The 56,506-nt window shown below is 69.7% G+C and carries 51 protein-coding genes and 2 pseudogenes (1 of these 53 cut by a window edge); 27 read left to right on the top strand and 26 right to left on the bottom strand.

From position 1 onward, the window contains the following. The 3 genes from ACOJUJ_RS28400 to ACOJUJ_RS28390 all read left to right on the top strand — a co-directional run. Positions 1-779: the 3' portion of a TolC family protein gene (locus tag ACOJUJ_RS28400; RefSeq protein ID WP_420130302.1), read on the top strand. Its footprint begins 598 nt before the window's first position; 779 of the gene's 1,377 nt are visible here — the last part of the coding sequence; its start codon lies beyond the left edge, outside the window; it ends in the stop codon at positions 777-779. 268 nt (positions 780-1,047) lie between these two features. Then, entirely contained in the window at positions 1,048-2,070 is a 1,023-nt protein-coding gene (locus ACOJUJ_RS28395; protein ID WP_420130301.1) for an efflux RND transporter periplasmic adaptor subunit, read from the top strand. Continuing rightward, the gene (locus ACOJUJ_RS28390; RefSeq protein WP_420130300.1) at positions 2,067-5,132 is read left to right on the top strand and encodes an efflux RND transporter permease subunit; all 3,066 of its coding nucleotides are present in this window, start codon (positions 2,067-2,069) and stop codon (positions 5,130-5,132) included. Before ACOJUJ_RS28395 ends, ACOJUJ_RS28390 begins: the two co-directional genes overlap by 4 nt. Positions 5,133-5,280: 148 nt before the next feature. Here ACOJUJ_RS28390 and ACOJUJ_RS28385 read toward each other — a convergent pair whose 3' ends face one another. Beyond that, positions 5,281-5,805 (bottom strand): hypothetical protein, encoded by a 525-nt coding sequence (locus tag ACOJUJ_RS28385; protein ID WP_420130299.1) that lies wholly within the window; start codon positions 5,803-5,805, stop codon positions 5,281-5,283. Between the two features lie 190 nt (positions 5,806-5,995). Between ACOJUJ_RS28385 and ACOJUJ_RS28380 the strand changes: the two genes are divergently transcribed. Next, positions 5,996-6,598, top strand: a complete 603-nt coding sequence (locus ACOJUJ_RS28380; protein ID WP_420130298.1) for a hypothetical protein — start codon at positions 5,996-5,998, stop codon at positions 6,596-6,598. A gap of 167 nt (positions 6,599-6,765) precedes the next feature. On the opposite strand, the gene ACOJUJ_RS28375 is transcribed toward ACOJUJ_RS28380, so the two are convergent. The 3 genes from ACOJUJ_RS28375 to ACOJUJ_RS28365 form a co-directional block, all read right to left on the bottom strand. After that, positions 6,766-7,740 carry a hypothetical protein gene (locus ACOJUJ_RS28375; protein WP_420130297.1) on the bottom strand — a complete coding sequence of 325 codons (975 nt, stop codon included), beginning with the start codon at positions 7,738-7,740 and terminating at the stop codon, positions 6,766-6,768. Positions 7,741-7,978: 238 nt separating this feature from the next. Further along, positions 7,979-8,176 (bottom strand): hypothetical protein, encoded by a 198-nt coding sequence (locus ACOJUJ_RS28370; RefSeq protein WP_420130296.1) that lies wholly within the window; start codon positions 8,174-8,176, stop codon positions 7,979-7,981. A 12-nt stretch (positions 8,177-8,188) separates the two neighbouring features. Then, positions 8,189-8,758 carry a hypothetical protein gene (locus tag ACOJUJ_RS28365; protein WP_420130295.1) on the bottom strand — a complete coding sequence of 190 codons (570 nt, stop codon included), beginning with the start codon at positions 8,756-8,758 and terminating at the stop codon, positions 8,189-8,191. Positions 8,759-9,046: 288 nt separating this feature from the next. On the opposite strand from ACOJUJ_RS28365, the pseudogene ACOJUJ_RS28360 reads away from it, so the two are divergent. Both ACOJUJ_RS28360 and ACOJUJ_RS28355 read left to right on the top strand, forming a co-directional pair. Further along, a pseudogene (locus ACOJUJ_RS28360) lies at positions 9,047-9,872 on the top strand (CbiX/SirB N-terminal domain-containing protein); the annotation flags it as partial. Then, positions 9,846-10,760, top strand: coding sequence for a DR2241 family protein (locus ACOJUJ_RS28355; protein ID WP_420130304.1), 915 nt, complete (start codon positions 9,846-9,848; stop codon positions 10,758-10,760). The pseudogene ACOJUJ_RS28360 and the gene ACOJUJ_RS28355, both read left to right, overlap by 27 nt. 245 nt (positions 10,761-11,005) lie before the next feature. On the opposite strand, the pseudogene ACOJUJ_RS28350 reads toward ACOJUJ_RS28355, so the two are convergent. The 5 genes and pseudogenes from ACOJUJ_RS28350 to ACOJUJ_RS28330 form a co-directional block, all read right to left on the bottom strand. Next, positions 11,006-11,458, bottom strand: a pseudogene (locus ACOJUJ_RS28350) (CBS domain-containing protein); the annotation flags it as partial. A gap of 12 nt (positions 11,459-11,470) precedes the next feature. Next, entirely contained in the window at positions 11,471-12,352 is an 882-nt protein-coding gene (locus ACOJUJ_RS28345) for a CBS domain-containing protein (protein ID WP_420130294.1), read from the bottom strand. A 116-nt stretch (positions 12,353-12,468) separates the two neighbouring features. Next, positions 12,469-13,203, bottom strand: coding sequence for an SURF1 family protein (locus ACOJUJ_RS28340; RefSeq protein ID WP_420130293.1), 735 nt, complete (start codon positions 13,201-13,203; stop codon positions 12,469-12,471). A 395-nt stretch (positions 13,204-13,598) separates the two neighbouring features. Continuing rightward, positions 13,599-14,411 (bottom strand): hypothetical protein, encoded by an 813-nt coding sequence (locus ACOJUJ_RS28335; protein WP_420130292.1) that lies wholly within the window; start codon positions 14,409-14,411, stop codon positions 13,599-13,601. Positions 14,412-14,422: 11 nt separating this feature from the next. Further along, on the bottom strand, positions 14,423-15,340 hold the full coding sequence (locus tag ACOJUJ_RS28330; protein WP_420130291.1) for a DUF2383 domain-containing protein: 918 nt from the start codon (positions 15,338-15,340) through the stop codon (positions 14,423-14,425). 591 nt (positions 15,341-15,931) lie between these two features. On the opposite strand from ACOJUJ_RS28330, the gene ACOJUJ_RS28325 reads away from it, so the two are divergent. The 4 genes from ACOJUJ_RS28325 (at position 15,932) to ACOJUJ_RS28310 (ending at position 19,212) form a co-directional block, all read left to right on the top strand. After that, the gene (locus ACOJUJ_RS28325) at positions 15,932-16,444 is read left to right on the top strand and encodes an LEA type 2 family protein (protein WP_420130290.1); all 513 of its coding nucleotides are present in this window, start codon (positions 15,932-15,934) and stop codon (positions 16,442-16,444) included. A 145-nt stretch (positions 16,445-16,589) separates the two neighbouring features. Beyond that, the gene (locus ACOJUJ_RS28320; protein WP_420130289.1) at positions 16,590-17,690 is read left to right on the top strand and encodes a DHH family phosphoesterase; all 1,101 of its coding nucleotides are present in this window, start codon (positions 16,590-16,592) and stop codon (positions 17,688-17,690) included. 207 nt (positions 17,691-17,897) lie between these two features. Then, the gene (locus tag ACOJUJ_RS28315) at positions 17,898-18,230 is read left to right on the top strand and encodes a hypothetical protein (RefSeq protein WP_420130288.1); all 333 of its coding nucleotides are present in this window, start codon (positions 17,898-17,900) and stop codon (positions 18,228-18,230) included. Then, entirely contained in the window at positions 18,223-19,212 is a 990-nt protein-coding gene (locus ACOJUJ_RS28310; RefSeq protein ID WP_420130287.1) for a hypothetical protein, read from the top strand. Before ACOJUJ_RS28315 ends, ACOJUJ_RS28310 begins: the two co-directional genes overlap by 8 nt. A 280-nt stretch (positions 19,213-19,492) precedes the next feature. On the opposite strand, the gene ACOJUJ_RS28305 is transcribed toward ACOJUJ_RS28310, so the two are convergent. From ACOJUJ_RS28305 to ACOJUJ_RS28295, 3 genes are all read right to left on the bottom strand, one after another. Further along, a complete protein-coding gene (locus ACOJUJ_RS28305; RefSeq protein WP_420130286.1) occupies positions 19,493-19,783 on the bottom strand; it encodes a hypothetical protein in 291 nt (96 codons plus the stop codon). A gap of 533 nt (positions 19,784-20,316) precedes the next feature. Next, positions 20,317-22,677 (bottom strand): prolyl oligopeptidase family serine peptidase, encoded by a 2,361-nt coding sequence (locus ACOJUJ_RS28300; protein WP_420130285.1) that lies wholly within the window; start codon positions 22,675-22,677, stop codon positions 20,317-20,319. A 199-nt stretch (positions 22,678-22,876) separates the two neighbouring features. Next, a complete protein-coding gene (locus tag ACOJUJ_RS28295; protein WP_420130284.1) occupies positions 22,877-23,176 on the bottom strand; it encodes a YhbY family RNA-binding protein in 300 nt (99 codons plus the stop codon). A 557-nt stretch (positions 23,177-23,733) separates the two neighbouring features. On the opposite strand from ACOJUJ_RS28295, the gene ACOJUJ_RS28290 reads away from it, so the two are divergent. From ACOJUJ_RS28290 to ACOJUJ_RS28270, 5 genes are all read left to right on the top strand, one after another. Next, positions 23,734-25,800, top strand: coding sequence for a putative bifunctional diguanylate cyclase/phosphodiesterase (locus tag ACOJUJ_RS28290; RefSeq protein ID WP_420130283.1), 2,067 nt, complete (start codon positions 23,734-23,736; stop codon positions 25,798-25,800). A 557-nt stretch (positions 25,801-26,357) separates the two neighbouring features. Then, entirely contained in the window at positions 26,358-28,388 is a 2,031-nt protein-coding gene (locus tag ACOJUJ_RS28285) for a putative bifunctional diguanylate cyclase/phosphodiesterase (protein ID WP_420130282.1), read from the top strand. A 67-nt stretch (positions 28,389-28,455) separates the two neighbouring features. After that, complete coding sequence (locus ACOJUJ_RS28280) at positions 28,456-28,680, top strand: DUF4160 domain-containing protein (RefSeq protein WP_420130281.1); 225 nt, start codon at positions 28,456-28,458, stop codon at positions 28,678-28,680. Further along, the gene (locus ACOJUJ_RS28275; RefSeq protein ID WP_420130280.1) at positions 28,661-29,083 is read left to right on the top strand and encodes a DUF2442 domain-containing protein; all 423 of its coding nucleotides are present in this window, start codon (positions 28,661-28,663) and stop codon (positions 29,081-29,083) included. Before ACOJUJ_RS28280 ends, ACOJUJ_RS28275 begins: the two co-directional genes overlap by 20 nt. Positions 29,084-29,428: 345 nt before the next feature. Further along, complete coding sequence (locus ACOJUJ_RS28270; protein WP_420130279.1) at positions 29,429-32,464, top strand: PAS domain S-box protein; 3,036 nt, start codon at positions 29,429-29,431, stop codon at positions 32,462-32,464. 410 nt (positions 32,465-32,874) lie between these two features. Here ACOJUJ_RS28270 and ACOJUJ_RS28265 read toward each other — a convergent pair whose 3' ends face one another. The 6 genes from ACOJUJ_RS28265 to ACOJUJ_RS28240 all read right to left on the bottom strand — a co-directional run bounded on the left by ACOJUJ_RS28265 (position 32,875) and on the right by ACOJUJ_RS28240 (position 38,406). Then, complete coding sequence (locus tag ACOJUJ_RS28265; protein ID WP_420130278.1) at positions 32,875-33,711, bottom strand: hypothetical protein; 837 nt, start codon at positions 33,709-33,711, stop codon at positions 32,875-32,877. Positions 33,712-33,749: 38 nt separating this feature from the next. After that, on the bottom strand, positions 33,750-34,298 hold the full coding sequence (locus tag ACOJUJ_RS28260; RefSeq protein WP_420130277.1) for an acyl-CoA thioesterase: 549 nt from the start codon (positions 34,296-34,298) through the stop codon (positions 33,750-33,752). Between the two features lie 85 nt (positions 34,299-34,383). Further along, on the bottom strand, positions 34,384-34,869 hold the full coding sequence (locus ACOJUJ_RS28255; protein ID WP_420130276.1) for a hypothetical protein: 486 nt from the start codon (positions 34,867-34,869) through the stop codon (positions 34,384-34,386). 746 nt (positions 34,870-35,615) lie between these two features. Further along, positions 35,616-36,944 carry a glycerate kinase type-2 family protein gene (locus ACOJUJ_RS28250; RefSeq protein ID WP_420130275.1) on the bottom strand — a complete coding sequence of 443 codons (1,329 nt, stop codon included), beginning with the start codon at positions 36,942-36,944 and terminating at the stop codon, positions 35,616-35,618. Further along, the gene (locus ACOJUJ_RS28245; RefSeq protein WP_420130274.1) at positions 36,941-37,870 is read right to left on the bottom strand and encodes a 2-hydroxyacid dehydrogenase; all 930 of its coding nucleotides are present in this window, start codon (positions 37,868-37,870) and stop codon (positions 36,941-36,943) included. The genes ACOJUJ_RS28250 and ACOJUJ_RS28245 overlap by 4 nt, the downstream gene beginning before the upstream one ends. Next, positions 37,870-38,406, bottom strand: a complete 537-nt coding sequence (locus ACOJUJ_RS28240; RefSeq protein WP_420130273.1) for a GNAT family N-acetyltransferase — start codon at positions 38,404-38,406, stop codon at positions 37,870-37,872. The genes ACOJUJ_RS28245 and ACOJUJ_RS28240 overlap by 1 nt, the downstream gene beginning before the upstream one ends. Before the next feature lie 197 nt (positions 38,407-38,603). Between ACOJUJ_RS28240 and ACOJUJ_RS28235 the strand changes: the two genes are divergently transcribed. The 3 genes from ACOJUJ_RS28235 to ACOJUJ_RS28225 all read left to right on the top strand — a co-directional run bounded on the left by ACOJUJ_RS28235 (position 38,604) and on the right by ACOJUJ_RS28225 (position 39,563). Continuing rightward, a complete protein-coding gene (locus tag ACOJUJ_RS28235; RefSeq protein ID WP_420130272.1) occupies positions 38,604-38,792 on the top strand; it encodes a hypothetical protein in 189 nt (62 codons plus the stop codon). Positions 38,793-38,911: 119 nt separating this feature from the next. Next, a complete protein-coding gene (locus ACOJUJ_RS28230) occupies positions 38,912-39,316 on the top strand; it encodes a response regulator (RefSeq protein ID WP_420130271.1) in 405 nt (134 codons plus the stop codon). A gap of 16 nt (positions 39,317-39,332) precedes the next feature. Next, a complete protein-coding gene (locus tag ACOJUJ_RS28225) occupies positions 39,333-39,563 on the top strand; it encodes a hypothetical protein (protein ID WP_420130270.1) in 231 nt (76 codons plus the stop codon). A 201-nt stretch (positions 39,564-39,764) separates the two neighbouring features. Here ACOJUJ_RS28225 and ACOJUJ_RS28220 read toward each other — a convergent pair whose 3' ends face one another. The 3 genes from ACOJUJ_RS28220 to ACOJUJ_RS28210 all read right to left on the bottom strand — a co-directional run bounded on the left by ACOJUJ_RS28220 (position 39,765) and on the right by ACOJUJ_RS28210 (position 41,281). Next, on the bottom strand, positions 39,765-40,193 hold the full coding sequence (locus ACOJUJ_RS28220) for a helix-turn-helix domain-containing protein (protein ID WP_420130269.1): 429 nt from the start codon (positions 40,191-40,193) through the stop codon (positions 39,765-39,767). 14 nt (positions 40,194-40,207) lie between these two features. After that, on the bottom strand, positions 40,208-40,588 hold the full coding sequence (locus ACOJUJ_RS28215; RefSeq protein ID WP_420130268.1) for a hypothetical protein: 381 nt from the start codon (positions 40,586-40,588) through the stop codon (positions 40,208-40,210). A 174-nt stretch (positions 40,589-40,762) separates the two neighbouring features. Next, positions 40,763-41,281 (bottom strand): arsinothricin resistance N-acetyltransferase ArsN1 family A, encoded by a 519-nt coding sequence (locus tag ACOJUJ_RS28210; protein WP_420130267.1) that lies wholly within the window; start codon positions 41,279-41,281, stop codon positions 40,763-40,765. A 372-nt stretch (positions 41,282-41,653) separates the two neighbouring features. On the opposite strand from ACOJUJ_RS28210, the gene ACOJUJ_RS28205 reads away from it, so the two are divergent. From ACOJUJ_RS28205 to ACOJUJ_RS28185, 5 genes are all read left to right on the top strand, one after another. Next, complete coding sequence (locus tag ACOJUJ_RS28205; protein WP_420130266.1) at positions 41,654-42,034, top strand: cupredoxin domain-containing protein; 381 nt, start codon at positions 41,654-41,656, stop codon at positions 42,032-42,034. Between the two features lie 12 nt (positions 42,035-42,046). Next, a complete protein-coding gene (locus ACOJUJ_RS28200) occupies positions 42,047-42,310 on the top strand; it encodes a heavy-metal-associated domain-containing protein (RefSeq protein ID WP_420130265.1) in 264 nt (87 codons plus the stop codon). Positions 42,311-42,314: 4 nt separating this feature from the next. Then, complete coding sequence (locus ACOJUJ_RS28195; RefSeq protein WP_420130264.1) at positions 42,315-44,723, top strand: heavy metal translocating P-type ATPase; 2,409 nt, start codon at positions 42,315-42,317, stop codon at positions 44,721-44,723. A gap of 293 nt (positions 44,724-45,016) precedes the next feature. Next, positions 45,017-45,355, top strand: a complete 339-nt coding sequence (gene trxA, locus ACOJUJ_RS28190; protein ID WP_420130263.1) for a thioredoxin — start codon at positions 45,017-45,019, stop codon at positions 45,353-45,355. 76 nt (positions 45,356-45,431) lie between these two features. Then, positions 45,432-45,821 (top strand): metal-sensitive transcriptional regulator, encoded by a 390-nt coding sequence (locus ACOJUJ_RS28185; RefSeq protein WP_420130262.1) that lies wholly within the window; start codon positions 45,432-45,434, stop codon positions 45,819-45,821. Positions 45,822-46,401: 580 nt separating this feature from the next. On the opposite strand, the gene ACOJUJ_RS28180 is transcribed toward ACOJUJ_RS28185, so the two are convergent. The 4 genes from ACOJUJ_RS28180 to ACOJUJ_RS28165 form a co-directional block, all read right to left on the bottom strand. Then, positions 46,402-48,171 (bottom strand): BamA/TamA family outer membrane protein, encoded by a 1,770-nt coding sequence (locus tag ACOJUJ_RS28180; protein ID WP_420130261.1) that lies wholly within the window; start codon positions 48,169-48,171, stop codon positions 46,402-46,404. 563 nt (positions 48,172-48,734) lie between these two features. Beyond that, the gene (locus ACOJUJ_RS28175; protein ID WP_420130260.1) at positions 48,735-50,084 is read right to left on the bottom strand and encodes a tetratricopeptide repeat protein; all 1,350 of its coding nucleotides are present in this window, start codon (positions 50,082-50,084) and stop codon (positions 48,735-48,737) included. A 16-nt stretch (positions 50,085-50,100) separates the two neighbouring features. Next, a complete protein-coding gene (locus tag ACOJUJ_RS28170) occupies positions 50,101-50,673 on the bottom strand; it encodes a hypothetical protein (RefSeq protein WP_420130259.1) in 573 nt (190 codons plus the stop codon). 224 nt (positions 50,674-50,897) lie between these two features. Then, complete coding sequence (locus ACOJUJ_RS28165) at positions 50,898-52,238, bottom strand: sigma-54-dependent transcriptional regulator (protein ID WP_420130258.1); 1,341 nt, start codon at positions 52,236-52,238, stop codon at positions 50,898-50,900. Between the two features lie 998 nt (positions 52,239-53,236). Here ACOJUJ_RS28165 and ACOJUJ_RS28160 point away from each other — a divergent pair. Beyond that, positions 53,237-53,428, top strand: coding sequence for a hypothetical protein (locus ACOJUJ_RS28160; protein WP_420130257.1), 192 nt, complete (start codon positions 53,237-53,239; stop codon positions 53,426-53,428). A 10-nt stretch (positions 53,429-53,438) separates the two neighbouring features. Here ACOJUJ_RS28160 and ACOJUJ_RS28155 read toward each other — a convergent pair whose 3' ends face one another. Then, entirely contained in the window at positions 53,439-54,404 is a 966-nt protein-coding gene (locus ACOJUJ_RS28155; RefSeq protein WP_420130256.1) for a YncE family protein, read from the bottom strand. A 96-nt stretch (positions 54,405-54,500) separates the two neighbouring features. Here ACOJUJ_RS28155 and ACOJUJ_RS28150 point away from each other — a divergent pair, with 96 nt between their 5' ends. The 3 genes from ACOJUJ_RS28150 to ACOJUJ_RS28140 all read left to right on the top strand — a co-directional run. Next, positions 54,501-55,097 carry a D-sedoheptulose-7-phosphate isomerase gene (locus tag ACOJUJ_RS28150; RefSeq protein ID WP_420130255.1) on the top strand — a complete coding sequence of 199 codons (597 nt, stop codon included), beginning with the start codon at positions 54,501-54,503 and terminating at the stop codon, positions 55,095-55,097. Positions 55,098-55,138: 41 nt separating this feature from the next. After that, a complete protein-coding gene (locus ACOJUJ_RS28145; RefSeq protein ID WP_420130254.1) occupies positions 55,139-55,621 on the top strand; it encodes a hypothetical protein in 483 nt (160 codons plus the stop codon). A gap of 523 nt (positions 55,622-56,144) precedes the next feature. Continuing rightward, positions 56,145-56,506: MBL fold metallo-hydrolase (locus ACOJUJ_RS28140; protein WP_420130253.1), on the top strand; the 362-nt coding region annotated here is incomplete at its 3' end.

Below are 56,506 nucleotides of genomic sequence, written 5' to 3'. Positions count from 1 at the left end.
GCCTGGTCGCGCGCGGCACCGCCGCGCCGGACGCCGTGCTGCGCGCCCGCGCCGAGCGTGGCGAGACGCAGCAGGCGCTGGCGGAGGCCGAGGTGCGCAGCCAGTCCGCGATGCGCCGCTTCAACCACCTGCTGAACCGGGGCCTGGACACGCCGGTTGAGGTGCTGCCGGACAGCGCGCTCGCCTTTGCCATGACGGTGGATGAGGACCATGCCGTGCGCCGCGCGCTCGCCGGCCGCGAAGAGCTGCGCCAGTCCGACGCGGGGATCGCGGCGGCGGAAAGCCAGGTGCGCCTGGCCGGCGCCGCGCGCCTGCCCACCGTGGCGCTGGCGGTGGATTACGGCGTCCAGGGCAACGATTACCGCCTGAGCGCGGACGACGACTTTGCCGTCGCCTCACTGGTGGTGCAGTGGAGCGCCTTCAACGGCGGGCAGACGGGCGCGCGGCGGCAGCAGGCGCGCATCTCCGCCGACCAGGCCCGCGCCGGCCGTGCACAGGTGGAGCAGCAGATCGAGTTGCAGGTGCGCACGGCGTACCGCTCCGCCCAAGTCGCGCGCGGCGCCATCGCCACCGCGGAGGACCGCCTGGCCGCCGCCCGCCGCACCTACGAGCTGGTGGAGCGCCGCTACCAGGAGGGCATCGCGCCGCAGATCGAACTCATCGACGCCCGCACCGCCTACACGTCGGCAGGCCTCAACCTGATCCTGACCCGCTACGACTACGCCGCCCGCTGGGTGCAGCTGGAGCGCGCCGCCGCGCTGCGGAATCTGGGGAACTGAAGTGCGTGAGTACGAAAGTACGAAGGTACGAAAGTACGAAGGTACGAAAGTACGAAGGTACGGAAGTACGAGAGTGCGAAAGTGTGTGTCCGACGGCGTGAACGTGCGGATCGCCCCTACCCCTCCCCCGGGGTTGGGGGAGGGGTCGCCGGCCGTCGCGAGGAACGAGCGAAAGGCCCGGCGGGGGAGAGGGCCCGTCGGAAACGCGCCGCCTGAATCTGCCTGAGCTGTCAACCCGAATCCAAAGGAGGTTGCAATGCATAAAACGATGATGATCCTGCCACTGCTGGTCTTGGCCGCCTGCGGGCGCGACGCGGCCGCGGAGGCGCCGCGGGTGCCGGACGCGGTGGCGGTGCGGACTGCGCCGGTGACGCGCGAGTGGGTCACGCGGCCGGTAGAGGCCACGGGCACGCTGCACAGCAAGGACGAGATCCAGCTGTCCTTCAAGATCGGCGGGATCGTGGCGCGGGTGCTTGTAGCGGAAGGGCAGCAGGTGCGCCGTGGCCAGCCGCTGGCCACGCTGGACCTGCGCGAGATCGACGCGCAGGTGGCGGCGGCGCGCAGCGGGGTGGACAAGGCGCAGCGCGACCTGGACCGCGCCGAGGCGCTGTACGCGGACAGCGTCGCCACGCTGGCGCAGGTGCAGGACGCGCGCACGGGGGCGGACGTGGCCCGCAGCGGGCTGCAGGCGGCTGCGTTCAACCGGCGCTACGCCACCATCGTCGCCCCGGCGGACGGGGTGGTGCTGCGGCGGCTGGCGGAGGGCGGCGAGCTGGTGGCCCCTGGCGCGCCGATCGTCGTGCTGGGCAGCAGCGAGCGGGGGCAGGTGCTGCGCGTGGGCGTGGCCGACCGCGACGCCGTCCGCCTGAAGCCCGGCGACGCGGCCACCGTGCGCTTCGATGCCTTTCCCGGCGAGCCGTTCGCCGGCTCCGTGCGCGAGGTGGCGCCCGCGGCGGACCCCATGACGGGGACGTATCAGGTGGAGGTGTCCGTCTCCGGCGGGGGCAAGCCGCTGGCGTCCGGCCTCGTAGGGCGGGTGGAGCTGCGGCCAGCGGCGGGGACGGAGATGGCGCTGGTGCCCATCTCCGCCATCCTGGAGGCGGACGGCACCGAGGCGACCGTCTACACGCTGGCGGCGGATGGGCGCACGGCCAGGCGGCTGCCGGTGACCGTCGGCTTCATCGCGGGGGAACGCGTGGCGGTGAGCGGCGGGCTGGATGGCGTGGCGAACGTGGTGACGGACGGCGCGGCGTACCTGGGCGACGGCGTGGCCGTAAAGGTGGTCCCATGATCAGCCGCATCACGGAGTTCTTCATCGACCGGTACCAGCTGACCGTCGTGCTCTTCCTGATGCTGGCGGTGATGGGGATCAGCTCGTGGGCCAGCATCCCCAAGGCGGAGGATCCCGCCATCCCCATCCCCACCTACATCATCGTCGCGGTCTACCCCGGCGCGCGGGCGGGGGACGTGGAGCAGCTGGTGGTGGACCCCATCGAGGAGCGGATGGGCGAGCTGGATGCCATCAAGCAGATCAAGAGCGAAGTGGAAGACGGCGTGGCCGTGCTGAACGTGGAGTTCGAGCCGGAAGAGGACGCGGACGAGAAGTACGACGAAGTGCTGCGCGAGGTGAACGCGCTGCGCCCCAGCCTTCCCGCGGACCTGCGCTCGCTGGAGGTGGACCGCGTGAACGCCAGCGACGTGAACATCGTGCAGCTGGCGCTGGTGAGCGAAACGCTGCCCTACCACGAGCTGCAGCTGCGCGCGGAGCGGCTGGAGGAGCGCATCGAGGCCGTCCCTGGCGTAAAGAGCGCGGAGACGTGGGGTTTTCCGGAGCGCGAGGTGGGCGTGCGGCTGGACCTGGGACGGCTGGCGCAGCTGCGCATTCCCCCAGGGCAGGTGATGCAGGCCATCGGCAGCGACAACGCCAACCTGCCGGGGGGAACGGTGGACGCCGGCAGCCGCCGCTTCAGCGTAAAGACCAGCGGCGAGTACGGCTCGCTGGACGAGGTGCGCAACACCGTGGTCCGCGCGGCCGGCGGCAACGTCACCTTTCTGCGCGACGTGGCGGACGTGGACTGGAGCTACGGCGACGCCACGCACATCGCCCGCTTCAACGGCCGCCGCGCGGTGTTCGTGACCGCCAACCAGCTGCCGGACGCCAACATCGGCACCGTGCGCGACGGGGTGTGGAAGGAGCTGGATGGGTACGAAAAGACACTGCCGCCCGGCGTAAAGCTGGAGCGCGGCTTCGACCAGTCGAAGAACGTGCGCGAGCGGCTGAGCCACCTGGGGCGCGACTTCGGCATCGCCATCGTCCTGGTTCTGCTGACGCTGCTGCCGCTGGGCGTGCGCGCGGCGGGGATCGTGATGGTGAGCATCCCCCTTTCCCTGGCAATGGGGCTCACCGCGCTGAACCTGACCGGGTTCACCATCAACCAGCTTTCCATCGTAGGCTTTGTGATCGCGCTGGGGCTGCTGGTGGACGATTCCATCGTCGTCGTCGAGAACATCAGCCGCTTCCTGCGCGAGGGCAGGTCGCGGCGCGAGGCGGCGCTGATGGCCACGCGGCAGATCTCCATCGCGGTGGTGGGATGCACGGCCACGCTGATCTTCGCGTTTCTGCCGCTGATCTTTCTCCCCGGCAACGCGGGCAAGTTCATCCGGGTGATGCCGCTCACCGTCGTCTACACGGTGCTGGCGTCCCTGATCGTCTCGCTGACCATCGTTCCCTGGCTGGCCAGCCGCACGCTGTCGCGGACGGAGGACCCGGAGGGGAACGTGTTCATGCGCTGGCTGCACCGCGTGATCGGCGCCACGTACGCGCCGGTGCTGCACCGCGCTCTGGCGCGTCCGGGCCGCACCCTTGCGGGCGCCGCCGCGCTCTTCGTCGCGTCGCTGGCGCTGGTGCCGGCCGTCGGCTTCTCGCTCTTTCCGAAAGCCGGCACGCCGCAGTTCCTGGTGGACGTCTCCACGCCCGACGGCAGCAGCCTGGCCGAGACGGACCGCGCCGCCCGCTTCGCCGAGCGCATCGTCAGTCAGCAGCCGGGCGTGGCGTCGGTGATGGCCAACGTGGGGCGCGACAACCCGCAGGTGTACTACAACGTCATTCCCCGCAACGAGAACGCGGGCGTGGCGCAGCTGTTCGTCACCCTGGACGAGTACGATTCCAGGGACACGCCCGCCATGCTCGACACGCTGCGGGCGCGGTTCGCGGCGTATCCCAACGCGCGCATCGAGGTGCGCGAGTTCGAGAACGGCCCGCCGATCGACGCGCCGCTGGCCATCCGCCTTACCGGCCCGGATCTGGACACGCTGCGCACGCTGGCGGCGCGGGTGGAGCGCGTCATCACCGCCACCCCGGGGACGATGTACGTGGACAACCCGGTGCGGCTGGCGCGCACGGACCTGAAAGTAGACGTGGACCAGCACAAGGCGGGGATGTTCGGCATCCCCGCCATCGAGGTGGACCGCACCATCCGCCTGGGGATCGCGGGGCTCAGCGCGGGCGTGTACCGCGACGGCACGGGCGAGGAGTATCCCATCCGCGTGCGACTGCCGCACCAGGGAATGCCCACGGTAGAGGCGCTGGACCGCGTCTACGTGACGTCGCTCACGGGGGCCACGGTGCCGCTGCGGCAGGTGGCGGACGTGCGCTTTGCCAGCTCGCCGCCGCGCATTGCGCACCACGAGCAGCAGCGCGCGGTCACCGTGACCAGCTACGTGCGCAGCGGCTTCAACACCGACCGGGTGACGCGCGGCGTGCTGGAAGAGCTTGAGGGGATGCAGCTTCCCGACGGCTACCGCTGGACGGCCGCGGGCGAGATCGAGAGCCGGCAGGAGAGCTTTGGCGGGGTGGGCGGCGCGGTGATCGTGGCCACGTTCATGATCCTGGCCATCCTGGTCCTGGAGTTCCGTACCTTCCGCAGCACGCTGATCGTGGCCTCGGTGATCCCGCTGGGCCTCGTCGGCGGCATCGCGGCGCTGTGGATCACCGGCCACACGCTCTCGTTCACGGCGACGATCGGCTTCGTGGCGCTGATCGGCATCGAGATCAAGACCTCGATCCTGCTGGTGGATTTCACCAACCAGCTGCGCGAGGAGGGGATGGGGCTGGTGGATGCGATCCAGAAGGCGGGCGAGATCCGCTTCGTCCCCATCGTGCTGACGACGTTGACGGCGATCGGCGGGCTGCTGCCGCTGGCGCTGGAGGGCTCGTCGCTCTACTCGCCGCTGGCCTGGGTCATCATCGGCGGCCTGATTTCGTCCACCATCCTGGCGCGCCTGGTGACGCCGGTGATGTACAAGCTGCTCGCGCCCGCGGTGGAGCTGCGCACGGCACCGGCCGTGGCGTGATCCGCCCAAAGATTGGCCTCACACAGAGTTAACAGAGTCAACAGGGTTTGTCTCTCGCGCTGAACAAACTCTGTTGACTCTGCTGACTCTGTCTCTGTGTGAGGAAATGCCGTCCAGGCGTGTCGATACCGGATGGCCTCGGACGCGGCTAGGGATTGGTGACGCGCACCAGGCGGTACTCGTTGCGGAACTGCCAGGGTGAGCGCGTTTCCTTCAGCATCCGCAGCGTGTCGCCGGAGAGGGTGATGGTGTGGCGCGCGGGCTCCGGGCGGTCGTTGTCGATCACCGTCCCCGTCACCACCATCCGCCCACCCGCGGCACTCGTGAATCCCTCCACCATACCGATGTCGAACGTATCGTCCCCCATCACGTAGCGCCCCGCCGGCAGGTCGATGCGGTGAACACCCTGCGACGTGACGTTCTCCCCGTTGGGCTCCGTGTACACGTAGGCCATCGTGAGCGTCCTTCCGTCGTCCGACGCGTCCGCCGTGAGCCGCGTGACCAGCTGTACGCGGCGGTCGGTGCGGTAGTCGGCGTACTCCAACACGCCGCTCCAATTGCCGTCCAGCGCGGCAAACACGTCGGCGGGTGGCGGCGGGTCTGCGGCCGGGGCCGCCGTGGTGCAGGCCACCAGCGAGGCGGCGATCAGAAGGACGCGGGAGATGGAGTGCATCGATGGCTTCCGGGCGGGGGGATCGACAGGCCGCAGGCGCCAAGATGATTCGGCCGAACCGCATGCACAAGGTTTGTGCACGGTTGTCGATCTGGACGAATCCTCCGCCTCCCGGTAGACAACAAACGATTACGCATCCATATTCATCCGCCTATCCATCCTCCACGCAATCACTTCCCAGCCAGACTCGATGCGCATTCCCATGCTCGCGGCGATCGCCGCATTGCTGCTTTCCGTGCCCGCCGCCGCCCAGCAGGCTTCCGATGGCCTGAGCGGCACGCGCGTCCGCGTGACCTCGCCCAACTTCATCCCCGCGCCGGTCACGGGCACGGTAAGCTCGTACACGCACGAGGCCATCGTCGTGGTGGACGAGGTGACGGGCGATTCCGTCCGGCTGCCGCTGCGCTCCGTGTCGCGGCTGGACAAGTTCGCGGGCGGCAGCGCGGCGTCCACGGCGTGGTACCGCGGCCGGGTGGGCGCATTCGTCGGCGCCGGGCTGGGGCTCATCGGCGGGCCGCTGCTGGCCAAGGTGGTGGACAAGGAGATGGGCGAGATGGCCTTCATCGGTGGCGGCGTGGGCCTGGTCTCCGGCTTTACGCTTGGCGCCATCGCCGGAGCCGTCGCGCCCCGCGAGCGCTGGTCGTGGATCCTCCGGCCCTGGGGCTACGACTCCGACCTGCGCCCCGCGCCGCCAGTCCCACCGGTTCCGCCGCAGCCGCCCGTCCAGCCGCAGCTGCCGGCCGAGCCGATGCCGCAGACCCCGCCTCCCCCGCCACCCGCGGTCCAGCCGTAGCCTCCCGGGGCCTCCACCCGATTCGTCCTGAGCCGTTGAAGCCCCGCGCAGTTGGCGGGGCTTTCCCGTTTTCTGGAGCCGGGCTCTGCCGCGTCGGCAGGATACATGAGGCCGCGGCGAGGCGATTGCCTCTTCGCGGCCTCTCGTAAGCCAACCAGCTCTTCTAGCTACCGATCGACCGGGAGCCAGCGGCAGCGGTCCGTGTTCAACAGAAAGCCGGTGATGGATGTTTCCGCCCGCTCGTCCTCGGTCAGGCGCTGCTGCAGCACGAACAGCGTGTCGCCGCGAAACAGCACCCGGGGCGATGTGTCCTTGCTCAACGGCAGCGCTCCGTCCACGCACGCGCGCCGACGGTCTGCGGAGAGCACGCTCACGAACCCGTCCGCCGTGAACGAGCTGCCGTTCACCACCTGGTCCAGGTGCACCGCGGCGACGCGACCATCGGCGAACCGACCCAGCCCGAACAGCGCCGAAGCGCTGGCGATCATCTCCGGCCACTGCAGCTTGGGCAGCCGCTTGACAATGTCGTCGGGAACCCCGCGCCGAGCGCGGATGGGCAGGCTCACCGTGTCCACCAGCGTGCCCCCCTGCGTCGCCAGGTGCAGGTCGTCGCTACCCGCATACCCCACCAGCAGCGTATCGGCCCAGGGCACCACGAATACGGACGAATAGATGCCGGCCAGCGGCTGCGATTCGCGGTATTCGCGCGGCAGCGGGATCATGTAGCGCACGCTGTCGGAGTCCAGGTCCCACCGGGCCACGGCCGTGCCGTGCGTGCTGTTCTGCATCCCCAGCCAGGCGGTGTTCCCCACCAGGCGCACGTCCCGGAAAATCCCTTCGTGCCGCCGGCCGCCCTGCACCTGTCCCGTGCGGCGATCGAAGACGTGAAAGACGCTCTGCCTTCCCTCGTTCACGAACAGTTCGTTTCCGCGGGAGAACATCAGGTTGATCTGCGCGAACTCCCCCGGACCTGTGCCCTTGCGCCCAAAGGTGCGGGCAATGCGCCCGGAGCGGTCGATCTGCAGCAGCCGTCCCGCAAACTGGTCGGTGACGTAGAACGACCCGTCTGCGGGCTCAAACCCAAAGTCGCCCAGGCTGCTCAGGAACAGCGAATCGCTTTCCTGCAGCACCAGCCGTGACACGGCGGTCAGTCCGGGACCGCCAGCGGTGGCGTCCGCACCCCCGCCTGGCTTTGCCTGGTCCCGGCATGCACCCAACAAAAGACAGAGTGCCACCACCAGCGCGCCGGGAGTAAGACGAGAAGTGAACGATTGCAAGATGAAGCCTGGCATGTTGAACAGGGGGAACAGATCGCAGGAACAGTGGGCAACGACCGTCATTCAGGTTGGCTGAACCTGGACTGGCAGCCGGTTGGATGCTCTACTCGATCTCGGCGGTGCGGCACGGGCAGACGTGCACGCTGCCGTCGCACGCCGCCGGGCACTTGCCCAGCGCGTCCTTCCAAAGCCACACGGTGTTGGGGTCGTCGGCGCGCGCCTCCCGATAGTTGAACCCGAGGCTCATTCCCACCGCGACGGCGACGCCAGCGGCGATCCTGGCGAAAGGTGCTTTCCGCATATCGATTTCTCCTCATTCAGGTTGGTTAACGAAAGTTCTCGGACCAGACTGCAACAGTGCTGCGACCTGCCCCTGTTCAAACACTTTGAGCAGTGGTGACTCCGGTGCACCCACAGGCACCTGCTCCGACAAGACGATCTTTCCATCAGCCGCCAGGTACTCGTACGGCGTGGGGACTCGCGCGTATCCCCGTGGCGTGCCCAGAACCGCATCGGGCTTGATGCGGAACAGCAGGAGTTGCTTGCGGTCCGCCTCGCTGGGCGCGCGGGTGAGCACAAGGAGAACCCGCCCGGGATTCCGCCGCTCCCACTCCAGCCAGCGGCTGATGTGGTTGCCGCAGACAACGATGTCCGACGGATCCAGCAGCAGGATCACCGAAGGCGCCTGTGCCGTAACGTGCTGCGCCAGGGTTCCTCCTGAGGCGACCGGGTAGTTCAGGATGTTGGTCTCCGGCGCACTGCACCCCGCCGCAAGAACCGCCAGGACACAACGCACGGCACGCCGCCGACTCATCAGCAGGGACGGGCGATCTACCTGGCAACGTTCGGAATACCGGCCTGACGCGAAGCAGAGAATCGACATTTTGCAATCGATACAAGCACCTTAAGAGACGTTACATTCCATGGCGTCTTGGAGGATAAGGTGCGTACAATGAGGATGCAACAATTTTCTTCTGAAATCGTACTCTCGCAGATGAGGTAGCCCACCACAGCGCGCCATTACGAACGTGAACCGGAGCTTCGCGTCGATCCCCATGTGGTTGGCAGGTCACCGCCGTATCCACAGTCGTTTTCCGTTCCCTTGCCCCCCGCCCCCCGCCGGCCCATCTTCGGCGCGTCGTAACAACGTTTGCCGAAGGAGCGGAAGCAGTTGCAGGCATTGATCATCATCGGCCACGGGTCGCACCTGAACGCCGAATCCAGCGCACCCGTCTACGCGCACGCGGCGGCCATCCGGGCCACGGGCGCGTTCGACGAGGTGCGCGAGTGCTTCTGGAAGGAAGAGCCCTCCATGCGCGAGGTGTTCGACCTGGTAGAGGCCGACGACGTGTACGTGGTCCCCCTCTTCATCTCCGAAGGCTACTTCACGGAAGAGGTGATTCCGCGCGAGCTGGGTCTGGACGGGCCGGCGCCCTCCGTCACCCGCAAGCTGGGGAAGACCATCCGCTACACCAAGCCGGTGGGCACGCACCCCTCCATGTCGCGGATGATCCTGCGCCGCGCGGAAGAAACGGCGGGGCTTACCGACGACGAGGCGCGGGAAACGGGGCTCATCATCATCGGCCACGGCACGGAGCGGAACAGCAACTCGTCCGAGGTCATCTACCGCGTGAGCCGCGAGGCCGACGAAGCGGGGGTGTTCGGCCACGTGCGCACCGGGTTCCTGGACCAGGAGCCGGAGGTGGGGGAGGTGCTGGAGTCGATGGAGGAGCGGCGGATCGTGCTCGTCCCCTTCTTTGTCGCCGAGGGGTGGCACACGCAGGAAACCATCCCCGACGACCTGGGGATCAACCGCCCCGCCGTCAGCCCGATGACGGAAAAGGACGGGCGCACGATCTTCTACGCCGCGCCCGTGGGCACCTTTCCGGAGATCGCGCAGATCGTGCTGCAGCGCGCCCGCGAGGCTGGCGCCGCGGCGGGGGCAGCGGCCGGTGTCTGACGCCCCGCAGGTGCGCGGCGCCCACGCGGCCGGCGGTATCCCCGCGGCGCGCCAGGCGCTGACCGAGTGGATCGACGCGGCCGGCGAGGCGGGTCGCACCTTCCTGCAGGTGCGCCTTCTCCGCACGGGCGACACGCAGTACGAAATCCGCCACGCGCGCGACGTCCTCCGCTCCATTCCTTCGCTGGAGACGGTGACGAGCGATCCGTACGCCGCCCGCTACATCGCGCAGATGACCAACGGCGGCGAGCACCGCCCGCTCAAGACCGCGCCCAACCTGCGGCAGGGTTGGGCGCTGGTGGATCTGGACGCGCGGGCGCTGTGGACGGCGCTGGACTACCTGTATCCCGCCTGCGCGCTGCACTGGTACGCGGAGCTGGCCGGTACGCTGCGCGTCACGCACTGGCGCGAGGTCGCCGCGCGGCAGAGCGGGATGTACGGCGCGGTAAAGCTGCTTCCGCCGGACGTGGTGCGGAACACCGTGCGTGCCTGCTGCGGCGATGCCGCGTGCCTGCGCCGCGTGGCGTGGGAGGTGGATGCGGATACGCCGCTGGACCTGCCCAGCGAGGGCGAGACCACCGGCGAGGCGCTGGTGCCGTGTCCGGAAGCGTGCTCCATGTTCATCTCCTTCGCGCGGCAGGTGCTGGTGCTGGAGCGCGCGCCGCGGCACGAGCTTCCCGGCCTGGGCCGTCTGGGCGTGGAGGAGATCGAGCAGGTGCGCGAGATCGCCACCTCCGCCGCCGCGGGCACGCTGGGCTCCGCGCGCGAGGGCGAGTTCGGCGAGGGAACCAACAGCCGGCGGATGCGCTACCTGGCCCTGCGCCTGGCGGAGGAAAAGTCCCGCATCGGCGACCTTCCCGCCCCCGAGCTTCCCTGCGAAGGCTGCCCCAAAGCCGTCCCCTGCCGCGGGTGCCCGATGGTGTGATGGTGTGATGGTGTGATGGTGTGATGGTCGTGAGCCGCTCCGACAGCGCGCCACCTCATCCGAAAACTCACCGTCGTCGGCCCACGCCCCACCCCTCCCCCGGGGTTGGGGGAGGGGTCGCCGGCCGTCGCGAGGAACAGCGAAAGGCCCGGCGGGGGAGAGGGCCCGGGGGCGCGGCTCGTAAATCAAAGGGAGGCCCGGTTGCCCGGGCCTCCCTTGGCGTTGCGCCGATTCGCGGAGAACGGTCAGACGTTCTCGCTGCCGGGGTCGTTCATGGCGCGGGAATCATTGTTCCCCGTCGATCCACCAGACGCATTCATCCCCCCGGTGTTCGTCGTCCCGCCAGCGTTCGCCCCGCCGGCGTTCATCCCGCCCGCGCTCGCTCCGCCGTACGACTCGCGCTGGCCGGTGCCGCCCAGGTTGCTCACGGCGCTGCGAACGGCGCCCATGATCCCCCCGCCGCCACCGCCGCCGCGGTTCTGGCTGGAGCGCCCGCCCCAGCGGCCGCGCGGGTTGCCGGGCTCGGAGATGCTCTCCACCGTGTCGGCAAAACTGCGCTGGCCCTGCGGCGTGTCGACCTCCGTCGCCACGTCGGCCTGCGCGATGATGCCGACGAGGCGCCCCTCGCGGTCGGTGATGGGCACGCGGCGCACCTGCTCGCGCTCCATCACGCTCAGCACGTCACGCAGCGAGTCGTTGTTGTTGCAGGTTTACACCGGCGTGGTCATCACCTCCATCACCCGCGTGGTGTTGGCGTCCTTGCCATCGGCCACGGCGCGGATGGTGATGTCGCGGTCGGTAAGCACCCCTTTGAGGCGCTTGCTGCTCTCGCTCTCCACCACGGGGATGATGCCCACGTCCAGGTCGCGCATCTTGCGCGCGGCGTCGGCCAGCGAGGTTTCCGGCGTCACCGTCTCCGGATTGTCGGTCATCACGTCGGCCGCGCGCAGACGGCGCGTCTCATCCTGCTGCTGGCCGCCGTACGTGTACGCGCCCAAGCCGGTGCTGCCGTACGACGAGCCGCCACCCGCGTCGCTGCCGGTGGCGTATCCGCCGTACCCCTGCCCGCCGCTGGTGTAGCCGGCACCGCCGCCGTACCCGCCCGTCCCGCCGCCGTACCCCGACCCGCCGCCGCTTCCGTATCCACCGCCGCCGTATCCACCACCGCCGCCGTACCCAAAGCCGCCGCGCTGCTGGCTGCCGCGGCCAAAGTCGCCCTGTCCGCCGCCGCCGTACCCGCCGCCGAAGCCCGAGTCGGCCCCGTAGCCGTAGTCCTGGCCGCCGCCGCCGTAACCGCCGCTACGATTCCCGCCGCCGCCCAGGGTGCCACCGGAGGTGGAGCCGTAGCCGTAGCCGCCGTACCCGCCACCCGCGTTGAAGTCGTTGTCGTACGCGCCGCCGCCGGGGCCAAACCCGGAGCGGCCGGCGTTGTACTGGCTGCCGCCGCCGTAGTTGGAATCGGAGCCCATGCCGCCGTACTCGCCGCGAGAGGCGCCGCCACCCGCATCCTGCCCGCCGCCGTAGCCACCCTGCCCGTACCCGCCCGCGCCGCTCCAGCGATCCCGGCCGTAGTCGCGTCCGTAGCGTGCCATGTTTTTCCTCCCGTTCGAGTGGATTTCTCCTGCCCAAACCTGGCCCCCGGTTCACGGGCCAAGGGAGGCGGTGCGAGTGCAAGATGGATACCCCCCGCCCACCCGAACTCGTGTCTTCACGCGGCTTTGCGGTGCCGCAGCAGCAGGATCGCCAGGCCGATGACCCCGATGGTGGCGAAGCTGAACCACTGCACCGCGTAGCTCAGGTGGTTTCCCTCGGAGAGCGCCGGCAGCGGCTCCGGCAGCGGCGGCGAACCCGCATCACCCCCCTGCGCCGGAAGCTGCTGCAGCACCAGCGGGATCACCGGCCCCGGCGCGCGTGCCTGCGCCTGCGCCAGGTCCACGCGGCGCCAGGTGCTGTCCGTCCCCGCGCGCCCCGCGAACGGCAGCCCGCGATCCGCGTCCGACGTGATCGGCAGCAGCGCGCCGGACACGCGGACCGGACCGTCGACCCGCAGCGGGCGCACGTCGGCCGTGGTACCGTCGGGCGAGGGCACCCAGCCGCGGTTCACCATTACCACGCGTCCATCCGCCAGCACCAGCGGCGACACCAGGTGCACACCCGGCCGCCCTTCGCGCGAGCGGCCGCGCACCACCATGTCGCCCGCGTGGTGGTAGCGTCCCCGCGCCTCCGCCCGCCGCCACATGAAGGACCGCGGATCGGACGTGAGTGCGGCGGGTGCGGCGGAGTCCAGGCGCAGCGGCGGCTGGACGGTCGCGGCGCGGATGGAGGCGTTGCGGGCGCGCCGCTGCTCCAGCCGGTCCAGCTGCCAGAATCCCAGCCGCACGCACAGCGCGCACATCCCCAGGATGAAGATCGCGGCCACCGCGCCGCGAACGGTAAGCTTCACGTGGTCCCGTCTTGTCGATCGATAGAGAAGGATTGGCCCGACAGGAAGTTACGGCGGATCGACAAGGATGAAAACCAGGAGGCCTCGGCTTCGGAGAGCTACGACCCGCTACGGTAATCCCGACGGCAGATTTCTCAGTCGTGCGCCGGGTGCGGAGCATCGGAGGGGCGCGCGGCGCTCGTTCGAAATGACAGCCCAGGTATAGATGTCGATGACCCCGGCGAGCCTTCCACGTGGCTTACACTCGCCACCCACGACGCCGCCTCGATTCCGCGAAGGCGGGATTCGTGTCGTCGTTGCCGCGAATTGATTCGCCCTTGCAGGTGGGCAGGCGAAAAGAGGCGCCGGCCTCACCCAGGCCGGCGCCTCCATCCTGCATTCCGCTGCAGCCGCGATCAGATGGGCGCGGGGAGCGGGTCGCGCCCGTAGCCGTAGCCACCCGGCTCGTCGTGCGGCGGATACGAATCGGCGTCGTGCAGCGGCATGCCGTCGTACTCGCCGCGCGTACGGTCGTAGTCCACGACGCCAGCCTGGTACTCGCCGCGCGGACGGTCGTACGAGACGCTGGCCTGCATGTTGAGCCCAGCCTCGTCGCCCGAGTACGCATCATCGTACCCGAAGCTCTCCTCGCGGCGGCCGCGCTTGAACAGGCGGCGGCGCGGACGGCTCTCCTGCGCCGCAAGCAGTTCCGCTTCCTGGCGGTTGGCCACGTCCATCAGCCGCCGGGCACGGCGCTCCCAGGTGCGGGCGCGCTCCTCCCAGTGTTGGCCGTGCTGCCGCTCGCGGTCAAAGTCCACCGCGTAGCGCCGCACCGCCGGCGTAGGCGCGTCGTCATCATCGTCGCGCTCGCCCGTGAGAAAGCCCAGGATGAGGCCCGCCAGAAACACGCCGCCGATGATGGGATACGGGTTCTCGCGCGCCTTGCGGCGCACGGGGGCCATCACGTCCAGCTTCTCCTCCACCTGCTCCTTCTTGCGGAGAAGCGACTCCTCGATCTGCCCGATGGTGTCGGACATGCGGGCGCGGGTCTGCTCGATCTGCAGGCGCGCCAGCTCGGGGTCGTCCACCTGCGCAATGACCCCGGGCGCCGCGGCGTGCGTGGTTTCGGGGAGCAGGTGGTCGGTGTCGGTAATGCGCGGCGCCGCGCCCCCGGCCAGGGCCGTGTCGGGCGTAAGATCGTCGTCGCGGGTCACGTTCAGTTCAGCCATGGGTCCTCCCGTTAGCGAAGCAGTCGGCCGATGACGAATCCGGCGATCCCGGCGATCAGCAGCGTCTGCAGCGGCTGCGCGTTGAACCGCTGCTCAAAGGTGTCGCCGGCGTTGCCCGCCAGCGCCTGCGCCTTGCCGCGCAGGTCAGCCGTCCGCGACCCACCCGCGGGGTAGCCGTCGTAGCCTTCCGAATATCCGGCGCTCCCCGCGGTCGTGCGGTCCGTGAGCCCGGCAATGCGGTTGCGCACGGCGTCCACGCCGCCCGACACCCGCTCGCGCGCGGTGCCGGCCACGTCGGCCACCCGCTCCCGCGCCGTACCCGCCACGTCCACCACCCGCTCACGCGCCGTTCCCGCCACATCGGCCACGCGCTCGCGGGCCGCGTCCAGCTTGTGCCCCGCGACCGCCGCCTTTTCGCGCGCCATGTCGATGGCGTCCAGGGCGGCGTTCTCGTCCTTGCCCAGCACGTCGCTCACCCAGCGAAAGTGACGCTCCTCGTCCAGCGCGCAGGCGTCGACCACACGCTTGATGTGGGTAGGCCACGCATTGGCCCTTGAGGCGTACGAGTCGTACTTGCTGCGCACCTGCAGCTCGTTGGTGCGAAACGCCATCAGCACGCCCTTGTCGCCGGCCAGGCCGCCCAGGCTCTGCAGCGCCAGCTTGAACGGACCGGTGGCGTGCGGGTGGTTCTTGGGCGTGCCGCCCAGGTCGGCGATCAGCTCGTTCAGCTCGCGGATGTGCCGCTCGTGGTCGCGCCGGAACCCCGCGATCTGGTCTGCGTGGTCGCGGTCGTTAAGCTTTTCCATCGCGATCTGGTACGCGCCTACCGCGTCATGGTCGAGCTGGAGCAGGTCGTTGAGACCTTCCAGGATCTCGGCCGTGGCCGGCGGCGCGTGCCCCGCGTCGAGGCGCGTCGTGTCGGTGTCCACCGCTCCCTCCTTGGCGTGTCAGTGCTCCCGTTGCCTGCCCGGCGCTCTCATGCCGTCCGGGGAGGGCGCGGGTATGCACACACCGTTCCAGCGCGGGCTCCAGGGATTCTCGCGCTTTTTCGAGGAGCGCCGCGCGCCGCGTAGGCTGGTTCAACGGGGATGTGAGCATGTCCCTGGGGTCGGGATGGGATCGGCGGAGCCGCTTGGATCCGCGGCTCGTGGAAGCAGACCGAACTGCGTCCGCCGGGGTGCCCCTCCCCCGGCCCCTCCCCGCTCGTTCCTCGCGGAGAGGGGAGAAGTTCGATCGCTTCGGCAAGGTGCGTCGCACCTCCCTCCCCCGCGCAGTTTTCGGGGGAGGGCCGGGGAGGGGGGCGCCCACCATTTCACTCCTTACCCTCCGAAGCACTCCGTCCCCAGCCCCACATCCAACCTCCCCCGGCAGCATCGCGAGAAGGTAGGCGAGTGTGCTCGCCCGGAGCCCATCCGAAGGACCCCGCACCCGGCCCTCTCCTTGCACAAGGTGACGCCCGGACCATCGCGCGCGTCCACGGGGTACGACGCGACAACCACTTGCAGGGGAGCCGGGATACGATGAGAACCGCGGTAAGGGCGGCGTTTCTGCCGCTGATGGCGATTGCCCTTTCCGGATGCGCCGGCATGGGGCTGGAGCAGGTGCTGCAGGCACCCACGTTCCAGGTGGACGGAAGGCAGCAGGCGCAGCTGCGGCTGCTGGGCCCCAGCCTGCAGAACCCGCTGGGCGGCGCCGCGGTGCGGCTGTACGCGCGCGTCGGCAACCCCAACCCCGTCGGGCTTACGCTCACCCGCCTGGTCGGGCAGCTGCAGCTGTCGGGGAACAACGCCGCGCGCGTCGATTTTCCGCTCGGCGTGCCGCTGCAGGCGGGCGGCGAGACGGTGGTGCCCATCGAGATCGCCATCAACTTCAACGACCTGCCCGGCCTGGCCAACGTGGTGCGCAACGCAATCGGGGGGCAGCCGATCAACTATGCGCTCAATGGTACCGTGGGCGTGGACGCCGGCCTGCTGGGTCAGCCCAGCTTTGGGCCCATGACGCTTCTTACGGGCGAGTTGCGCGCGACGCGCTGAACTGCCGGAATAAGGAATAGCGGGCGACGAGCGGGCGGCATCGCACCCCGCGTCGGGACCGTGAAATGGGACGGTTCACCTCGATTGCGGGGTGGACCGTTCCGTGCGTTCGGACGGGTCCTTCTTTGCACCCGACGAAGCGACGATGACGATCTCTGATTCACCTCCGCTGCCGCTGGAACAGGCGCTGGGGCCGGCGCGCGAGCGGGCGGCGGCGTTCCTGCGCGCACTTCCATCCACCGCGCGCATCGTTGTCTTTTGCCACTTCGACGCGGACGGACTGGCGACGGGGGCGCTGTTCGGGCGCGGGTTGGCGCGGATGGGATTCAGCGACGTGCGGGTGGTGCACTCGGACCGCGGCGAGAACGCGTTCTCCGCCGGCGCGCGGCAGCGGCTGGCGGCGCTGCGGCCGGACGCGCTGATCGTCACCGACCTGGGCGTCGATCGCGCCGGCGTCCTTCCCGGCGTGCCGACGCTGTACGTGGACCACCACCGGCCGGACGGCGAGCCGGACGACGCGGCCTCCACCGTCGTGCTGGCGTACGGCTGGGATCCGATCCCGGCCTCCGCGTGGCTGGCGTACGATCTGCTGTCACCGCTGGTGCAGGTCGATGACCTGGCCTGGATCGCGGCGGTGGGGACCATCAGCGACCTGGGCGAAAAGGCGCCGTGGGATGCGCTGCCGGCCATCCGCAAGCAGTGGAGCGGCAAGTGGCTGCGCGAGGCGGTGTCGCTGGTGAACGCCGCCCGGCGCGGCAGCGCCTTTGACGTGGGCACGCCGCTGCGGATGCTGATGGAGGCGGACGGCCCCCGTGCCATCGCCGAGGACGACGCGCTGGGCGCCGATCGGCTCCGCGCCTACCGGGCTGAGGTGCAGGCGGAACTGGCGATCGCGCGCAAGCAGGCGCCGATGTTTTCCGCGGACCAGCCGTGGGCGCTGGTCCCCATCGACAGCGGGTGCCAGATCCACCCGCTGATCGCGCAGCAGTGGCGAACGCGGCTGCCCAAGTTCGCGGTGATCGCCGCCAACCGGGGCTACCTGCCGGGGGTGGTGGCGTTCAGCGCGCGGACGCAGCGCACGGACCTGGTGCTCCCCACCCTGCTGCGCGCGCCCGACGTGGGCGCGGACGACGAAGCCAGCTACGGACGCGGGCACGACCAGGCCAGCGGCGGCCACCTGCCGCGCGCGCAGTTCAACCGCCTGATGGACGCGCTGGGCTTCGACGCGCGGGCGCAGGTCGGATAACGAGCACGGCCCCGCAAGCACATCATCCAAACGCAGCCTGCCCGCCCGACGCGGGCGGGCTGCTCGCTTTTACGCTGGAACAGATCCGGGAAATCTGAAATTCCCGCCCATCCATCTCCGTACGTCACGTGGCCGGGAGAAGGAAGCGTCCCCGCCCCACGCCGGCGTTGGCACGTACGGTTCATTCTCTACTTCCGGGAGACTCCCATGGCTGATGATGCGGATCGCGCGGCTGTCGCGCGCAGGCTGGTGAGCATGCGGTACCCCATCGACAATCCCGAACTCGACGTCTCGAAGACGCTCAACGATACGTTCGAGCAGATCGCGACGGCAGACTTCTACAACGGACCCGCAGCCAAGTGGGTGCATGTGGAGACCGCGTGGGAGTGGCTCCCGGTGCAGTTTAAGGAGTTTGCCAAGATCAAGACCGTCCGCGACATGGGCAAGCTCTGCTTTATCCACCTCAAGGCCAAGCCCGTCGGTCCCGAGGCCGTGATGCACTCCATCTTTGATGAGGAGAACGGAGGGGACGATGCATAGGCGCACAACTCTTCTGGTGGTGCTCGCGACACTCAACGGTGTTTCGCTGGCCGCCCAGCCCACGAGCGGCGGCGCTGCGGCCACACCGGCCCTTCCCCCTGCCCCCACGGCTCCGGCCGCACAGGAGGAAGAGGAGAACGACTCACCCTTCGACTTCAGCTTCGGCCCGCAGGAGGATGGAAGCGTGGGTGCCGTCCTCAAGGGAAGCGAATTTTATCCGTTGGGCGGGCGCATCGTTAACATCGGGCTGATCTCCCCGTTCGTAGGGCTGGAGGTGGATGCCGGGTGGAACAACGACCCGGACGCGCTGGGCAATGCCTCCTTTTCGTTGAAGCCGGCGTTCACGCTGTCGTCTTTGACGCAGCACAACGGCGCCCCGAACACAACCGGGCCGTGGCTGTACGTGTTCGCGGACGGCCGGGCGCGGTTTGGCCGGTTCAAGGAAGAGGGTGAGGAAGAGCCGGGCGAGGTGAACCAGATGATGCTGGGCGGCGGCGCACAGTTCCGCTGGACCACGGCGGACGGGATCTACGCATGGCTCCCCAAGAAGCGGCGGCCGACGCAGCTGCTGGAGCCGCCTTCGCTCACGTTCACGTACTACACGGTCCAGAGCACCAAGGCGGATAACGACGCCATCCTGCCGGACGGAGTCACCGCCGACGTGGTGCAGGCCACGCTGCGGTCAGAACTGATCATTCCGCTCCTGGGGTGCACGACGCGCAACGTCCCTCCTCCGAAGGACGCAGGCCCGTTTCCAGGAGGCGGATGGACCACTACCTGTCCGTTCACCCTGGACGCCCGGCTCACCGCGACGCAACCCACTACGGGAGACGGCGAGGCGGAGTTCCTGGCCGACGTCGGGATCGTTTTCGAGAGCGGAGGCAAGCTAAAGCCCGTCGTCCGGTACCGGTCCGGCGCGGAGCACGGGCTGGAGTATGACCGCCAGCTCCTGCTGGGCGTGCTCTGGGAGTTCGTCAAGTAGCGACCAACCGGCAGATATGAAAACGAGCAACGGAGCGCCCCCCAGCGCTCCGTTGCTCGTATCACCCCCCTCATCCCTTCAACTGCTCCCCGGGCTCTCGTCCCCCAACGAAAGGCACCGGGGCCCTGCTCCCCACCCCACCCTCCGTCTTCCGCCCCCTCAAACGGAAGCCGGCCCCCACAAAATCCCCCCCCACGTACAACCCACCCCCATCCAGCAACCACACCCCCCTCCAACCCGACCCGGCAACCACTCCCGCGGCAGACACCTTACGCGAACTTCATACCTCGCGTCCCGTGCCGGCCAGGATTCCTACGGCGCGGTAGCACTTGTGGCAGTACAGCGCCGCCGCGTATTCGCCTTCAGGGTGCGTCACCGACGCGAACCCGTTGGGATCGATCTCCGGCTCGATAAAGGCCAGGACCTCGATGTTGTCCGGGCCGCACAGCGGGCACGGGACGTTCGACGGGTCCTTGCGATAGGCCATCAGCAGCTCGAGCGCCTCGGCGTCGGTGAACGGCCCCTTGGGCTGCGGCAGGGCCTCGGCCAGTTCCTTCGCGATCCGGTTCATCTGCCCCTCCTCAGGGAATCTGTCAGGGTCGTCTGCCGATCCGTTCGGTTCGATCTTGCGTGCCGTTCGTTAAAGCAACCCCCATGCCACGAACCCGAGCCGGTAAGTACAACCAGAGCAACGAATTACATGCCCCCTTACCGTTCCTCCAGACGCCGGGACTCCAAAGCAAACGCCGGGCCAACAGTATCCATGTGCACCACCCGGCGGGTGCAGCTTTGCTCTCCAGAGCACATAATGAACACCGTCCATCGAAAACACAAGGACGTTAAATGCGCGGTTGATTGAGGTAGCAGTCTGCCCGCATGGCGTATAGAGTGCTCCGTATCGGGACTGAGCCCCTGCATGATGCTTTGCAGATGTACGTCGGGAACCGTGTGCCAACCGCTAAGCCGCTGTGCCACCATCAGTTTCCCCACAGTCCATCCCACCTCCCCATCCTGTCTTCAGCGGATGAACGACGAGAGCGGCAGGCTTTCGCCCGCCGCTCCCGGATCCACCACACCATCACACCATCACACCATCACACCCGCTCACCTGCCCGCCACGGGGTTCGCCGCCGGCAGCGGAGGCGAGTCCGGCCGCAGCGTGCGCTCGAACAGCTCGTAGATGCGGCGGTACTCGTCCGCCCACGAGTCCGCGCGGACAAAGGCGTGGTCCTCCACGGGGTAGACGGCCAGCTCCCAGTTGGTCTTGCCCAGCTCGATCAGCCGCTGCGTAAGGCGCACCACGTCGCTAAAGTGCACGTTGGTGTCCACCATGCCGTGGGCGATCAGCAGGTCGCCGCGCAGCCCCTCGGCAAAGTAGATGGGCGACGAGCGGCGGTACGCCAGCGTATCTACGTGCGGCAGGTTCAGAATGCGGCTGGTGTACCCGTGGTTGTAGTGCGGCCAGTCCGTCACCGAGCGCAGCGCGGCGCCGCTGCGGAAGACGTCGGCGTGGTTGAACATGCCCATCAGGGTGATGAATCCGCCGTACGAGCCGCCGTACAGGCCCACGCGGCGCGCATCCACCCCCTCGTTCTGCACCAGCCAGCGGGCGGCGTCCACGTGGTCGCTCATGTCCTTGCCGCCCATGTAGCGGTAGATGCCGGTGCGCACCGCCGCGCCGTAGCCCGCGGAGCCGCGGTAGTCCACGTCCATCACCGTGTACCCGCGCGAGGCCAGCAGGTGGTGGAACATGTACTCGCGAAAGTACGTGCTCCAGCCGCGGTGGGCGTTCTGCAGGTACCCGGCGCCGTGGACGAACAGCACCGCGCCGCCGTGCGGCTGTGCGCCCAGCTCGCGCGGCCGGTAGATGCGGGCGTACACCGTCTGCCCGTCGCCGGCGCGAAAGGTGACCACCTCGGGCTTAATCCAGGGCCCGCGGCGAAACTCGGCGGTGCGCGACTCCGTCACCTGCACGGGCTGCGCGCCCGGCTGCGCCGGCATCAGGTACAGCTCCGGGGGCGTGTTGGCGGTGGAGTGCAGCAGCGCCAGCGTACGCCCGTCGGGCGAGAGCGTGCCTTCGGTCCACCCCTGCAGCGCCGTGACCCGCGTGCGCGCGCCGCCGTTGACGGGGACGGTGTAGACCGCGCGCTCGCCGGGGTGCGTCTCACTGGTGGTGAGAAAAAACGTCTGCCGGTCGGGGGCCAGGGTGACGTTCGTCACCTCCCACGCGCCAGAGGTGACCGGCGTGGCGCGGCCGCCGGTGGCCGGCATGGTGTACAGGTGCGCGTAGCCGGTGCGCTCGGACATGAAGTACACGCGGTCGTTGTTCACAAAGCCGGCCGTGTACAGCCCCGGGCCGCCCACCCAGGCCGTATCGCGCAGAGCGTCCACCTGCGTGACCTTTGCGTCCGGACCCACCACGTACAGCCAGCGGTCCTTGAAGTCGGAGGGGATGCCGATCAGCAGCGCGCGGTCTTCGGTGGGTGCCCACTCGCCGCCCTCGAACGTGACCTTGCGGGCGCGCTGCGCGCTGTCCACCTGCACCCAGGTGAGCGAGTGCGTCTGCAGGTCCAGCATGGCGGCGCGGTTCACGCCTTCTACGTCGCCCACCTTGGTGCGCACGTTCATCGGCTCGGTGTAGCCGCTCTCCGTAACCCAGAAGGGTACGACGGTCTGCTGCTGGCCTTCCACGCGGTCGGCGACGGTCAGCAGCACGTAGCGGCCGCTGGGCGACACGTCCCAGTAGTCGATCGACGCGTTCTTGCCGATGTAGACGGGGCGCACCTCGGTGCGGATGGAATCCTGCCGCTCGCGTGCCTCGCGCGCCTCCACGCGGTCGCGGATCACGTCGAACAGCTCCGTCTGCTGCCGCCGCAGGTTGCCGCGCTGCCCTTCAAGGCTGGGGTCGCGCGGCGCCACGTCGGCGCGGATGTCGGTAAGCTGGCGCAGCGGGCCGCCATCCACCGACGTCGCGTAGATGTTGTTGTTGCTGAACCAGTAGACGGTGCGCCCGTCCGCCGACAGCTCCGGCCCGGTTTCGCGCGCCGGCGTCTGGGTAATGCGCCGCTCGTTGCCGTTCACGTCCGCCACGTACACGTCGCCCAGGCGGGCGAACGCGCGGCGGGTGCGGCTGGCGTCCCAGCTTCCGGCCGTCACCGGGGCCATGCGGTCGGCCACGGAGTCCGCCAGCATCTCCGGAGTGCCGCCCGTGGCGGGGACGCGCCAGGTGTGCGGCAGCGTGTCGCGGGCCTCGGGGGCGCGCCAGCGGAAGTAGACCCAGCGGCCGTCCTCCGAAAAGCGCACGTCCTCGGGCGAGCGGCCCACCAGGTCGGGGCCGCGCATGATGTTGCGGACGGAAAGGTCGAAGCCGTTCGCGGTGGTCTGCGCCTGGCCCGGCGCCGCGGCCAGCGCCGTGGCGAGCGCGCAGAACGCGGCCGGTCCGCGCAGCAGAGTGCGGATCATCATCCCGGGGAACTCGGGTGTGGGGAAGGGTGCGTGCTAACGGTTTAGCAGTTTACGTCGCCGCGCCGCAACCTTCAAGGCGGCGGACGGGAGGGACGGGCCTCACACAGAGTCAACGGAGTGGATGTTCGTCGATGACTCCATCAAGCCCGCCACCCCGGCGTGTGAGGCCATCTCCTTTTTCAGTGGATGACGATCGCCGTCAGTCCGGAAGCCTGATCTCGGGCTTGTCGGGATGCCGGCGATAGAGCACGCCGATGCGGCCGATGGCCTGCACCGCCACCGCGCCCTCGATGCGCTCCGCCAGCATCTGCGCGCCCTCGCGGGCCTTCATGGGCGCGGCTTCCAGGATCCTGACCTTGAGCAGCTCGCGGGTGTTGAACGCCTCTTCCAGCGAGCGCACCGTCTGGTCCGTGATCCCCTCCTTGCCAACGAACACCACGGGGTTCAGGTGATGCGCCAGCGACTTGAGGTGCGCGCGCTGCCTGGGGGTGATCTCCACGGCCGGATCCGCTTCTCTGGTGGGTTGATGGATGTTGTCCTTCGCGCAGCAAGATAGCGGCCCACGCGCCGCTTGGCAGGAGCCGCCCGGCTGAATGCTCCGGAGATTGGGGAGCGGGATGGTGAGCCGCCCCCCTCCCCGGCCCTCCCCCGCAAACTGCGCGGGGGAGGGAGAACGGCACAAGCAAGTCGCAGCGCGATCGACTTCTCCCCTCTCCGTGAGGAACGAACGGAGAGGGGGGCGGGGGAGGGGCACCCGTCGGGCGCCAGTTCGATGTATGCCGCCGATCCGGAGATCCCGCAACCACGGCCTCCCCTCTCCGTGAGGAACGAACGGGGAGGGGCCGGGGGAGGGGCACTCCGCCGCCGCAAACCAGTTCCAGCCGGTTACTCTCCAGGCCGCTTGCCGGTGACGAAATTTTCCAAGATTCGTTTCCAGATGGGCGCGCGCGTGCTATTGTTTCAGCCGGCCAACCGGGAATCCCGCCGTCCCCGTTCACCCGCTCGTTTGCCCGAGAGCGGCGCCACACGACGCATCGCGCCCCATCCACCAGCCTGATGATCTACTCGCTGCTTCCCGCGGACCAGAACGCCACGCCGGGCTCGCCCGCGCGCGACGCCCTGCGGGAGAGCGAGGCGTACTTTCGCTCGCTGGTAGAGAACGCGCGCGACGTCATCCACGTTCTCAACCCCGACCGCACCACCCGCTACATCACGCCGTCCGTAAAGCGCCTGCTGGGGTGGGAGCCGGAGGAGCTCATTGGCCGCAGCGTGCTGGAGATCGTGCACCCCGACGACCTGGAGCCCGCGCTGGACGAGCTGCGCAGGTCGCGCGGCACCACGGGCCCGGGGCTGCCGATCGAGATCCGGGTGCGGCACAAGGACGGCTCGTGGCGCATCTTTGAGGGGGTCATGCGCAACCTGCTGGACGACCCGGTGGTGCACGGCGTGGTGGTCAACTCGCGCGACATCACCGCGCGGCGCCAGCGCGAGGAGCAGGTGCGGCGGCTGGCGGCCATCCCGCAGGAAAGCCCCAATCCCATCATCGAGTGCGACCTGTCGGGCCACCCCACCTACGTGAACCCCGCGGCGGAAGCGCTGCTGGCCGAGATGCGGCTGGAGTCGCCGCTGCGGCTGCTCCCCGCGGACCACGCGCGCATCGTACGGGGGTGCATCGGGAGCGGGCAGGGCGCGCGGGGGATCGAGGCGCCGGTGGGCGCGCGCGTGCTCTCGTGGACGTACCACCCGCACGCCGCGCTGGGCGCCGTGCACGTGTTTGGCGAAGAGGTGACGGAGCGCAAGCGAGTAGAGGGCCGGCTGCTGCACCAGGCGCAGCACGACCCGCTCACCGGCCTTCCGAATCGCCACCTGTTCATGGAGCGTCTGGGCGCGGCCCTGCTGCGCTACCACCAGGGCGAGGGCAGCCTGTTCGCCGTGCTGTTCCTCGATCTTGATCGCTTCAAGGTGGTGAACGACTCGCTGGGCCACCACGTGGGCGACGAGCTGCTGCAGGTGGTGGGCGACCGGCTGCGTGCCTGCGTGCGCACCAGCGACACCGTGGCGCGCTTTGGCGGCGACGAGTTCGCGGTGCTGCTGGAGGAGCTGGATGACCTGGACGAGGCCACGCAGATCGCCGAACGGCTGGGGCAGGCCGTGGCCGCGCCCATCAACCTGAGCGGCTACGAGGTGTTCAGCTCCGCCAGCATCGGCATCGCGCTCTGCTCGGGGGGGATGGAGCGGCCCGAGTACCTGCTGCGCAACGCCGACGTGGCCATGTACCGCGCCAAGGGGCTGGGCGCCAGCCGGTACGAGGTGTTCGACCGCACCATGCACGCACAGGCGCTGGAGCGGCTGCAGATGGAAACGGACCTGCGCCGCGCCCTGCAGCGCGGCGAGTTTCGCCTGCGCTACCAGCCCATCGTCTCGCTGACGCGGGGAACGATCACGGGTGTGGAGGCGCTGCTGCGCTGGGAGCACATGGAGCGTGGCCTTACCTCGCCCGGCGACTTTATCCCCGTGGCCGAGGAAACGGGCCTCATCCTGCAGCTGGGCGCGTGGGCGCTCACGGAGGCGTGCCGGCAGCTGGCGGAGTGGCGGCGCGAGTTTCCGGGCGCGCGCATCGCGCTGAGCGTGAACCTGTCGGCCAAGCAGTTTGGCCAGGCGGACCTGGTGCAGCGCATCCGCGCCGCGCTGGACGACGCCGGTCTGGACCCGCGCCACCTGAAGCTGGAGATCACCGAGAGCGCCATCATCGACCACCCCGGCAGCGCGGGCGCCATGCTGCGGCAGCTCAAGCAGCTGGGGATCCAGGTGCAGATGGACGACTTTGGCACCGGCTACTCGTCGCTCAGCTCGCTGCACTCGCTGCCTCTGGACGGCCTTAAGATCGACCGCAGCTTCGTAAGCCGCATGGTCGAGGACCGCGCGACCATGCAGATGGTGCGGACGATCGCGCTGCTGGCGCGCGCCATGGACCTGGCCGTGATCGCCGAGGGGGTGGAAACGCAGGCGCAGCTGGACGAGGTGCGCGCCATGGGCTGCGACTACGCGCAGGGCTACCTGATCGCGCCCCCGCTGGACCCCGACGGCATCCGCGCAATGCTGGCGGAGGATCCGCGCTGGTAAAGGCCGGGCCTCCGCACGGGGGTTGATGCAGCGCGTTTCAACTGAGGCCGGCGCGCCGACAGCAAGGGCGAATCAATTCGCAGCAACAACTACACAAAGTCCACCTGCGTGGACTCGGCGGCCCGGGTGTGTGCGGCGTCCCACGCCCCTGCGCGTCCGCTACCGGAAGCCCGCCACATCGCACCGGACCGTCTGAATCGAAGCCCCGCGCCGCGGGGCTTTCCGCTTTTCCGGCCGCGGTTCACCCGCCCGGACTGACCGCCGCTCCCACACCATCACACCATCACACCATCACACCATCACACCATCACACCCGCTCACCCGCTCACCCGTTCACCCGTTCACCGTCCTCCCGCACGACATCCTTGCCTCCGCGACGACCACCCCTTATCCTGTCCACCCCGTTCACCTCCCAGACATAATTCCAGTCACCCCAACCATCGACCGCCCATGTCGACCGCTTTGCCGTGCCCGGAATCCTCGTATCCGCCCTGCAGCACTTTGGCGCCTTCGTGTGCGTCTGTGGCCCAACCGGAGCGGGTGCGTGGGAGGGTGGCGTGATCGCGCGCGCCGCGGAGACAGCCGGCGACACGGAGATCCGCGACTCGGTGCACGAGGCGCTGACGGGCAGCGACGGCGTGGGTATCGCCATGTGCGATCGAGACTTACGCTACGTGTTCTGGAACCGGTTCATGGAAGAGATGACGGGCCTTCCGGCGGCGGACGTGCTCGGCCGCAACGCGCTGGAGATGCATCGGCACGCCCGGGATGAGCGGATGGAGGAGGTTCTGGAGCGTGTTCTGAGTGGCGAGTCGGTGTCGCTCCCGGACCAGCGCTACACCGTCCCCGGCGTGCGATCCGGCTGGGTCTGGGTGCAGTACCGGCCGCACCGGGGGCCGGACGGCGCCGTCGCGGGGATCGTCGGCATCGTCCACGACGTCACGGAGCGCAAGCGGGCGGAGGAGGAAAACGAGCGACTGGCCGCCTTTCCGCGCGAAAGCCCCAACCCGGTGCTGGAGTGCGACGCCGCCGGACGCGTGGTCTACGCCAACCCCGCGGCGTCGCGGCTGGCGGCGGAGCTGGGCGCCCGCACCATCGAGCGGGCGCTCCCCGGGCCGGGGCACGCGGACCTGGTGCGCGGCGCGCTGGCCAGCGGCGCGGCCGTGCGGTCGGTGGAGGTCAAGGTGGATGGCCGCGTCCTTTCCTGGTCGTACCATCCGCACGCCGCGCTGGGCCTGGTTCACCTGTTCGGCGAGGACGTCACCGCGCGCCGGGGAATGGAGGAGCGGCTGCGGCACGAGGCGCTGCACGACGCGCTGACCGGCCTTTCCAACCGGCGGATGCTGATGGAGCGCCTGTCCGCGGCGCTGGACCGCGGGCGCCGGCGGGGCGGCGGGCCGGCGGTGCTCTTCATGGACCTGGACCGCTTCAAGGTGGTCAACGATTCCCTGGGCCACCCGGTGGGCGACCAGCTGCTCACCGCCGTCGCCGAGCGCCTGCGCCAGTGCGCCACCGACGCAGACACCGTCGCGCGCTTTGGGGGCGACGAGTTCGCGGTGCTGCTGGAAACCGGATCGGCCGAGGCGGCGATGCGAATGGCGGACGCAATCCAGCGCGCGCTGGCGGCGCCGCTGGGGCTGGACGGGTACGAGGTGGTCACCTCCGCCAGCATCGGGATCGCGGTGGCCACGGCGCAGACGGACGGGCCCGAGGCGCTGCTGCGGAGCGCGGACGCGGCCATGTACCGTGCCAAGGCACGCGGCCCCGGCGGCTGCGAGGTCTACGACCGGGCCATGCACGCCAAGGCCCTGGCGCGTCTGCGCACGGAGTCGGAACTGCGCCGCGCGCTGGGCCGCGGCGAGATCACCCCGCACTACCAGCCCATCATCTCGCTCGCGACGGGCCGCATCTCCGGAGTGGAGGCGCTGGCGCGGTGGCGGCACCCGGAGCGCGGCTGGGTGCCGCCGGGGGAGTTCGTGGGCGTGGCGGAGGAAAGCGGCGCCATTCTGGAGCTGGGCCGCCGCGTGCTGCTGCAGGCCTGCCGCGACGCGGAGGCGTGGACGCAGGCGCTGGGCGGCGACATCGGCGTCAGCGTGAACCTGTCCGTCAAGCAGCTGGCGCAGGCCGACCTGGTGGAACAGGTACGCCGCACGCTGGACGAGACCCGGTGCGACCCCGCCCGCCTGCGCCTGGAGATCACCGAAAGCGTGCTGGTGGAGAACGCCGAGGGCGCCGCCAGCACCCTGTCCCGCCTCAAGGAGCTGGGGCTGCGCGTGCTGATGGACGACTTTGGCACCGGCTGGTCGTCGCTTTCCGCGCTGCACCGGCTGCCCGTGGACGGGCTGAAGGTGGACCGTTCGTTCGTGGCCGCCATGGGCCGCGACGGCCGCGCGGGGGAGCTGGTCGCTTCCGTGGTCGCGCTGGCCCACGCCCTTGGCCTGGAGGTGGTCGCGGAAGGCATTGAGCGCCCCGACCAGCTGGCCGGCCTGCGCGCCCTGGGCTGCGACGCCGCCCAGGGCTTTCTCTTCTCCCCCGCCGTCGATGCCCCTTCCCTGCAGCGCCTGCTGGCGTCGGATCGATCCTGGTGAGCCAGCCCTTTACAAACCCAACGACAGGTTATAGACTATGCCCTGCGTAATGAGGATGGACGGGTTCGTGTTCTACATGTACTCCCGTGACCATGGCGTGCCGCACGTGCACGCGGGCCGCGCGGGGGCGTGGTGCGTGATCGGGCTCGGCACCCCGGACAAGCCTCCGTACATCCTGGAAGAAGGAGACATGAAGCCGATCGACGCACGGCGGGCCATATGGATCGTCAACAGCTCCCAGGAGCTTCTTCTCGCGACATGGAGAAAGCACAGTGGCAAGTCTAACGCTTGAGGAGATCGAAGCTGAGATCGACGTCATCCAGGAGCGGATGCGGAGCGAACACCCCGGTGAACCCCGCGTGGTGGCCGCCCGCTACGACCCTGCAACCAGCCGCGTCCTGGTGGAGCTGAGCAACGGCTGCCTGTTCGGCTTCCCCGTATGGATGGTGCCGGGAACGAGCCGCGCCACGCCCGACGAGTTGGAGCGGATCGAGCTCGAGCCGTTCGGCGAGGCGGTGATCTGGTCGGACATCAACGCGGACGTACACGTGACGGGACTGATGCTTTCCGTTCTGAACGTGAAAACCTGGGCTGCAAAGTACATGGGCTCCATCACCTCGCCCGCCAAAGCGGAGGCGTCGCGGGAGAACGGAAAGAAAGGTGGACGTCCCCGGAAGCGTGCCACCGGCGAGTAGCACTGGATACCGCATTTGCGCGTCTGCTCCGGAAGGAATTTCACCCATAGGCGCGAAGAGGAAAGGAGGACTGCGGATAATCCAGGTCCGCCGTGGCTCATCCGTTCCTCCGCGCCTCCGCGTGAACCCCTTTCATTCGCCTGGCACATCGCGCCCCGGACGGGCGAGGAACGGCGGGATTCATGGGTGCGCAGCCTTCGTCTGACCCCGTACCCGTGGGGACACAAAAGTTTCCGCGAGCATTTTCTTTGCACAGTAGCGGGGGGCACGCCTATACTGCGTGCAGGGCACAAAATTCCGGCATTTTCGGCAGCGGCGCGGCCGCGTGCGCGCCCACCCCAGGCCATGACTACCGCCCTTCCGCCCGGCCTGTACCTGCACGACCTCCTTCGCCACCAGGTGGAGGAGCATCTGGGCTCCCTCGACAGCCTTCCCGAGGAGTGGCACCGCTTTCTGCGGGCCGTGGACGCGGAGTACCGCCGCGCCCATGAGCCGGCGGAGCCCGTCGCCAGCGACCTGCTGGACCGCTACGCCCGCCTGCAGAGCGACGTCGCCGAGCTGGACCGCACGGCCGGCGCCCTGCGTGAGAGCGACCGCCAGTTTCGCGAGCTGGCCGAAACCGTCGCCGCAGCCACCTTCGCCTTCCGCGGCACCCGGTTCCTCTACGTCAACGCCGCGGCCGAACAGCTCACCGGCTACACGCGCGACGAGCTGCTGGCCATGCGCTTCTGGGACATCGTGGCGCCCGAGCACCGCGACATGGTGCGCGAACGCGGCCTGGCCCGGCAGCGCGGCGAGCCCGTGCTCAGCCGCTACGAGTTCCGGATCCTGCGCAAGGACGGCGGCGAGCGGTGGGTGGACTACACCGCCAGCCTCATCGAGTACCGGGGCGAGCCCGCGGGGCTGGGCACGGCGTTCGACATCACCGACTACAAGGAGGCCCACACTGCGCTGCAGCGGCAGGCGCTGGTGTTCGACAGCCTGTACGACGCGGTGATGATCACCGACATGGACGGCCGGCTGATGGCGTGGAACCGCGCCGCCGAGCGCGTCTACGGGTGGACCCGCGACGAGGCGCTGGGGCGGGGCGCGGAGCTGTGGCTGGGGCGCGAGGGCGCACACGAGCTCAGCCAGTCGGTGTTCGACGCGCTGGACCGTGAGGGGCGCTGGCAGGGGCAGATCCCCTTTACCCGCAAGGACGGCGCGGCCGGCGTTTCCGAGACGCTGGTGGTGCCCCTGCTGGACGCGCAGGGGAACCGCGTGGGCGCGGTGGGCGTAAACCGCGACGTCACCGACCGCGCCCGGGCCGAGGAGGAGCTGCGGCTGAGCGAGGAGCGCTACCGGCTGATGGTGGCCGGCAGCGAGCAGGTGTTCTTCTACGTCCACGATACCGAGGGCCGCTTCGAGTACCTGTCCCCCTCGCTGCGCAGCGTGCTGGGGTACGACCCGCAGTCGCTCATCGGCAAGCCGTACCACGTGCTGCTGACGCCGGACGAGGCCAACGTGGGGCAGGTGGACGGGGGGACGGCCGACGCCATGCAGGCGCCCGGCGACCTGTCCAACTACAACGCCGAGGTGCGGCACGCGGACGGGCGGATCGTGGTGCTGGAGCTGGCGGAGACGGCGCTGGTGCAGGACGGGCAGGTGCGCGGGGTGCAGGGCTTTGCGCGCGACATCACGCCGCGGCGGGCGGCGGAGCGGGCGCTGCGCGAAAGCGAGGCGCGCTACCGCAAGCTGTTCGAGGAGTCGCGCGACGCCATCTACATGACCACCGTCGACGGGCGGTTCGTGGAGGTGAACCAGGCGCTGGTGGAGATGTTCGGCTACACGCGCGAGGAGCTGCTGGCGGGCACCTCGGGCGACCTGTACGTGAACCCCGCCGAGCGCCAGCGCTTTCGCGACGAGATCACCCGCGCCGGCTTTGTGCGCGACTACGAGGTGCGGCTGCTGCGCCGCGGCGGCGAGCCCATCGACGCCCTGGTCTCCGCCTCCGTGCGCCGCGGGGCGGACGGCAACGTGGCCGGCTTTCAGGGGATCATCCACGACATCACCGAGCGCAAGCGGGCCGAGGCGCAGCTGGCGCACGGCACGCTGCACGACGCGCTGACCGGGCTGCCCAACCGCATTCTGTTCGTGGACCGGCTGCGGCACGCGGCCGAGCGGGTGCGGCGCGGCGACCACGCGGTGGCGGCGGTGCTTTTCCTGGACCTGGACCGCTTCAAGGTGGTCAACGACTCGCTGGGCCACGGCCTGGGCGACCGCATGCTGCGCGAGTGCGCGCTGCGGCTGGAGGCGGCGCTGCGCCCCGGCGACACGCTGGCCCGGTTCGGCGGCGACGAGTTCACCGTGCTGCTGGAGGGGATCGGCGGGCCACGGGAAGCCACGCACGTCGCGGAAAAGCTGCTGGAGGCGATCGGCCGCCCCTTTACCCTCGACGCGCACGAGGTGTTCGCCACGGCCAGCGTGGGGCTGGCGCTGGCCACGCCGGGGGACGAGGACGCCGAAGAGCTGCTGCGCAACGCCGACGCGGCGCTCAGCCGGGCCAAGGTGCTGGGAAAGAACCGCCTGGAGGTGTTTGACCGGGCGATGCACGCCGAGGCCATGTCGCGGCTGCGGCTGGAAAGCGACCTGCGCCGCGCGCTGGAGCGGGGCGAGTTCCGCCTGGCCTATCAGCCGATCGTGACGCTCGACACGGGGCGCATCGACGGATTCGAGGCGCTGCTGCGCTGGAAGCACCCGGAGCGCGGCGAGATCACGCCCGATGGCTTCATCCCCATCGCGGAGGAAACGGGGCTCATCATCCCCCTGGGGTTGTGGACGCTGGAGGAGTGCTGCCGCCAGCTGAAGCGGTGGGGCGAGGCAGGGTACGGGCGGCTCAGCATGTCCGCCAACCTGTCCGCCACGCAGTTTGGCGGGCCCGACCTGGCGGAGCACCTGATGCGCACGCTGGACCAGTGCGGCGTAAGCCCGGACCGCTTCAAGCTCGAGATCACCGAAAGCGTGCTGCTGCAGCACGCGGAGCCGGCGCTGGGCACGCTGCAGCGGCTGCGGGAGATGGGCGTGGTGCTGTGCATCGACGACTTTGGGACGGGATACTCGTCGCTGGGCTACCTGCACCGCTTTCCGCTGGACGTGGTCAAGATCGACCGCTCGTTCGTAAGCCAGATGGACCGCGACGGCCGCAGCGCGCAGCTGGTGCACGCCATTGTGAGCCTTGCGCGCAACCTGCGGGTCAAAGTCGTGGCGGAGGGCGTGGAGACGCGCGAGCAGCTGGCGGCGCTGCGCGGGATGGGGTGCGACTACGCGCAGGGCTTCCTGTTCGCCGAGCCGCTGAACGAGGAGCGGATGGAGCGGATGCTCGCCTCCAACCCGCAGTGGTAGCCGACTGAAGGGAAAGGCTCACGCGGAGGCGCGGAGGGCGCGAAGGCGCGGAGAAACGAAAGAGGATGCAGACGGCTGAATCGCCGGCTGCGTCCTCTTGGGTTTCACCGGATCCGTAGAAAGAGCACCAGTCTTCTGGAAAATGCGGAGGACGGTGTCATACCATCTCCCGGATTTCGATGTGCAGTGAGGGGAACGATTTACACGCGGAGGCGCGGAGAAAACAGAAGAGGCGCGGAGGGAACGCCCCAAACGCCTCCGCGCCTCATCAGTTCTTCCGCGCCTCCGCGTGATGCTTCTCCGTCGTTCCTCTGATTGCACAATGAACTGCGAGAAATGGCATCATTCTGAGCCTCAGAATGACACCGACCGTCCGTACGAGGTGTCGTTGCGGATTCGGCGTGCGGCCATCAGCGGTGCTCGAAGCGCAGGGTCAGCAGCTCCACCGCCCCCGCGGAGCCGGCGGTGCGCGCCAGGCCCAGGCCGTCGCGGTAGTGCGCGCCGGCGCGGATCGGGTCTTCGCCATCGTACGCGATCTCGCCCAGAAGGTGGTGGCACTGCACCTGGCGCAGCACGTCGCCGGCGCGGGCAAAGGCGCGCACCGATTCCGCCAGCCGCGTGCGCGCGTCGTTGCGGCGGCCGCGTGCCAGGTGCGCCAGCGCCAGGGCGAACCCGCCGATCGCGGCCAGGTAGTCGTCCTTCCTCCGCCGCCCCGCCCGCAGCGCCTCCGCCCCGGCATGCTCCGCCTTGAGCAGCTTGCCCAATCCAAGCAGCGCGGCGGAGCGGTTTGCCAGCAGCAGCGTGAGATCCGCATCGTCCATCCCCACCCCCGCCTTCTCCGCCGCGACAATCCCGTCCAGCGCCGCCGGGTAGTCCCCGCGCACCCCCGCCACGACGGCAAGGCCCGTCACGGCCCGGGCGCGGGGAGCCGCTCCGGCATCGCCCTCCAGCACGCGGCGGTAGAGCGACTCCGCGTCGTCCAGACGGCCGGAGAACAGCGCGGCGGCGGCAAGCTCGCCCAGCGCGTCCGCCTCGCCGTCCGCGGAGCCGGCCTCCAGCGCCTGCGCGGCGGCGTGCTCCGCGGCGGAGCGGGCGGCGGCCCAGTCCCCCGCCAGGCGCGCGGCGGCCGCCTGCCCCAGCACGCCGTCCGGCTGGCGCGGGCGCAACGGTGGAAAGAAGCCACCGGGGTACAGCGGCTCGGTCAGGAGCCACGGGGTGGCAAGGAGCACGGGCGCCGCGTGGGGCATGAGACCGATGTCGAGTGGATGATGAATCGTAAACGGGGTCAGCCGTCCGCGGAATTCTTGCGGCTGCGGCGGCGGACCAGGCGCTCTTCGCGGCGGCGGTGCCCGTCGGCCTGGCGGCGCTTTTCATCCTCCGTCTCGGCGAGGATGGGCGGCACGCGGGCGGGGCGGCCCTGCTCGTCCAGCGCCACGAAGGTGGCGTAGCAGGTGTTGGTGTGCCGCTCGGCGCCGGTGATGGGGTTCTGCGCCATCACCCGCACCCCGATCTCCATGCTGGTGTTGCCGGTAAAGTTGACGGACGCGTGGGCGATCACCAGCTCGCCGATGTAGATGGGCTCGTTGAACTCCACCTCGTCGAAGCTCTTGGTGACCACCGGCCGCCCGGCGTGCTTCATGGCGCAGAACGCCGCCGCGCGGTCGATGAACCCCAGCAGCACGCCGCCAAACAGCGTCCCCGCCACGTTCTGGCTCTGCGGCTCCGCCAGGTCGGCAAAGGTCACCTGCGAAAGGCGCACGGCCCGCGGCACCGTGGGGTCCGGCGGCGGCGTGTTCAGATAGATCTCCACCGGGCGGATCATCCGGTTCGTCATCGGTCTTCGGGCTCTCGTCGTGGATGGGTGGTTCTCGGGCGCGGAAGATGGCGCGGGCGGCCCACGGCGGAAAGCCCCGGCCGCGTCACACCGGCACCGGCCGCGCCGACGCGGCGGCCTGCCGCCACGCCTCTTCCACCGCTTTGGCCGGGGCGCCCCACATCCGGATCCTGGTCCCCACGCCGCGCGGATGGATGGTCAGGGTGGCGAAGAACAGCATTCGCCCGGTCTGCAGCCGCTCCATCTGCGGCCAGGGGATCAGCAGCGGCGGATGGCGAAAGCGGAACGGGCGCCATGGCCGCAGGTGCAGCCCCGCCTGCGCCACCTCGAGGATCATGCAGTTGCGGTAGTTGGCCGGGAGCGGATTTCGCCCGCGCCGCAGGTCCAGCGACGCCATCCCGAACCGCCGCACCGGCGCGCGCACGGTGCCTTCCGGCTCGCGGTACAGCTGCGCCAGCTCGCCCCACCCGCCGATCTCCGCCAGCAACCCCACGATCCCCAGCCACATCACGGCGAATCCGACCACGAACACGGGCAGAAACCACATCAGAAAGGTCGCTGGATCGTTCATGGGCGGGCGCCGGTTGGGAGGAGAGATGAAAATCGGGCGGGGATGATACGCTCGGCCCGGGAGGAAGTTGCGAGGGGCAGGTGCGTAGAGATACCTGCGTCCGGGGAAATCACTGTCATCCTGAGGAAGGCGCCGCGCCCAACCTTCCTCACACTCCGCGTCATGGCGCCGACCGAAGAATCTCTGTCCGAAGCGGGCGGGGCCCGCGCTGAACCCCCGACGAAGCCGCAGTGATCGTACGCCCAACGTTCAGATTCTTCGGTCGGCGCACTGGCGATCGTGCAACCCGACAGGACCGGGTGGGTGCCTTCCCCAGAGGATGTTGAAAAACCTCGACCCTCCCAGTCATCCACAGTCACCCAGAGGGAGGCGCTGCTCCGCAATCTGCTGATACACAATGCTTTGGCGCCGACCGAAGCACCTTGCCCGCAAAACCAGGAGCCTTGAACGGCTCCCTAAGGCTGGGCCTCGCGCGACCCGACAAAGATCCTTCGGTCGCGCGCAGGCCGTTGTGGTTCAGCAGGTTGCGGGTGTGCGCTCCCCCAGGATGACAGTGTGCTTCTGGGAGGAACAGCTGAGGTTTCTCAACACCCTCTCAGCCTCAGGATGACAATGTGCTTCTGGAGGAACAACTGAGGCTTCTCAACACCCTCTCAGGATGACAGCGTGCTTCTGGAGGAACAACTGAGGCTTCTCAACACCCTCCCAGAATGACACCCATCCGCCGGATCTTTTACAGGTGCTCTTTAGCCGCGGACGGCATCCACCAGCACAAGCACCACGTCGTTGACGTGGGTGCCGGTGGGGCCGGTGACGATCAGGTCGCCGGCGGCGCGCAGGAATGGATAGGCGTCGTTGCGGCGCAGTGCGTCGCGGGCGTCCAGGCCAGCAGCGTGGCCGCGGGCGACGGTACCGCCGTCCGCAAAGGCGCCGGCCGCATCCGTGGGGCCGTCCGTCCCGTCCGTGCCGATGGACGCGGCGAGCACCCCATCCACCCCCTCCAACTCGATCGCGGCGGCGAGCGCCAGCTCCTGGTTGCGGCCGCCGCGACCGGATCCCAGCACCGTGACCGTCGTTTCGCCGCCCAGCAGCAGGGCGAGCGGCGCCTCCGCGTACTCGCCGACGGCGGTCATCGCCAATTGCGCCACCTGCTCGCCCACGGACCGCGCCTCACCCTCCACGTCCTCCGCGACAATGCGGGCCACGTAACCCAGCCGCTCCGCCACGCGCGCGGCGCCGGCCAGCGCGTCGCGCCCGCCCGCGACCACGTGTGCCGTCGCGCGCTCGAAGGCGGCGTCGTACGGCTTGGGCGTCTCATCCCGCTCGCCGTCGTCACCGGCTTGCAGGTGCGCCAGGATGGCGGGTGGGAGATGGATGCCGCGGTCCCGCAGCACCTCCAGCGCGTCCGCGTACGTGGTGGGATCGGGGACGGTGGGGCCGGAGGCGATCACGTCCAGCGCGCCGCCGACGACGTCCGAGATGGCGAGCGTCACCACGCGCGCCGGGGCCGCCGCCCGCGCCAGCCACCCACCGCCAATGCGCGACAGGTGCTTGCGGACGGTGTTGATCTCGTGGATGGTGGCGCCGGAGCGGAGCAGCGCGTCCGTCACCTCCCGCAGTTGCGTCAGCGAGACGCCGGGCACCGGCGCCGGCCACAGCGCGGAGGCGCCGCCGGAAAGCAGGCAGAGCACCAGGTCGCGCGGCCCGGCCGCGCGCGCCAGCCGCAGCGCGTCGGACGCGCCCGCCATCCCGCGCGTGTCGGGAACGGGATGCGCCGCTTCCCACACCTCGATGCGCGGCAGGTCGGCGCCGTGGCCGTCCTTGGTCGTGATCGTCCCCTCCGCGATCCGGTCGCCCAGCACGTCCAGCGCACCCGCCGCCATCGCCGCCGCCGCCTTTCCCGCGCCGATCAGCAGCACGCGGTCGATGGAGGAGAGGTCGATGGTCTCCGCCCCCGCCACGGTCAGCCGCACGCCGTCGACACGGAGCGCGCGGACCACGGCGGCGCGCGCGTCGGCGGCGGCCAGCGCGGCGCGCAGGATGGCGAGGGCGTGCTCGCGGAGGGGACGGCTCATGGGACGGGATTCAGCGGTGAAGCGCCGCTGAGCACCGCGTGGACGTTGCGCGCCGCCAGCATCGCCATGCGCGTGCGCGTTTCGCGCGTGGCCGAGCCGATGTGCGGCAGCAGCGTCACGTTGGGCAGATGGAGCAGACCCGGGTGGATTTCCGGCTCGCGCTCGTAGACGTCCAGCCCGGCGCCGGCCAGCGGGCCGTCGCGCAGCGCATCCACCAGCGCCGCCTCGTCCACCAGCGCGCCGCGGGCGGTGTTGACCAGAAACGAACCCGGCCGCATCCGCCGCAGCGCATCCGCGTCGATCGTGTGGCGCGTCTGGGGCGTGAGCGGCGCGTGCAGGCTCAGCACCTCGCTGCGGGCGATCAACCCGTCGAAATCCACCCACTCCGCCCCCAGCGCCGCCTCGTCATGCGTGGAAAGACGGGTGCGGGAGTGGTAGATGACGCGCATCCCGAACGGTGCCGCCCGCCGCGCCACCGCCCGCCCGATGCGCCCCATCCCGAAGATCCCCAGCGTTTTGCCGTTCAGGTCGGCGCCCAGGTAGTCCCAGAACCCCCAGCCGTGGAACTGGCCCGCGCGCAGGCTGCGCTCCGCCCCCGGCAGCCCGCGCGCGGCGGAGAGGATGAGCGCCATCGCCAGGTCCGCCGTGGCGTCCGTCAGCACGTCCGGCGTGTTGGTGACGACGATTCCGCGGGCGCGGCACGCACCCCGGTCCACGTGCTCGTACCCGACCACCGCGTTGGCCACGATGCGCAGCCGCGGCGCGCGGTCCAGCAGCTCCGCATCCACCCGGTCCGTCAGCAGGCAGAGCAGCGCCTCCGCCTCCGTCAGCGCGCCCCGCCACCCGTCCGGTCCGGTGAGACCGAACGGTCTCAGCAGCTCGATCGCCCCGTCCGGCAACGGAAAGGTGGTGACGATGCGCGACATCAACCCACCGGCTTTTCCCAGAGGCTCACGCCCGCGCCGCCCAGGCCCAACAGCTGGTGGTCGCGGATGCTCATCTCCGTGAACCCCAATGCCCTGACGATGGGATGCACCGCCAGCCGCCGGCGCTGAAAGGCCGTGCGCAGCGCCACGATCCCCCGCCCCGCCAGCCACACCTCCACCGCCTCCAGCGCCTCGCGCGCCAGCCCCCGCCGGCGGTGCGAGGGGTGGATCATCAGCATCCCCAGCAGCGCCCGGTCCGGCCCGGGGTTCCCCGCCCACCAGCCCACCGCGCCGATGTCCTCGCCGGTGTCGATCAGGGACAGCATGGCCACCTGCCGCCCCCACGTCTGCTCGCACGAGCGAAGCTCCTGCGCCGCCGCGTCCGGCACCGGCCGCGGCACGCCGGTAAGCACGCTGAAGTGGTCCGCGCATGCCTCGAACACGCGCTGCAGGCGTTCCTCGTCGCCCGCGCCCAGCGCGCGGATGGCCAGGCGGGCGGTCTCGATGTCGATGGGCGCGGTGGGCGCTGCGGTCACGGTTGCGTCATGCGGGTGGATGGATGCCGCGCGGCCCGGGCATCCGGCGGGGGGAAGTTGCCCCGCGCGTCCGGCGGGGTCAAGTTGGTGTCGCCGTCGTCCATCAACCCCACGGACGGCGGCGAGGCAACGCACGGGACACGGCGGACGCGCAGCCCGCTATTCCCTATTCCCTGTTCCCTGTTCCCTGACGTTCAATGCAGCTTGAGTCCGCCCACTACATGCGGACGGGCGACCTGGTGCGCCACGACGGCGGCCGGACGGGGGCCGTGGTGGAGGCGCTGACCCTGTGGGCCACCGTCCGCTGGGACGATGGCGGCGCCGACGAAGAGGTGGAGCAGCTGGACCCGCGCATCGTGGTCACCGAGCGGGCCACCCGGGAGTAGACGGCGAGCACAATCTGCAACCTGCTACCGTCGCAGTGTAATTACCTCGTAAAAACGCTGGCGCGCAACGACTTGGGTGTGTTACAATGGAGGAGAAATCCCCTCCAGAAGGACATCCAATGATCCAGAAGTACGAGCCGGCCGCCGACGCGGTCCGGACGGTCCTCATTGTCGAGGACCAGATCGAGATGCGCGCCATCGCGTCCGCCTACCTGGAGCGCCAGGGCTATCGCGTGCTGGCCACCGACAACGGGGCCGACGCCGTGCGGCAGGCGCGCGCGGAGCAGCCGGACCTGATCTTCATGGACGTTTCCATCCCCGGGATGGACGGCATTCGCGCCACCGCCGAGATCAAGCGCGATCCGGCCACGCGCGCCATCCCCGTCGTCATCGTCACCGCGCACCCGTACGGCTCGGTGGGCAAGCGGGCGATGGACGCGGGGTGCGACGGGTGGCTCAACAAGCCGTGCGACCCCCGGCGCCTGCTGCAGGAAGTGCAGCGGCGGGTGGGCGCGCCCAACTGACGTTTTCCGGGACCGGATGAGCTTTATCGACCCCAGCTGGTGCGCGCGCATCAACGCGCACCGCGCCTCCCCGCCCCAGCCCGTCCCCCCGCCCGCCGCCGCGGAACCGCCCGCGCACGCTCCCCTCAAGCGGCGCGAGATCCCGTCCGTGCACGTCTGCGAGCTGTGCGGCACGACGATGTACGACCACCACTGCAAGATCGTCTGCCCCAACTGCGGGTACAAACGCGACTGCAGCGACCCGTAACGCGGTGCGGCCGGGATCCTCAACAGAAGAGGGTACAGAGGGACAGACAAAAGCCAGAGGAACAGAGGAAACCCATTTCCCCTGTTCCTCTGGCTTTCTCTGTTCCTCTGTACCCCGTCCTCGGTTTCTCCGCCTTTTCCGAATCCAGCGATATGGATCGTCTCGCCAACCGATTCGGGGATCACACCTTCGACATCAACCTCATTCCGTCGTGGCTCCCGCGAGCACGGCCGAGAGCGGGCGCTTGCCCTCAGCGACCGGGTTGAGCGTGATGCTCACCTCATAGCCAGCGGCGGCGGCCAGGCGGACCAACGTGGCGACCTCGATGTTCTCACTGCGTTCGATCTGCTGGATGCGAGCCGCCGAAACATCCGCGTCACGGGCGGCGGCACGAAGCGAGTTGCCAGCCTCCTGGCGCATTCGCAGCATCAGCTCGCCCACCGTCGCCGTTACGATTACGTCTTCGATGTCCCTCGGCGTGTATGAGCGCGCGTGGGACCCCGGGAGAGGCCCTTCCACAAACTCACCGTCACCCGCCTGGGCGATCAACGACATCAACCGGTCGCTCGGCGGTTCCTGCAGGCCAAGGTCCGCCTGTACCTGCTGGCGGGTCCGCGTGCTGTCAGTCATGACTCGATGCTCCGTTATCCGAATACCTTCACGCCGCTCCTGTACGCCACCAGCACCTCGAGCGCCAACTCCAGTTTCGCCTGGCCCGGCGCATCGCCCTCCTTGACCTCGCAGTTCACGACCCCCGCATCGCCGTTCGCAAGGAAGAACAGGTAGATCCTCGATCCCCCCTTCTCGCCGCCGCGGCTCGCCGACTTGAGCTCGAACAGCGGCAGCTTCTTCAGCTTCTCCAGATAGCGGCTCTCCCTGCCGTGCTGATGCAGATCTGCCAGCATCCCGACCATCGTGCTCACCGCATCGTTCCTGCCGTTCGCGACCAGGCCGAGAAGCTCATCAATGATGATCTCCCGCTTGGTGCTGAGCCGGTCGGGGTGTCGCGCGAGCCAGAGTCTCATGTAAAGAATACCGTTGACAGAAGCGGGCGTCAAGGGCAGGGTTTACACCCTTGATGCTCAAGCAACGATCTGCGAAAGGTGGCGGATTTTCCGGAATCGCAAAGACTCCTAAGGAGCTGCCGCGAAACTGCGGCATCGCCGCAGATCTCGCAAGAGCGTGGCTACTCCCACCAATCAACCTATCGCATCCCCCAGCAGCCGCTCCACGATGACCACGTCGCGCCAGGCGCTGTCCAGCTTGCCATGGCGCTCGTACGTGCCCACCTCGCGAAAGCCGTGGCGGGCGCAGAGGCGGCGGGAGGCGTGGTTCTCGGGGAAGATACGGGAGAGGACCTTCCACAGGCCGGCAGCCTCGCACGCAGGGAGAAAGGCGGCGAGGAGCGCGTCACCCACGCGGCGGCCGCGGGCGCTGGCGGCGACGTAGACGGAGAACTCGGCGATGCCGGCATAGCACTCGCGCGGGCGGTACGTCGAGGTGGCCACCCATCCCACCACCCGCCCGGCCGCCGCCGCCGCCACCAGCACCGGGTGCCGGGGGTCGCCCAGCCAGCCGCGCACCTCGTCCGGCGCGCGCTCGCGCGTTTCGAACGTCGCGGTGCGGCCGCGGATACCCTCGTTGTAGACGGCGGTGATGGTGGGCACGTCGTCCGCGGTGGCGGGGCGGACTTCGACCGCCGGGGCTGCGTCGGTCATGGACGGATCATGGCGGAGGAGCGGATCGGAACCCGGAGCGGATCGGCAATCTACAGACCTCAAGCCCATCCGCAGCAGCCCCCGCCAGCACCGGCAGCGCGGCCCCGGCCGCACCCTACGTTCCGCCGCACCCGAGACTCCGCCCTCACCACCAACCTCCCCCGGCAGTTTCGGGTGAGGTGGGCCGGTGGTGCCGGTCCGTCGGGGCCTGCGCGGACCGTCCGAAGCACCTCCCAACCCAGCCACCCCATCACCCTTGACATAGGGGGAGGGGGTACCATAAACTTGTGCTCAAGGTAGGGTGCTGGGGTATATGATGCTCCGCGATGGCGCGGGAGATCGCGCCCGCGGAGCGGGCACACGGAGGGGACGATGAGCGCAATCGAATGGATGGTCGCCTTCGCGGGCATCGCGGCGATCGCCTGGGTGAACTGGTACTTCTTTCTCTCCCACGGGCCGGTGGCGCAGGCCGCGGCGGGCGCGGGCGGGGTGCAGGAGGTGACCATCGCGGTGCAGAGCGGCTACTCGCCCGCGCAGGTGCGGGTAAAGCGCGGCGCGCCGGTGCGGCTGGTGTTCGATCGGCGGGAAACGTCGTCGTGCTCGGAAGAGGTGGTGATCCCCGAGTTCGGCATCCGCCGCTTTCTCCCGGCTTTCCAGAAGACGGCGGTGGAGATCACGCCGCAAACGGCCGGCACGTTCGACTTTACCTGCGGCATGAGCATGCTTCGCGGCAAGCTCACCGTGGAGGATTGAGGAGATCGATCGATGTCCAACACGACGAACGCCCACGAGAAGGTCACCATCCCGGTGCAGGGGATGAGCTGCGGCGGCTGCGCGGGGAGCGTGCAGCGGGCGCTGATAACGCACCGCGGCGTGAGGGCCGCCGCCGTAAACCTGGAGCTGAAGAGCGCGACGGTGGAGTTCGATCCCGCCGCGACGTCACCCGATGCGCTGGTGCAGACGATCCGCGCCGCCGGCTACCAGGCCGCGCTCCCGGATCATGACGCAGATCAGCGGAACGAGGGATAGCAACATGTCCACGACGCAGACGGACCACGCGCACCACCACCACCACGCGCCGCCGGCGGCTCCCCTGCCGGCGGACGGCAAGGTGACCATCCCGGTTTCGGGGATGACGTGCGCGGCGTGCTCGGGACGGGTGCAGCGGGCGCTGGAAAAGCAGCCCGGCGTAAACGCGGCCGCCGTGAACCTGATGCTGAAGGAAGCGACGGTGGAGTTCGACCCCGCCGCCACCAGCCCCGACGCGCTGGTGCAGGCCATCCGCTCCACCGGCTACGAGGCCGCGCTGCCGGTGCCGGACCAGAGCGCGTTCGCCGAGCAGGAGGCGCAGGACCAGGCGCACGACGAGGAGTTCCGCGACCTGCGCCGCAAGGCGGGCGTCAGCTTCGCCGTCGCACTGATCGCCATGCTCGTTTCCATGCCGCTGATGGCGGGGGGCGAGCACGCGCACGGCGCCACCGTCGACCCGTTCATGCGCTGGGCGATGGGGTGGGTGAATCCCGCGCTGCAATCCGCCTTTCCCTGGCTGTACCAGCTGCCTCGCTCAGTGCTGAGCTATGGACTCTTAGCACTGACCGTCGGCATCATGGCGTGGGCGGGGCGGCACTTCTACACGCGGGCGTGGGCGGCCTTCCGCCACCGCTCCGCGGACATGAATACGCTCATCGCCATCGGCACGGGCGCGGCGTTCGTGTACTCCGTCGCGGCCACGGTGGCGCCGGGCTTCTTTCTGGCGCGCGGCATTCAGCCGGACGTGTACTACGAGGCCGTTGTCTTCATCATCGCCCTCATCCTGATGGGGAACGCGATGGAGGCGCGGGCCAAGCGCCAGACCTCCGCCGCCCTGCGCGCGCTGGCGCAGCTGCAGCCCAAGACCGCGCGCGTGCTGCGCGACGGCGCGGAATCCGACGTCCCCGTTCAGGACGTGCGCCACGGCGACACCGTGGTGGTACGCCCCGGCGAGCGCATCCCCGTGGACGGGCAGGTGGTGAGCGGAAGCAGCGCCGTGGACGAGTCGATGCTCACCGGCGAGTCGCTCCCCGTGCAGAAGGGCGCGGGCGACCGGGTGATCGGCGGCACCATCAACCGCACCGGCGCCTTTCGCTACACGGCCACCACGCTGGGTGCCGCGAGCGTGCTGGCGCAGATCGTCAAGCTGATGCGCGACGCGCAGGGCTCCCGCGCGCCCATCCAGCGGCTGGCGGACCGCATCAGCGGCATCTTTGTCCCCGTGGTGCTGCAGATCGCCATCGCCACCTTCGTCATCTGGTTCGTCGCGGCGGACACGGCGCCGGGGGTGCGCGCGTTCGCCGCGGCCGTGGCGGTGCTCATCATCGCCTGCCCCTGCGCCATGGGGCTGGCCGTGCCCACGGCGGTGATGGTCAGCACCGGCAAGGGCGCGGAAGCCGGAGTGCTGATCAAGGGCGGCGAAGCGCTGCAGCGGGCCGGCGGGCTGACCACCGTGGTGCTCGACAAGACCGGCACCGTCACCGAGGGCCGGCCCACGGTCACCGAGCTGGCCCTGGCGCCCGGGGCGCCGGTGGATACGGCGGACGAGCTGCTGCGCCTGGTCGCCTCCGTCGAAGCCTCGTCCGAGCACCCGCTGGCGGACGCCATCGTCCAGCATGCAAAGGCCAGGGGGATGGTCCTGGCGGATGCGGACGGATTTGAGTCGCGCACCGGGCGCGGCGCGGTGGGGGTGGTGGATGGGCGGATGCTGGCCATCGGCAACGCGCCGCTGATGCAGGACTACGGCATCTCCCCCGCGGCGCTGTCGGCCGCTGCGGACCGGCTGGGCGCGGCGGGGCAGACGCCGATGTACGTGGCGGTCGACGGCAAGCTGGCCGGGCTGGTGGCCGTGGCCGATCCCATCAAGGACACCTCGCGCGCCGCCATCCGCCGCCTGCGCGGCATGGGGCTGCAGGTGGTGATGCTGACGGGCGACAACCGCCACACCGCCGAGGCCGTCGCGCGCGAAGCGGGGATCGAGCGCGTCGTTGCCGAGGTGCTGCCGGAGGGCAAGCTGGAGGAGATCCGCCGGCTGCAGGCGGAGGGCAACGTCGTCGCGATGGTGGGCGACGGCATCAACGACGCCCCCGCGCTGGCGCAGGCGGACGTGGGGATCGCCATCGGCACCGGGACGGACGTGGCCATGGAGGCCAGCGACGTCACGCTGATGCGCGGCGACCTGAACGGCGTGGCGGCGGCCATCGAGCTTTCGCGCCGCACCATGCGGACGATGAAGCAGAACCTGTTCTGGGCCTTTGTCTACAACGTGGTGGGCATCCCCATCGCCGCGGGGATCCTGTATCCGGCCTGGGGCCTGCTGCTGTCGCCCATCCTGGCCAGCGCCGCCATGGCGTTCAGCTCGGTGAGCGTGGTGTTCAACAGCCTGCGCCTGCGCCGCGTGCGCCTGGCGTGACAGGGCACCTGACCACGGACGCCGCTGATGTCCTGAGAGGGTGTTGCCAAACCTCGTCTTGCTTCCCGTGGGGCACGGTGTCATCCTGAGCCTGAGGGGAGCGCCCACCCGTAACATTATTAGCCACAAAAGCTTACGCGCGACCGAAGGATCTTTGCCGGGTCGCGCCGAGCCCAGCCCTCGGGAGCCGTTCAGGCCCTTCCGTATAGGGGGTAGCCCTATACGGCGCAAGGTGTTAGATTGAGTGCATCAGGGCGCCGGAATCCACCGGTGCCAGCCCAAATGGAGCAATCATGCAGCAGACGACGACGGGCCACCCGCAGGCGGTAACGGACGCGGACTTCGCGGCGCAGGTGGAAGGCGCGAACGAGCTGGTGCTGGTGGACTTTGGCGCCGCGTGGTGCGGGCCGTGCCGGATGATGGAGCCCACCGTCGAGGCGCTGGCGACGGAGTACGCCGGCAAGATCAAGGTGGTGACGATGGATTCCGACACCAACCCGCAGACCGTGACGCGCTACAACGTGCGCTCGCTGCCCACCTTCATGTTCTTCAAGGGTGGCAAGCCGGTGGACCAGGTGATCGGCGCCGTGCCGCGCCCCATGCTGGAGCGCAAGATCCAGGAGCACGCCTGAGGGTGAAGGGGTGAACGGGTGAGGGGGTGATCGGCCCCCTCACCTTTTCCGCTCAACGGGATGAGAAGAGGGCTTGATGGCGACGAGCGAGAATGAGGTGGACGGAGGCCAGGTGGGGACGGCGGTTTCGGCCGCGTGCGGGTGCGGCGTGGAGCACGGCGACGATGCGCACGGCCGCCATGCGCTGGCCGTGGACACCGGCGTAAAGGACCGCAACCTCAAACGTCTGCGCCGCATCGAGGGGCAGATCCGCGGCCTGCAGCGCATGGTCGAAGAAGACCGCTACTGCGCCGACATCCTCACCCAGATTTCGTCGGTGCACGAGGCGTTGCGCTCCGTGGGGCGCGAGCTGGTGCGCAACCACCTCAAGCACTGCGCCGCCGCCGCCATCCGCAGCGAAGAGCCCCAATCCGCCGAGCGCATGTACGACGAGCTGGTGGACATGATGTTCAAGCACGTGCGGTAGGCGTGTCTCCGCCGGTTTCCGGATGAGCGGATAAACCCGCCGCTGGGAAGCGACAAGCCCCGTCTCGGCGACGCTCACGCGTCACCGAACGGGGCTTCACCTGCTCGCATACTCCACGCCCGTCGCGCGTGGAGAGTCAGGCGCGACGACCCGTCGAAGCGGTCGAATCGTTCCGTAACAACCAACCCCTCCCCCGAAGTTGGGGGAGGGGTCGACCGCCGTTGCGAGGAACGAGCAAAAGGCCGGTCGGGGGAGAGGGCCCGTCCGTAGCGCGCCTTGCTCCCTCGATTCCTTCGCCTTCCTGGCCGTCGGCCACCACGGGCCAAAGCCCGCGGCTATAAATGCCATAAGCCCCGTCTCGGCGACGCTCACGCGTCACCGAGCGGGGCTTCACCTGCTCGCATCGTCGACGCCCGTCGCGCGTGGAGAGTCAGGCGCGACGACCCGCCGAAGCGGTCGAATCGTTCGGTAACAGCCAACCCCTCCCCCGAAGTTGGGGGAGGGGTCGACCGCCGTTGCGAGGAACGAGCAAAAGGCCGGGCGGGGGAGAGGGCCCGTCCGGAGCGCGCCTTGCTCGTTCTCAGTTCGGAAAGCTGAACAGCGAGGCGGAGAGGGTGCGGCGGCTGCTGCGGCGAAGCTGGGGGTCGTCCTGGCGGCCCCGGCCGATCGCCTGGCCCAGGCCAAAGGTGACCACCACGTTGCCGGCGGAAAGCGCGTCCGTCACCGGCACCGCCACGTCCATGCGGTAGGTGCGCCGCGACCCGGGCGGAAAGGCGGCGCGCAGGCCAAAGCCCACGCTGGCCTCCACCGGTGAGTTCACGCCAAAGGTGTCGCCCCCCGCCCACATCTTTCCCGCGTCCACGAACACCGCCGTCCCCAGGTCGAACAGCCGCGGATACGGCCATCCCAGGTACATGCGGTGCTCCAGCGACGCCACCACGCGCCGCTCGCCCGGCCACGCGTGCGTGGGCAACCCCCGCAGCCCCGCGCGGTTCCCCATCGTCAGCTGAAACGGCACCATCGTGCGCCACCCGCCCACCACCGTCGCCGCCGCCACCACCGTGTGGCGCGACGCGTCGGAGGGGCGCCAGTACGCCCACGCGTCCGCCTGCCCGAACAGGTTGCGCCACTGCAGCTCCTCCGCGCCGTACACGCGCCGCCCCTCGGCGCGCGCGCTGACGCCGGCCAGCACCCCCCGCACCGGCGCCGAGGCCACCGAGAACCCCAGGTCCACCAGCAGATCGTCGTCGTCCGAGAACGCGGCCAGGCTGCGCCCGATCCCCACCTCGGCCTCTACGCCCAGCCGCACGTCCTCCGTTCCCCGCACCACGTCCAGCGCCCGCCGCCGCTGAAACCGAACGTTGCGCTGACCGGCCAGGAAAACCACGCGCACGCTGGAGATGGTGTCCAGCCCCGTCACCGGCCGCTCCGGCTCTTCCGGGATCACCTGCCGCATGGCGGGCCGGTCGCCGCCGCCGTCCACCGACAGGTAGTCGCGCGGGTACTCCGTCCACTCCCCCGCCAGCGCCACGCCAAACAGCGTCAGCTGTCCGCGCCGCCCCAGCCGCATCACCGTCCCCACGTCGAACGAGCGGCGCTCTTCCTCGAAGTAGCGCCGCCGCACCCCGCCGTCCGCCCCCGCGTCGGGGACGAAGATGATGAAGTTGCGCTCCTGGTGCTCGATCTCCTGCCGGAACGCCCAGCGCCCGTTCTCACCGCGGAACGGGTACGCCAGCCGCTGCACCACCGACACGCCGACGGGCGTCCTGGCCACGCTGAGCTCCGCGTCCAGCCGCGTGCCCAGCAGCTGCCGCGTGCCCACCGCGGCGCCGTACACGCGCTCGCCCTGCGACTCCTTGAAGTACGCGCTTACGTGCTGGCCCGTGCCCAGCAGGTTGTCTTCGCGCAGCTCCAGGCCGGTAATGGCCACGCCCCCCTCGTCGCTGTCAAACTGCGGCTCCAGCCGCACCGACCACTCGTCGCGCGTTTCCACCACCACGTGCTGCGACCCGTCCGGCTGCCGCACCCCGAACACGTCGGCGTCCGCGATAAACGACAGGCTGCGGAGGATGCGCTCGGAATCCTCCAGCAGCGCGGGGACGTAGCAGTCGCCCACGGCAAACAGCAGCTCGCGGCGGATGACGGACTCGCGGGTGCGCACGTGGATGCGGTTGGCCGAGCGGTACGCCCAGCCGAAGCGCCGGTCCAGGTCGTCGCCACCCACGTCGAACACCGAGCCGTTGTCGACAAAAATCTCGCTGATGACCCCGTTGCGGCACGCGTCGCTCCCCGCCTGCGCCCTTGCGGGCACGGCGGCCGCCAGTGCCAGCGCCGCCACCAGGGCGGGCACCGGGCGGCGGAAACACGGGGAGATGCGCGTGGGGCTCAACCGCTTGCCTCTTCGTCGTTTTTAGCCGCCGCAAGGCGGAGCGTCGCGTGTGGGATGGATGGGCTTGTACCGCGCGGGGAAGGGCAATGTTCAGGCCGGGTTGCCGCGACGCACACGAACGCGGGTGAGGTCCTTTGAAAGAGGCCCCGCCCGCGTCCCGTTCCCGCCCGAAACGCGAAGCGGCCCGGACCCTCGTTTCAGGTCCGGGCCGCTCATGGTGATGCGTGCGGTTTCAACCGCCGCTGGTCACCATCGTGCCACCCTGCGTTGCGCCTGGATCGCTCGCCCCGGTGATGCTCCGGCCACAGGCAGCCAGCGTGGCGAGCAGGACGAGCGCGAGTAGTCTGCGTACCAGCATTGCTGTAAGCCGAGAGAAGGGGGGATGAGAAAGTGGGTAGAGTGAATCTAGCGGTGCCCGCTACCCGCGGCAAGAGCAACGCACCTTTTACGCGTTCACGAACGCTGCGGCGGAGCCGCGGAGCGGGGCCGACCGAGCACCGCAAACGTTTCCAAGACGCGCCAGATCAATCGCCCGCGGCCGCCAGAGGGTGCTCTGGCTCTTCCGGCCCACTCTCGAAAAGCGACTCATTCCGGAGACGAAGCTCCGCCAGCACGTCGTCTACCCCGGCCAGGTTGCGGACAGCGCCGAGCTCATGAAAGATCTCGCGGGCTCGCTCCAGGTACGCCTGCGCTTCTTCGGTGCCGCCGGTCTGGCGGCGAAGCTCGGCGTAGTCCCTCAGCGTCTCCGCTTCCAGGAACGGATACCCCTTGTCGCGGGCGATCTCCAGCGCCTTTTCGAAGAAGGTGAAACCGTCCTCGTCACGCCGCGCCCGGGCGATGTTGCCGCGGCCCTGGTACATGCGTCCCAGCATGTACACGGAGCCCGAGCGGATGGCGTGCTCCTCGGCGACGCGCCCCCATTCCTCGGCCTGCGAAAGGTGCCCTTCGCGCAGGCACATCTCGGCCATGTCGCTGGAGATGCCGGACCGCAGGGCGTGGGGCACCGGCTGCTCGAAGGCCTGCTCGTACGCCGCGCGGGCGTCCGCGAACCGGCCCTGCTGCTCCAGCAGGTGCGCGGTGTTGATGTAGCAGATGGCCATGTCGTGCGGCGACGACAGCGTGCGCCACATCTCCAGTGCCTGGCCCAGGAGCCGTTCGGCGTCGTCCAGGCGCTCCAGCCACGTGTCGATGTTGCCCAGGTTGTTGAACAGCTGGGCGCGCTCCACACTAGGCACCGGGCCGTCCAGCCCCTCCAGAAGCGCCAGGGCCTCGCGGTACCGCGCATCGGCCTCGACCCACCGGCCCTGCCACGCCAGCACGTTCGCGTAGCCGGTACGCGCGACCACTTCGCCCCGCACCTCGCCCGCGTCGCGCGCAAGCTGGGCGCTGCGTTCGTAGTGCGAGCCCGATTCCTGAAAATCGCCCAGGGTCAGCGAGACGCGACCGATGCGGCGCAAGGCCAGGATCTGGGGACCTTTGTCGAGCAGGGGGAGCGAGATGGCGAGCGCGGAACGGTAGCACTGCCGGGCACCCTTCAGGCGCCCGCCGCCTTCCATCTGCTCGCCGAGCGCCACCAGCTGAAGCGCGGCCTCGTCTTTCTGTCCCGCGTAGAAGGACCGGAAGATCGGGCGCAGCCCTTCGTACAGGGACGCAATGTAGGAGCGGAGGCTTTCCTCCGCTTCCTGCACGGCCCGGTCAACTTCCTCGGCGGATACGATCCGCTTGTCGACCGTGGCGTACGCGCTGGAGCTGTCCCACGCCTTGCCGGGGTCCGGAACCGCCGCGCCGATGATCCTGAGCCTGAGAAGCTCAAGCTCGTCGACCTCGGGGAGCAGGCCGAGCAGCTCTTCTACCGTCGCTTCAATGCGAGACACGATACGGCGGGTGGGTTCAGCCCCCGGAAGTCACGAAGGTGCCACCGCGAGCCGCATCGGTGGTGCCGTACGTCGAAAAGTGATCGGTAAGCGTGCGCAGGCGCTGGCCGTCGGCCGTGACGGTGGCTCCCATGTTCACCCAGCCGCCGTTCCACCAGACGATGGTGGGGGCGGCCCCGGACTCGATGGTGGTGCCGCGATACGGAAGCTCGATGGCGATGGGCTTGGCGAAGTCGCTGTTGTGGGGGCCAAACTCGGCCACCACCCGCTCGGCGCCCTGCGGATCCACCGGCAGGCGGATGCTGAACATCGTTACCTTGTCCACCGCGCCCGCCGGGACCTCGATGGCGAAGCCGTTGAAGTCCAGCCGCCCGCCCGCGGGGCCGATCCACTTCTTGGCCCAGGCGATGGTGACCTGCGGCGTATTGCGGAACTTGGCGAGCGCGGCCACGTCGGGAGACGCGCTTGCGCTGAACGCCGGCGCGGCCGGGTCCGGTGCCAGGGGCGAGCCCGCGTCGGCGCACCCCGCCGCAAGGAAGGAAAACGCCAGGGTGAAGGCAACGCCGAGCTTACGGATGATGGAGCCCATTCAACGTCCTCCAGGACTGTGGTAGGGAGGGGATGCCGCACAGACTAGGCACGGTGTGTACCGCGGGGCCGCACAACGGGGTCTAGACCGCAACCCTTTGCAACTTAACCGCTTAGGCGCCAGAAATCAAACAATCCGTACACCCGGGTGCCTGCGGGCGCCGCACCGGACGTGGGCGGAGTGCACAGAATGAGTGCAACCTGCGGGCCCAAACTGTATCAGTATCAGTGTTCGATCCCGTAGTCGGTGATCTTGCGGCGCAGCGTGTTGCGGTGGATTCCCAGGCGCTCGGCGGCCACCGTGACGTTGTTCCCCGTCTCGCGCAGGGCGCGGCGGATCATCCGCTTCTCCATCTCTTCCAGCGTCACCAGCGGCGGCTCGGAGGGCGCGGCGGCGGCGCCGTTGGCCGCGGCGTGCGGCTCGGGCGGGTGCAGGATGTCGGCGGGCAGGTGCTGCGGAAGAAGGATCTCGCCGTCGGCCATGACCACGGCGCGCTCGGCGGCGTTGCGCAGCTGGCGGACGTTGCCGGGCCAGGGGTGCCGGTGCAGCACGCTGAACACCTCCTCCGCCACCGCGCGTACGGGGCGCCCGTGCTCGCGCGCGTAGTGGGCAAAGAAGTGCGAGGCGAGCAGGTCCAGGTCGGTGCCGCGCTCGCGCAGCGGCGGCAGAAGGACGGTGACCACGGCCAGGCGGTAGTACAGGTCCTCGCGAAAGCGCGACTCGTGCACGGCCTGCGACAGGTCGCGGTTGGTGGCCGCGACAATGCGCACGTCGATGGAAACCGGCGAGCCGCCGCCCACCCGCTCCACCTCGCGCTCCTGGATGGCGCGCAGGATCTTGCTCTGCAGCGCCATCGACATGTCCCCGATCTCGTCCAGAAACAGCGTGCCGCCATGGGCCCGCTCGAAGCGTCCGATCCGCCGGCCGATGGCGCCGGTAAAGGCGCCCTTCTCATGCCCGAACAGCTCGCTTTCCAGCAGGTTTTCGGGGATGGCGGCGCAGTTGATGGCCACGAAGGGCCCACGGTTTCTGCGCGAGCGTGCGTGAAGCACGCGCGCCACCATTTCCTTTCCCGTCCCGCTTTCGCCCAGGACAAGTACGGTGGCGTCGCTGGTGGCGGCACGGGCAATGGACTTGAACACGCCCATCATCTGCGAGCTGGCGCCCACGATGGTGTCGTCGGTGGCCCTGGCGACCTCCGGCAGCGGGCGCAGGCGCTTGATCTCTTCGACGCCCAGCAGGATCTCGCGCACGCGGCCGCGGGGGAGCGGCTTGGGAAGCACGTCGTGCGCGCCCTGGCGAATGGCTTCCATGGCCAGGTCCATGGTGGGCTGCGAGGTGAGCAGCACCACCGGCGCCATGCCGCCGTCCTCGTGCAGGCGCCCCAGGATCTCCAGCCCCGCGCCGGAGAAATCGGCATCCAGCAGGATCAGGTCCCAGCTTCCGGACGCGATCATCCGCAGCCCTTCGGACAGGGACTGGGCGGAGAACAGTTCCGCGTCGTCCAACTCCGGTTCGAGCGTTCGACCGAGGCTACGGTCCGCGTCGAGGAGAAGAACCTTCAAGTGCAAGGTGGGGCGATGCGTGTCAGCGCTTGATGGGGAGCCTGACCAATATACGGACGCTCATGCGGTGGCGCAAAGGTTTGGCCGCCGTTGCCCGGAATCGTCCGTTTGCTGCCTTGCCCCGCGCACCCACACGGCCGGAAGCCGTTCACGCGGCCGGATGTGAGTGGCGGATGAGGAGTGGATCAGGGGACAGGCGCCCGGATTTCCGCGGACCCTGTTACCCATCTCTCCGGGACGGCGCTACCGATGTCTCCGGGACGGCGTTACCGATGTCTCCGGACGCCGTTACCGATGTCTCCGGGACGGCGGCGCGAGCGATGCTCACCCATCAATCCGAGCGGGCAACGTGCCGTCCCATCGTGCCTGTCTTGCTCCAGGCAGTGAGGGCCGTCCGGCGATTCCGGTTCGGCATCGTGGTATCCGCCGCAAAAGGGCGAATAAATTCGCTGCAACAACCACACGAATTCCGCCTTCGCGGAATGGCGGGCCCGCGGTAGTTCACGGGTCGGTGCGCGTGGTGAGGTCGAGGTGTGCCCATGTGTCCCCCGGCATCTGGAGAGCGATTGAAATCGCGGCAACGACCTCACGCTGTCCGCCTTCGCGGACACGGCGGCCCGCCGGTTTGCGGCGTCCCAGGCACCTGGCCGTCCGCACCGGCACGGCGGCTGGCGCCGTCCGCATCGACCGATCGATCTCAGATTTTTCATCATCCACCGACGCGGATACGGAAGGCTCCGCACGCTACGCGGAACGCAAGGTGGTGGAGAGTGCCGTGGTGCGAAGGGTGGGGGTGAGGGACGAGTGGTGATGGAGGAGGGACGGGAAGAGGTGGCGCAGGGCGGCGCCATCCTTCGACGGACCGAGGCGGAGCGATGGCACCGCATCTGCCGTAGCTTGCTCTCTTGCCGGGCGGCGGTCGGAGAATGTAGCTTGACGCGACCGAAAGCCCGTACGTCCACCGACCCGTTTTTCGCGCCACGCTGGAGCCGGACCCGATGAAGTTCGCCCTGATCGCCGCCGTGCTGATCACCCTTCCCGCGATCGCCGGGCTCATCTACAGCCTGGTCAGCGGGAACAAAGGCCTGATGTACGCCGCGATCTTCAGCCTGGCGCTGAACTCGCTGCCGTTCCTGGCGGCGGGGCTGCTGATGAACCGCTCGGGCGGCGGGGACGACCTGGGGCACTGAGCCCCGGCGTTCACCGCAGCACCCGCAGCTCCCCGAGCTCCAGCAGGTACAGGCGCCCCCCGACGTCGAACGCGGCGTCCAGGGGCGCCGCGTTCGTTTGCCCCAGCACGCGTCCGGTAAGCGCGTCCAGCACCGCCAGCCGCGCCCCGCGCCCCTGTCCAAACACCGCCACCCGCCGCCCCGACGGGTCCACGCGCACCGCCAGCTCGCCCTCGGGCCCGCGCACGGGGGGCGTCTCGGCCCAGATGCGCCGCAGCCCCTGCGGGCCGTGCCGAAGCCGCACCACCAGCCCGTTGGCCTGCCAGCCGTACAGCGTGCCGTCCGGCCCCGCGGCCAGCCCGCGCAGCGCCTCGGCCTGGTCGGCGGCAAAGAGCACGCGGCCGCTGCCGGCGTCGCGCACCTGCACGGCGGGCGCTACGTCCTCCATGCGGTCCACCGACACGTAGACGCGGTCCGCCAGCGGCGAGACGGCCAGTCCCACGGCCTCGCCGCCGGTTTCGGCCCACCCCCAGCGCGGGGCCAGCGTGGCCGGGTCCAGCCCCACCACGCCGCCGCGGCGGTTGGCGGTGAACACCCAGCGCCCGCGCGGGTCGCGCGCCGCCGCGCGCATGGCCGATGAGCTCCATCCCGCCGCCGCGCGTCCCCCGCCCGCCTGGCCGCGCACCAGCCGGCGCGGGCCCTGGGAGATCACCAGGCGGTCGCCGCTGCGCCAGAGCAGGCGCGGCACGGAGTCGCCGCTGACAGTCACCGTCGCCACGACGCGCCCCGCGGAATCGTGCCCCGCCAGCCGTCCGCGGGTGCCGATCCAGGCGATGCGGGCGGAGTCCAGGGACAGCGTGGCGCCCTCGGCCACGGGCTGCGGCAGGGGGATGCTCCAGGCCGACGGGAGCGTTTCGGCCGGCTTGCACGCGGCGGCCAGGAGCATCGGCAGGAGCAGCGATGCCGCGCGCGCCCTTGCGGCGGTCATGCGGCGCATGGAATCATTCCCATCCCGTCTGGAGTACCAGCCGGCTGCGGAGGTCCGCAGCGTTCCGTCCGCGCCCGTTTGGCGCCCCACGCGTTCCGTCTTGAAGTGCCGCACCACGACGTTCTCCACCTGATCCGCGACGCGCTGGACGAGTCGGCGCGCGTAAAGCTGGCCCTGCGCGAGCTGGCGCCGGACGTGGCGCGCGTATCCGGCCGCATCGCCGACGCGTTTCGCGCGGGAAACCGCCTGTACGCGTGCGGCAACGGCGGCAGCGCCTGCGACGCCATGCACCTGGTGGAGGAGCTGGTGGCGCGGTACAAGCGCGACCGGCCGGGCCTCCCCGCGCACCACCTGCTGGACGCGGCCACGCTCACCTGCTGGAGCAACGACTACGAGTTCGGCACGGTGTTCAGCCGGCAGGTAGAGACCATGGCGCGCCCCGGCGACGTGCTGGTGGCCATCAGCACCAGCGGCAACTCGCCCAACGTGGTGCGCGCCGGCGAGGCCGGCAACGCCCGCGGCGCGCTCACCTTGGGGCTGACGGGACGCGACGGGGGGCAGATGCGCGCCCTGTGCGCCGAAAGCCTGGTGGTGCCGGCTCAGGCCACGGAGCGCATCCAGGAAGGGCACATCACGTTGATTCACCTGATCTGCGAGCTGGTGGAGCGGGAGCTGTTCCCCCAGTCCGTGCTCCCCGCCTGACGGCCGTGATCCGATCTCATTCCATGTTCCCGAACCGCCGCATGCACAGGATCGCCCCCGCCGCACTCCTCGCCGTCGTGCTGGCTGCCTGCGGCCGCGACGCGCCGACCGAAGACCAGCTGCAGGCGCGCCGCGAGGCCCGCCGCGACTACTGCGTGGCCGAGGCGCTGCAGGGGCACGCCCAGTCGCGGCTGGCCACGCTGGACACGCTGCTGCGGCAAAGCCAGGCGCGCGGCACGGTGCCTTCGTACGTGAGCGCCCCGCACACCTTTGCGCAGGTGTACGCCACCTTCGCGGACCTGCGCGCGCACGAGACGGCGTACGTGGACTCGGCGTACAGCGCCACCAGCACGACCGACTCCACCACGTTCGAGCAGAAGGCGGCCAGCTTTCGCGTGAACCGTCCCTCGCCGGGCAGCCTGGAGGAGAACGTGTGGCGGGACTACGCGCGGGACTATGCCATGTCGCGGGCGGACCCGGAGCATGGGTGCAACCGGCTGGTGGAGGAGCCGGGGAAGGAGTAGGGCGGGAGGTGAGAGGGAATAGGGAGTAGGGAATAGGGAATAGCCTGCAACTGCTTGAACTGCGGGGTACAGGGGACAGGTTACAGGGGACAGCCTGCAACTGCGCACCCTTCACGAGCCTCGCCTTGGCCGCCGCGCGCGGGCCGGGCGGGGCTTCGTCGTGCATGGCGCGATGCCGATGCGCCCCGCGGCACTCGCCCGCGCCGGACCCGTCGGCGCAGGCCGACATCACGCTTTCGGTGCCGCGATTTCGATCGCCGGGTCCGGAGCGCCGCCGATCCATCGGCACTCTCCCCCCGCACGATCCCGCGGTTCAACCTCCCCCAGGGGTTATTGGGGGAGGTGGGCGAGGTTTACGAGCCCGGTGGGGGCGCCGCTCGGACTCCGCTCCGCATCTTCATCCCCCGCATCCGCCGCGCGTCGTCTTTCATCATCCTCCGCCTTGCCGTGCCCCCCGCCGCCCGCGCATTGTGTCCCGGGTGGAGAGGACGGACGAACGCGGATCTTCAGGGGGAGGCGCAAGATGGCCGTGGTGCACCTGTTGGGAACCGGCGCGGGGTTCAGCGGGCCGGAGCGGACCACCACCATGCTCGCGTTCGAAAGCGGCGGGCACTCGGTCGTCGTGGACTGCGGCGGCGACGTCATCCAGCGCCTGCTGGCATCCGGCCTGGACCCCGCCGGCATCGAGGCGCTCATCGTCACGCACGAGCACCCGGACCACGTGGCCGGCTTTCCCCTTTTCATGGAAAAGATCTGGCTCTCCGGCCGCCGCCATTCCATCCCCGTCTACGGCATTCGCCCGGCGCTGGACCAGGCCCGCCGCGTTTGGGACGCCTTTCGCACGGACACCTGGGAAGGCATGCCGCACATCCAGGAGCACGAGGT

The organism is Longimicrobium sp. (assembly GCF_048594345.1).
In the GTDB taxonomy this organism is placed as follows: Bacteria; Gemmatimonadota; Gemmatimonadetes; order Longimicrobiales; family Longimicrobiaceae; genus Longimicrobium.
Note: the sequence above shows the minus strand (reverse complement) of the source record. Positions and strands in the feature narration are given on the sequence as shown.

Bases quoted from the DNA above. Each gene is read 5' to 3' on its own strand.
- ACOJUJ_RS28325 (WP_420130290.1), top strand. From the start codon at position 15,932: ATGAGAACCGCGGTAAGGGCGGCGTTTCTGCCGCTGATGGCGATTGCC.
- ACOJUJ_RS28235 (WP_420130272.1), top strand. From the start codon at position 38,604: ATGCAGCTTGAGTCCGCCCACTACATGCGGACGGGCGACCTGGTGCGC.
- ACOJUJ_RS28395 (WP_420130301.1), top strand. From the start codon at position 1,048: ATGATGATCCTGCCACTGCTGGTCTTGGCCGCCTGCGGGCGCGACGCG.
- ACOJUJ_RS28305 (WP_420130286.1), bottom strand. From the start codon at position 19,783: ATGAACCGGATCGCGAAGGAACTGGCCGAGGCCCTGCCGCAGCCCAAG.
- ACOJUJ_RS28210 (WP_420130267.1), bottom strand. From the start codon at position 41,281: ATGACCGACGCAGCCCCGGCGGTCGAAGTCCGCCCCGCCACCGCGGAC.
- ACOJUJ_RS28195 (WP_420130264.1), top strand. From the start codon at position 42,315: ATGTCCACGACGCAGACGGACCACGCGCACCACCACCACCACGCGCCG.
- ACOJUJ_RS28315 (WP_420130288.1), top strand. From the start codon at position 17,898: ATGGCTGATGATGCGGATCGCGCGGCTGTCGCGCGCAGGCTGGTGAGC.
- ACOJUJ_RS28370 (WP_420130296.1), bottom strand. From the start codon at position 8,176: ATGCGGAAAGCACCTTTCGCCAGGATCGCCGCTGGCGTCGCCGTCGCG.
- ACOJUJ_RS28230 (WP_420130271.1), top strand. From the start codon at position 38,912: ATGATCCAGAAGTACGAGCCGGCCGCCGACGCGGTCCGGACGGTCCTC.
- ACOJUJ_RS28385 (WP_420130299.1), bottom strand. From the start codon at position 5,805: ATGCACTCCATCTCCCGCGTCCTTCTGATCGCCGCCTCGCTGGTGGCC.
- ACOJUJ_RS28290 (WP_420130283.1), top strand. From the start codon at position 23,734: ATGATCTACTCGCTGCTTCCCGCGGACCAGAACGCCACGCCGGGCTCG.
- ACOJUJ_RS28205 (WP_420130266.1), top strand. From the start codon at position 41,654: ATGAGCGCAATCGAATGGATGGTCGCCTTCGCGGGCATCGCGGCGATC.
- ACOJUJ_RS28155 (WP_420130256.1), bottom strand. From the start codon at position 54,404: ATGCGCCGCATGACCGCCGCAAGGGCGCGCGCGGCATCGCTGCTCCTG.
- ACOJUJ_RS28245 (WP_420130274.1), bottom strand. From the start codon at position 37,870: ATGTCGCGCATCGTCACCACCTTTCCGTTGCCGGACGGGGCGATCGAG.
- ACOJUJ_RS28365 (WP_420130295.1), bottom strand. From the start codon at position 8,758: ATGTCGATTCTCTGCTTCGCGTCAGGCCGGTATTCCGAACGTTGCCAG.
- ACOJUJ_RS28200 (WP_420130265.1), top strand. From the start codon at position 42,047: ATGTCCAACACGACGAACGCCCACGAGAAGGTCACCATCCCGGTGCAG.
- ACOJUJ_RS28255 (WP_420130276.1), bottom strand. From the start codon at position 34,869: ATGAACGATCCAGCGACCTTTCTGATGTGGTTTCTGCCCGTGTTCGTG.
- ACOJUJ_RS28300 (WP_420130285.1), bottom strand. From the start codon at position 22,677: ATGATGATCCGCACTCTGCTGCGCGGACCGGCCGCGTTCTGCGCGCTC.
- ACOJUJ_RS28310 (WP_420130287.1), top strand. From the start codon at position 18,223: ATGCATAGGCGCACAACTCTTCTGGTGGTGCTCGCGACACTCAACGGT.
- ACOJUJ_RS28260 (WP_420130277.1), bottom strand. From the start codon at position 34,298: ATGACGAACCGGATGATCCGCCCGGTGGAGATCTATCTGAACACGCCG.
- trxA (WP_420130263.1), top strand. From the start codon at position 45,017: ATGCAGCAGACGACGACGGGCCACCCGCAGGCGGTAACGGACGCGGAC.
- ACOJUJ_RS28185 (WP_420130262.1), top strand. From the start codon at position 45,432: ATGGCGACGAGCGAGAATGAGGTGGACGGAGGCCAGGTGGGGACGGCG.
- ACOJUJ_RS28335 (WP_420130292.1), bottom strand. From the start codon at position 14,411: ATGGCTGAACTGAACGTGACCCGCGACGACGATCTTACGCCCGACACG.
- ACOJUJ_RS28265 (WP_420130278.1), bottom strand. From the start codon at position 33,711: ATGCCCCACGCGGCGCCCGTGCTCCTTGCCACCCCGTGGCTCCTGACC.
- ACOJUJ_RS28215 (WP_420130268.1), bottom strand. From the start codon at position 40,588: ATGAGACTCTGGCTCGCGCGACACCCCGACCGGCTCAGCACCAAGCGG.
- ACOJUJ_RS28160 (WP_420130257.1), top strand. From the start codon at position 53,237: ATGAAGTTCGCCCTGATCGCCGCCGTGCTGATCACCCTTCCCGCGATC.
- ACOJUJ_RS28390 (WP_420130300.1), top strand. From the start codon at position 2,067: ATGATCAGCCGCATCACGGAGTTCTTCATCGACCGGTACCAGCTGACC.
- ACOJUJ_RS28145 (WP_420130254.1), top strand. From the start codon at position 55,139: ATGCACAGGATCGCCCCCGCCGCACTCCTCGCCGTCGTGCTGGCTGCC.
- ACOJUJ_RS28320 (WP_420130289.1), top strand. From the start codon at position 16,590: ATGACGATCTCTGATTCACCTCCGCTGCCGCTGGAACAGGCGCTGGGG.
- ACOJUJ_RS28225 (WP_420130270.1), top strand. From the start codon at position 39,333: ATGAGCTTTATCGACCCCAGCTGGTGCGCGCGCATCAACGCGCACCGC.
- ACOJUJ_RS28270 (WP_420130279.1), top strand. From the start codon at position 29,429: ATGACTACCGCCCTTCCGCCCGGCCTGTACCTGCACGACCTCCTTCGC.
- ACOJUJ_RS28170 (WP_420130259.1), bottom strand. From the start codon at position 50,673: ATGGGCTCCATCATCCGTAAGCTCGGCGTTGCCTTCACCCTGGCGTTT.
- ACOJUJ_RS28220 (WP_420130269.1), bottom strand. From the start codon at position 40,193: ATGACTGACAGCACGCGGACCCGCCAGCAGGTACAGGCGGACCTTGGC.
- ACOJUJ_RS28250 (WP_420130275.1), bottom strand. From the start codon at position 36,944: ATGAGCCGTCCCCTCCGCGAGCACGCCCTCGCCATCCTGCGCGCCGCG.
- ACOJUJ_RS28380 (WP_420130298.1), top strand. From the start codon at position 5,996: ATGCGCATTCCCATGCTCGCGGCGATCGCCGCATTGCTGCTTTCCGTG.
- ACOJUJ_RS28345 (WP_420130294.1), bottom strand. From the start codon at position 12,352: ATGGCACGCTACGGACGCGACTACGGCCGGGATCGCTGGAGCGGCGCG.